This is a genomic window from Caldibacillus debilis DSM 16016, from assembly GCF_000383875.1.
Lineage (GTDB): Bacteria > Bacillota > Bacilli > Bacillales > Caldibacillaceae > Caldibacillus > Caldibacillus debilis.
On record NZ_KB912914.1, the window covers coordinates 1 to 57,671 of the forward strand.

45 protein-coding genes, 1 tRNA gene and 2 pseudogenes (1 of these 48 running past the window's edge) are annotated in these 57,671 nt (G+C 51.9%); 6 read left to right on the top strand and 42 right to left on the bottom strand.

Translation table 11 applies throughout. The features are described 5' to 3' along the window. Positions 1–438: 438 nt before the first annotated feature. Complete coding sequence (locus tag A3EQ_RS0115900) at positions 439–1,740, top strand: tetratricopeptide repeat protein (protein ID WP_081626254.1); 1,302 nt, start codon at positions 439–441, stop codon at positions 1,738–1,740. A gap of 307 nt (positions 1,741–2,047) precedes the next feature. Here the strand turns inward: A3EQ_RS0115900 and A3EQ_RS0115910 are convergent, their stop codons facing one another. The 7 genes from A3EQ_RS0115910 to mutS form a co-directional block, all read right to left on the bottom strand. Continuing rightward, positions 2,048–3,337: a methionine gamma-lyase family protein gene (locus tag A3EQ_RS0115910; protein WP_020156146.1), complete on the bottom strand. Its 1,290-nt coding sequence runs from the start codon at positions 3,335–3,337 to the stop codon at positions 2,048–2,050. Between the two features lie 68 nt (positions 3,338–3,405). Further along, a complete protein-coding gene (gene hflX / locus A3EQ_RS0115915) occupies positions 3,406–4,656 on the bottom strand; it encodes a GTPase HflX (RefSeq protein WP_026500019.1) in 1,251 nt (416 codons plus the stop codon). A gap of 517 nt (positions 4,657–5,173) precedes the next feature. Beyond that, positions 5,174–6,115: a stage V sporulation protein K gene (spoVK, locus tag A3EQ_RS0115925; protein ID WP_020156149.1), complete on the bottom strand. Its 942-nt coding sequence runs from the start codon at positions 6,113–6,115 to the stop codon at positions 5,174–5,176. A 375-nt stretch (positions 6,116–6,490) separates the two neighbouring features. After that, positions 6,491–6,715 carry an RNA chaperone Hfq gene (gene hfq, locus A3EQ_RS0115940; RefSeq protein ID WP_020156151.1) on the bottom strand — a complete coding sequence of 75 codons (225 nt, stop codon included), beginning with the start codon at positions 6,713–6,715 and terminating at the stop codon, positions 6,491–6,493. A gap of 31 nt (positions 6,716–6,746) precedes the next feature. Next, positions 6,747–7,694 (bottom strand): tRNA (adenosine(37)-N6)-dimethylallyltransferase MiaA, encoded by a 948-nt coding sequence (gene miaA, locus A3EQ_RS0115945; protein ID WP_020156152.1) that lies wholly within the window; start codon positions 7,692–7,694, stop codon positions 6,747–6,749. A gap of 184 nt (positions 7,695–7,878) precedes the next feature. Beyond that, positions 7,879–9,909 carry a DNA mismatch repair endonuclease MutL gene (gene mutL, locus A3EQ_RS0115950; RefSeq protein ID WP_020156153.1) on the bottom strand — a complete coding sequence of 677 codons (2,031 nt, stop codon included), beginning with the start codon at positions 9,907–9,909 and terminating at the stop codon, positions 7,879–7,881. A gap of 31 nt (positions 9,910–9,940) precedes the next feature. Further along, positions 9,941–12,598: a DNA mismatch repair protein MutS gene (gene mutS / locus A3EQ_RS0115955; protein ID WP_020156154.1), complete on the bottom strand. Its 2,658-nt coding sequence runs from the start codon at positions 12,596–12,598 to the stop codon at positions 9,941–9,943. A gap of 177 nt (positions 12,599–12,775) precedes the next feature. Between mutS and A3EQ_RS22735 the strand changes: the two genes are divergently transcribed. Continuing rightward, positions 12,776–12,952 (top strand): hypothetical protein, encoded by a 177-nt coding sequence (locus tag A3EQ_RS22735; RefSeq protein WP_020156155.1) that lies wholly within the window; start codon positions 12,776–12,778, stop codon positions 12,950–12,952. Positions 12,953–13,475: 523 nt separating this feature from the next. On the opposite strand, the gene cotE is transcribed toward A3EQ_RS22735, so the two are convergent. The 4 genes and pseudogenes from cotE to A3EQ_RS21345 all read right to left on the bottom strand — a co-directional run bounded on the left by cotE (position 13,476) and on the right by A3EQ_RS21345 (position 18,034). Next, positions 13,476–14,015 carry an outer spore coat protein CotE gene (gene cotE / locus A3EQ_RS0115975; protein ID WP_020156158.1) on the bottom strand — a complete coding sequence of 180 codons (540 nt, stop codon included), beginning with the start codon at positions 14,013–14,015 and terminating at the stop codon, positions 13,476–13,478. Between the two features lie 357 nt (positions 14,016–14,372). Continuing rightward, the gene (locus tag A3EQ_RS0115985) at positions 14,373–14,804 is read right to left on the bottom strand and encodes a RicAFT regulatory complex protein RicA family protein (protein ID WP_020156160.1); all 432 of its coding nucleotides are present in this window, start codon (positions 14,802–14,804) and stop codon (positions 14,373–14,375) included. Continuing rightward, positions 14,805–16,358 carry a tRNA (N6-isopentenyl adenosine(37)-C2)-methylthiotransferase MiaB gene (miaB, locus tag A3EQ_RS0115990; RefSeq protein WP_020156161.1) on the bottom strand — a complete coding sequence of 518 codons (1,554 nt, stop codon included), beginning with the start codon at positions 16,356–16,358 and terminating at the stop codon, positions 14,805–14,807. A 276-nt stretch (positions 16,359–16,634) separates the two neighbouring features. Then, positions 16,635–18,034: pseudogene (locus A3EQ_RS21345) on the bottom strand (ISLre2 family transposase). 178 nt (positions 18,035–18,212) lie between these two features. Here A3EQ_RS21345 and A3EQ_RS0116000 point away from each other — a divergent pair. The 4 genes from A3EQ_RS0116000 to A3EQ_RS0116010 all read left to right on the top strand — a co-directional run bounded on the left by A3EQ_RS0116000 (position 18,213) and on the right by A3EQ_RS0116010 (position 20,664). Continuing rightward, positions 18,213–18,286, top strand: a tRNA-Arg gene (locus A3EQ_RS0116000). 228 nt (positions 18,287–18,514) lie between these two features. Continuing rightward, entirely contained in the window at positions 18,515–18,952 is a 438-nt protein-coding gene (locus A3EQ_RS22590; protein WP_153017685.1) for a hypothetical protein, read from the top strand. Between the two features lie 121 nt (positions 18,953–19,073). Next, complete coding sequence (locus tag A3EQ_RS0116005; protein WP_020156162.1) at positions 19,074–19,742, top strand: ATP-binding cassette domain-containing protein; 669 nt, start codon at positions 19,074–19,076, stop codon at positions 19,740–19,742. Beyond that, the gene (locus A3EQ_RS0116010; protein WP_020156163.1) at positions 19,726–20,664 is read left to right on the top strand and encodes a hypothetical protein; all 939 of its coding nucleotides are present in this window, start codon (positions 19,726–19,728) and stop codon (positions 20,662–20,664) included. Before A3EQ_RS0116005 ends, A3EQ_RS0116010 begins: the two co-directional genes overlap by 17 nt. Before the next feature lie 366 nt (positions 20,665–21,030). On the opposite strand, the pseudogene A3EQ_RS21350 reads toward A3EQ_RS0116010, so the two are convergent. The 31 genes and pseudogenes from A3EQ_RS21350 to A3EQ_RS0116220 all read right to left on the bottom strand — a co-directional run. After that, positions 21,031–22,247, bottom strand: a pseudogene (locus tag A3EQ_RS21350) (ISL3 family transposase). Positions 22,248–22,630: 383 nt separating this feature from the next. Further along, positions 22,631–23,371, bottom strand: a complete 741-nt coding sequence (locus A3EQ_RS0116020) for an SDR family NAD(P)-dependent oxidoreductase (protein WP_026500021.1) — start codon at positions 23,369–23,371, stop codon at positions 22,631–22,633. A gap of 287 nt (positions 23,372–23,658) precedes the next feature. Next, positions 23,659–23,919: a stage V sporulation protein SpoVS gene (spoVS, locus tag A3EQ_RS0116025; RefSeq protein WP_010193268.1), complete on the bottom strand. Its 261-nt coding sequence runs from the start codon at positions 23,917–23,919 to the stop codon at positions 23,659–23,661. Positions 23,920–24,040: 121 nt separating this feature from the next. Further along, complete coding sequence (locus tag A3EQ_RS0116030; RefSeq protein WP_020156165.1) at positions 24,041–24,838, bottom strand: TIGR00282 family metallophosphoesterase; 798 nt, start codon at positions 24,836–24,838, stop codon at positions 24,041–24,043. Between the two features lie 119 nt (positions 24,839–24,957). Then, entirely contained in the window at positions 24,958–26,520 is a 1,563-nt protein-coding gene (gene rny / locus A3EQ_RS0116035; RefSeq protein WP_244874603.1) for a ribonuclease Y, read from the bottom strand. A gap of 250 nt (positions 26,521–26,770) precedes the next feature. Continuing rightward, complete coding sequence (locus tag A3EQ_RS0116040; protein WP_020156167.1) at positions 26,771–27,526, bottom strand: exodeoxyribonuclease III; 756 nt, start codon at positions 27,524–27,526, stop codon at positions 26,771–26,773. Positions 27,527–28,091: 565 nt separating this feature from the next. Next, positions 28,092–29,120, bottom strand: coding sequence for a recombinase RecA (gene recA, locus A3EQ_RS0116050; RefSeq protein ID WP_020156169.1), 1,029 nt, complete (start codon positions 29,118–29,120; stop codon positions 28,092–28,094). Positions 29,121–29,342: 222 nt separating this feature from the next. Further along, entirely contained in the window at positions 29,343–30,584 is a 1,242-nt protein-coding gene (locus A3EQ_RS0116060) for a competence/damage-inducible protein A (protein ID WP_020156170.1), read from the bottom strand. A 23-nt stretch (positions 30,585–30,607) separates the two neighbouring features. Next, entirely contained in the window at positions 30,608–31,183 is a 576-nt protein-coding gene (pgsA, locus tag A3EQ_RS0116065; RefSeq protein ID WP_020156171.1) for a CDP-diacylglycerol--glycerol-3-phosphate 3-phosphatidyltransferase, read from the bottom strand. Positions 31,184–31,241: 58 nt separating this feature from the next. Next, a complete protein-coding gene (locus A3EQ_RS0116070) occupies positions 31,242–32,162 on the bottom strand; it encodes a helix-turn-helix domain-containing protein (protein ID WP_020156172.1) in 921 nt (306 codons plus the stop codon). A gap of 18 nt (positions 32,163–32,180) precedes the next feature. Then, a complete protein-coding gene (locus tag A3EQ_RS0116075) occupies positions 32,181–32,972 on the bottom strand; it encodes a DUF3388 domain-containing protein (RefSeq protein WP_020156173.1) in 792 nt (263 codons plus the stop codon). A 287-nt stretch (positions 32,973–33,259) separates the two neighbouring features. Continuing rightward, positions 33,260–33,517, bottom strand: coding sequence for a DUF3243 domain-containing protein (locus A3EQ_RS0116085; RefSeq protein WP_020156175.1), 258 nt, complete (start codon positions 33,515–33,517; stop codon positions 33,260–33,262). Positions 33,518–33,596: 79 nt separating this feature from the next. Continuing rightward, positions 33,597–34,325: an elongation factor P 5-aminopentanone reductase gene (gene ymfI / locus A3EQ_RS0116090; RefSeq protein ID WP_020156176.1), complete on the bottom strand. Its 729-nt coding sequence runs from the start codon at positions 34,323–34,325 to the stop codon at positions 33,597–33,599. Positions 34,326–34,492: 167 nt separating this feature from the next. After that, entirely contained in the window at positions 34,493–35,782 is a 1,290-nt protein-coding gene (gene yfmH, locus A3EQ_RS0116095; protein WP_020156177.1) for an EF-P 5-aminopentanol modification-associated protein YfmH, read from the bottom strand. Continuing rightward, positions 35,763–37,046: an EF-P 5-aminopentanol modification-associated protein YfmF gene (gene yfmF, locus A3EQ_RS0116100; protein WP_020156178.1), complete on the bottom strand. Its 1,284-nt coding sequence runs from the start codon at positions 37,044–37,046 to the stop codon at positions 35,763–35,765. Before yfmF ends, yfmH begins: the two co-directional genes overlap by 20 nt. A 398-nt stretch (positions 37,047–37,444) precedes the next feature. After that, complete coding sequence (locus A3EQ_RS0116110) at positions 37,445–38,407, bottom strand: ABC transporter permease (RefSeq protein ID WP_020156180.1); 963 nt, start codon at positions 38,405–38,407, stop codon at positions 37,445–37,447. A gap of 1 nt (position 38,408) precedes the next feature. After that, a complete protein-coding gene (locus tag A3EQ_RS0116115; RefSeq protein ID WP_026500023.1) occupies positions 38,409–39,455 on the bottom strand; it encodes an ABC transporter permease in 1,047 nt (348 codons plus the stop codon). Position 39,456: 1 nt separating this feature from the next. Continuing rightward, positions 39,457–41,013 (bottom strand): ABC transporter ATP-binding protein, encoded by a 1,557-nt coding sequence (locus A3EQ_RS0116120; RefSeq protein ID WP_020156182.1) that lies wholly within the window; start codon positions 41,011–41,013, stop codon positions 39,457–39,459. Between the two features lie 306 nt (positions 41,014–41,319). Continuing rightward, the gene (locus A3EQ_RS0116125; protein WP_020156183.1) at positions 41,320–42,435 is read right to left on the bottom strand and encodes a BMP family lipoprotein; all 1,116 of its coding nucleotides are present in this window, start codon (positions 42,433–42,435) and stop codon (positions 41,320–41,322) included. A 246-nt stretch (positions 42,436–42,681) separates the two neighbouring features. Beyond that, positions 42,682–44,997 (bottom strand): FtsK/SpoIIIE family DNA translocase, encoded by a 2,316-nt coding sequence (locus A3EQ_RS0116130; protein ID WP_020156184.1) that lies wholly within the window; start codon positions 44,995–44,997, stop codon positions 42,682–42,684. Between the two features lie 72 nt (positions 44,998–45,069). After that, on the bottom strand, positions 45,070–45,309 hold the full coding sequence (locus A3EQ_RS21360; protein WP_020156185.1) for a YlzJ-like family protein: 240 nt from the start codon (positions 45,307–45,309) through the stop codon (positions 45,070–45,072). Next, on the bottom strand, positions 45,306–46,034 hold the full coding sequence (locus A3EQ_RS0116140; protein WP_026500024.1) for a ClpP family protease: 729 nt from the start codon (positions 46,032–46,034) through the stop codon (positions 45,306–45,308). The genes A3EQ_RS21360 and A3EQ_RS0116140 overlap by 4 nt, the downstream gene beginning before the upstream one ends. A gap of 173 nt (positions 46,035–46,207) precedes the next feature. Then, on the bottom strand, positions 46,208–47,875 hold the full coding sequence (locus A3EQ_RS0116145) for a ribonuclease J (protein WP_026500025.1): 1,668 nt from the start codon (positions 47,873–47,875) through the stop codon (positions 46,208–46,210). A gap of 1,841 nt (positions 47,876–49,716) precedes the next feature. Beyond that, a complete protein-coding gene (gene dapA, locus A3EQ_RS0116180; RefSeq protein WP_020156194.1) occupies positions 49,717–50,598 on the bottom strand; it encodes a 4-hydroxy-tetrahydrodipicolinate synthase in 882 nt (293 codons plus the stop codon). A 4-nt stretch (positions 50,599–50,602) separates the two neighbouring features. Continuing rightward, a complete protein-coding gene (dapG, locus tag A3EQ_RS0116185) occupies positions 50,603–51,877 on the bottom strand; it encodes an aspartate kinase (RefSeq protein ID WP_020156195.1) in 1,275 nt (424 codons plus the stop codon). A 13-nt stretch (positions 51,878–51,890) separates the two neighbouring features. After that, complete coding sequence (locus A3EQ_RS0116190; RefSeq protein ID WP_020156196.1) at positions 51,891–52,934, bottom strand: aspartate-semialdehyde dehydrogenase; 1,044 nt, start codon at positions 52,932–52,934, stop codon at positions 51,891–51,893. A gap of 129 nt (positions 52,935–53,063) precedes the next feature. Continuing rightward, positions 53,064–53,660 (bottom strand): dipicolinate synthase subunit B, encoded by a 597-nt coding sequence (locus tag A3EQ_RS0116195; protein WP_020156197.1) that lies wholly within the window; start codon positions 53,658–53,660, stop codon positions 53,064–53,066. Continuing rightward, positions 53,624–54,559, bottom strand: a complete 936-nt coding sequence (gene dpaA / locus A3EQ_RS0116200) for a dipicolinic acid synthetase subunit A (RefSeq protein ID WP_020156198.1) — start codon at positions 54,557–54,559, stop codon at positions 53,624–53,626. Before dpaA ends, A3EQ_RS0116195 begins: the two co-directional genes overlap by 37 nt. A 564-nt stretch (positions 54,560–55,123) precedes the next feature. Next, positions 55,124–55,378, bottom strand: a complete 255-nt coding sequence (locus A3EQ_RS0116210) for a YlmC/YmxH family sporulation protein (protein WP_020156200.1) — start codon at positions 55,376–55,378, stop codon at positions 55,124–55,126. Positions 55,379–55,446: 68 nt separating this feature from the next. After that, a complete protein-coding gene (locus A3EQ_RS0116215; RefSeq protein WP_020156201.1) occupies positions 55,447–56,685 on the bottom strand; it encodes a M16 family metallopeptidase in 1,239 nt (412 codons plus the stop codon). Between the two features lie 10 nt (positions 56,686–56,695). After that, positions 56,696–57,671, bottom strand: the 3' portion of a protein-coding gene (locus A3EQ_RS0116220) for a polysaccharide deacetylase family protein (protein WP_026500026.1). It continues 2 nt past the right edge of the window; only the last 976 of its 978 coding nucleotides appear in the window; the start codon is cut by the window's right edge — 1 of its three bases falls inside, at position 57,671; it ends in the stop codon at positions 56,696–56,698.

The window sequence follows — 57,671 nt, forward strand, 5'->3', positions numbered from 1 at the left end:
TGGTGTAACACCCTCCCCAGGAAGATCCTGGAATATCGTTCACCAAACGATGCGTTTCATGAAGAGTTACGAAACATCGCTTGATCATAACCATATTTTGGATTACTGTGAGTTGTTGCATTTATTATTGCAATTTAAGAAAAAATTTTATTTCATGTAAAACTCAGGAAAAAGTGGAAAATTGAGGTTTTTTGTGCAATAATGGTGTTGAAAATTCCGTTTCCGGGGAAAAAAAGCGCCTGCTGTCACCAGGGAGCAGCAGGCCAATCAACAGAGGGTAATGATTGAAATATCATTGGTGCGAACTAGGAGGTTGAAGGATTAGTTCATTGGAATGATATTTCATTTTTTATTATAACGAATCTTGACGTATCTGAAAGATTTTTTCATAAATTCAATAATATTTCGGCAAACATTCATTTAATTTAAGCGGAACAGGTGATTCTATTGCACATCGGCAAAAGATTATTGTATTTGCGTAAAAAAAATTCATTATCCCTGGAACAGGCGGCCCAGGGCATCGTCTCCTCCACCCATCTCAGCAACATCGAAAACGGCCGTTTCCAGCCTTCCGATGAAATCCTGCAATTGCTGGCGAAAAAATACAAGGTCCCGGAAAAATATTTGCTCGCCTACGATAAAAAGGATCCGCAGATCGACCAGCCGTTAAAAGAAGTCCTGTTTTTCCTCATTACCGACAAGACGGCGGAAGCGGAGACCCGATTGAAGAAAGTCCGGGAAAAGGGATTCATTCCCCATCTCGAGCAGGAGTTGGAATACAACATCCTGCACACCTGCATGCTGGTCAAAAAAAATCTCCCTTACGAGGAGGAACTGGAAAAATTAAATCTGTTGGTCAACGGGGATGAACTGGAATACCCGAGCTACGTCCATCAATGCTACGCCTACCTGATGGAACAGATCTCTTTTCGCCAGGGCGATTTCGAGAAATGCTACCACTACATCCAAATCTTTTTAAAATACAATCTGCCGCCCTCCGTCTACGCCACCATCCAATTTCACCTGCTCATCATCCTGTTTCATCTGCGGAAGCGGATTTTGGCCGTCAAGCAGGCGGAAAAAGGGTTGAAAATCTTTTTTCAAAACCACCAATGGAAGTTTGTGACCGAGACATACAACATCCTGCTTGCCATTTACTGGACGGAAGAAGACTATGAAACGGCGTTGAATTACGGGAAAAAGGCGCTGGAATTGGCGGAAACCTTCAAGTTCGAAGATACCAAATCCAGGGTATACCACAACTTGGGAATCACCTATAAATCGCTGAAAATGTATGAAACGGCCGAGGAGATGCTCGCAAAATCCATCGAATTGCATCGGAAAGCGAACCAATTTCCGAGAAATTCCCTTTGGTCGATCCTCGACATGTTTGCCGAAATCGACGACAAAGAAAAGTTCGCCCATTGGTATCAGCAAGTGGACCCGGATGATGAGGAGTTTTTCTATCTGTACGTCAAGATGAATCCGGACAAAATCGGCGAATACCTCGACAAATTGGACAAGCTGGCGCAAAAGGCGGAAAAAGACGGCCGATGGGACTTGGCCGTCGAAGCCTATCATCTCTTGAGCAAGTATTTTTACGAAAACAGAAAATACAAAACGGCGATCCGGTATTATCAAAAAATCATCTGCATTCACGAAAGGGACAAAAAAACCCTGTGGAAAAAAATCGGGTTTACCGTTCCCCTGTCCTTTTTCGCTTTCGCCATTCCCCATTAGATCCCGGAACCGGGAGCTTCCGCCGGTCCGGGATCCTTCCTGTCCGGGACCCCTTTCGCGGGGGAAAGCCGTTCAAACTTCACGGCGCGCAAGGAATCCCTTTCGGCATACGTCAGTCCCCCGGGAAAGCCCCGCCATTCCTCCTCCGTCCGGACAGGCTCCGCCAATCCGGGGGATGAAAGGCGGCGGAAACCGGCGGCCCCTTTCACCGGGATCGCACCCGCGTGGGGACCGCCCCATTCACCGGGGCCCCTTTGGCGCATGGCTTTTTTGAAATCCCTCCCGGATGCCGGAGAAAAGATGCGTTTCAGCGCGCCGGGCTCGCCAAACCTTGTTCCAGCAATCGATCCAGGGCCGCGCAGACGGCCAATTTCACATGTTCATAGGTCAGGCCGCCTTGCATGTACACGATGTATGGCTGCCGGATCGGCCCGTCGGCGGTCAATTCCAGGCTCGCCCCTTGAATGAACGTCCCCGCCGCCATGATCACTTCATCCGAATAGCCGGGCATTTCGCTCGGCTCGGGCAGAACGTGGGCATTCACGGGAGAGGCGCTCTGGATCGCCTGGCAGAAAGAAACCATCCGCTTCGGATCGGAAAATTGGATGGATTGGATGATGTCCGTCCGTTTCTCGTTCCAGGCCGGGTTCGTCTTCATTCCCAGCTTTTCGAGAACCGCCGCCGTGAAAACCGCTCCTTTCAAAGCCTGGCTGACGGCATGGGGCGCAAGGAAAAACCCCTGGTACATTTCCAGCAGGCTGTACAGGGTGGCTCCTCCTTCCCTCCCGATCCCGGGACTCGCCAGGCGATTGGCGCATTTTTCCACCAATTCCTTTTTTCCCGCAATATAGCCGCCGGTTTTTACGATGCCGCCCCCGGGGTTTTTGATGAGGGAACCGGCGATGAGATCCGCGCCGACATGGCAAGGTTCCTTCTCTTCCACAAATTCCCCGTAGCAATTGTCGACGAATACGATGCAGTCCTCCTTGATTTCCTTGACAAAGCGGATCATTTCCCGGATTTCCGCGATGGTGAAGGACGGCCGGTCCGCATATCCCCTGGAACGCTGGATGCCGATCACCTTCGTCCTTTCGGAGATCGCCTCCCGGATGCGGGGATAATCGGGAAACCCGTTATCCGCCAGGGGCACATAGCGAAACCCGATCCCGAAATCCCTCAAGGAGCCTGTCCCATCGCCGGAGGCGCCGATCACCTTCTCCAAGGTATCGTATGGTTTCCCCGTGATGTACAACAGCTCGTCTCCCGGACGGAGGACGCCGAACAAGGAAAGGGTGATGGCGTGGGTGCCGGACATGATCTGCGGGCGGACGAGGGCGCTCTCGGCGCCGAAACAGTCGGCGTAGACGGCCTCCAGCGTCTCCCGGCCGTAATCGTCATAACCGTAACCGGTCGACGGGATGAAATGGGATTCGCTGACCCGGTGCCTGCGGAAACTTTGCAAAACCCGGTATTGATTGTATTCGGCGGTCCGTTCGATCGCTTTATGGACCGGTTCGATTTGCTTTTCCACTTCTTCCACCAGAGGTCCCAATACAGAAGCGTGTTTCAAGTCCAGCATCGCAGTTGCTTTTTCCATCTTCCGTAATCTCCTTCTTGCCTTCATTTTTGTCATCGGCTGCCGGAAAAGACCGGGCTCCTCCCCGCCTAAGCGCGGATTTTGGAAAACCTTTCGATTTCCTTTTTTAACGGATGCCCGGGCAAAATATAGCCGCTTGCCTGGTAGCATTCCCCGTCTTTCATCACGGAAAAATGCTCGAGAACCGTTTCTTCCTTCAGACGGGAATAAAGTTTGCCTTCCGGGAAAGGAAGCAGGATTTGATATCTTTCCATCTCCCGGACCGCCATTTCCTCCATCTTTTTTCTCAAGCGGCGGATGTCTTCCGGTTCGAAGGCCGAGATCAGCAAATAATCCCCGCTGACGCTCGGGAAAAACGGTCCGTCGATCCGATCCGCCTTATTATAGACCGTCAATTGGGGAATATGGCCGGCCCCCAATTCCGCCAAAATTTTTTGCACCGTCTTTTCCTGCTGTTCATGGTCGGGATTGGAACCGTCGACGACATGGAGCAGAAGGTCCGCTTCCAACGCCTCCTCCAGCGTGGAACGGAAGGCGGCGATCAGCGCGGTGGGCAATTTTTCGATGAAGCCGACGGTGTCGCTGAGGAGAACCCGATATCCGCTCGGCAGCGCCATCTTCCGGGTCAACGGATCCAAGGTGGCGAACAGCCGGTCTTCCGCCAGGGCGTCCGCATCGGTCAGCCGGTTGAAAATCGTCGATTTCCCCGCGTTGGTATAGCCGACCAGGGCCACCCGGAACATCCCGTTTTTTTTCCGCCGCTCCCGGTACCGCTCCCGGTGTTTGATGACCGCATCCAGCTGCCTTTTCGTTTCATATATCCGCTTTTGGATATGGCGGCGGTCCGCTTCCAGCTTCGTTTCCCCCGGACCGCGCGTGCCGATTCCGCCGCCGAGGCGGGAAAGCTCGTTCCCCCGGCCGGTCAGCCTCGGGAGCATGTATTCCAGCCTGGCCAATTCCACCTGCAATTTCCCTTCCCGGGATCTGGCCCGCTTGGCGAAAATTTGCAGGATCAACTGGGTCCGGTCGAGGATCTCGGCATCCAGCAACTCTGACAAATTCCTGACCTGCACCGGCGACAATTCGTCGTTGAAAATGACCAGATCCGCACCGAGTTCGCCGATCAGGGCTTTCAGCTCCTCCAATTTCCCCTTGCCGAGATAGGTATTCCCGTCGATTTTTTCCCGTTTTTGGGAAAGGACCGCGGCCGTCCGAAATTGGGCCGTATCCGCCAAGGAACGCAATTCTTCCATGGAATAGCTGAATCTGGAATCATCGGTATTCGGCAATTGACATCCGACAAGGATCGCCTTTTCCATAGTACCCCCGTTTTCCGCATGAAATTTGCAGAAGGAATGCCTTCCGCTTCTAGGATCAATACCCATTATAACTTGTCCCCGTCCGAAAAAACAAATGGGGTCTTTTTGCAAGGGAATCCTCGCCGCCGAAAGCAGAAAAACCCGGGTTTCCTCCGGGAACATGGCGATGCAGGCGATGATGGATCGCTTCGAGTCGCAAAGGGTCCGTCTTGTTCTCCTGGAACAAAGGAAATGCCGGGGATTTCCCCGATCGGACCAACGGCCGCTCATTCCCCCCTTAAAAGGGAAGCGGGCGGAACTTCCTCCGGACCCGGCTCCCCGCGACGACCGATGGCGAATTGGCCAGCCGACACCGATGGCGGATTGGCCATGAAAAGAGCCGCCCTTGCAAAAAAGAGCGAGCGGCCGGATTGTCCGCCGGTACGCTTCTGCGGCTTCTCCCCGAAAGGCCATCCGGAAATTTCGGACTCCCGCACCTTCCGGGATTTTCGGCGGATGCGAAGGTTTCCCCTCCCCGTCAATCCTCGTCGGGAAAGACCAGATCGCGGCTTCGGATCGTCATCAATTCCTTTCGGTTGAAATCGTTATGGAGGACGAGCCGCATCGCCTGGACACGGATCGATTTTTCGATGATATTGCGAATATACCTTCCGTTGGAAAAGCGGCCGTTTTGCAGCCGGGATTTGACCCGGACGAGATGATCCCTCAGCCTTCTTTCCGCGTCCGGGGTAAGGACGTACTCCCTTTCCTGCAGAATGATTTTTCCGATCTCGATCAGCTGGTCGACGGTATAATCTGGGAATTCCAAAATGATCGGGAACCGGGATTCCAGCCCCGGGTTCAGGGACAAAAAATAATCCATTTCCTTGGAATATCCGGCCAAAATCAGGACGAATTCATGGGATTTGTCCTCCATATGTTTCACGAGGGTATCGATGGCTTCCTTTCCGAAGTCCTTTTCTCCCCCCCTCGCCAAGGAATAGGCTTCGTCGATGAACAAAATCCCCCCGTTCGCCTTTTTGATCAAATCCCTCGTTTTTTGGGCGGTATGCCCGATATATTCGCCGACCAAATCCGCCCGCTCCGCTTCGATCAAATGGCCTTTCGACAAAACCTCCACCTTATGAAAAAGTTTTCCCAGGAACCTCGCCACCGTCGTTTTTCCCGTCCCGGGATTTCCTTTAAACATCATATGCAAAACCTGGTTCCCGGTCTTTAAACCCAGTTTTTCCCGCTTTTTGTTCACGATGATCCAGGCGTAAATCTCTTTAATGACCTTTTTCACTTCTTCCAGGCCCACCAGATGATTCAATTCCTCATCGATTTCCTTGAGGAATTCCAGTTCCTTCGAGTCCTTCGCCATTTCCTTTTGGCGGGCAGCCTTCGGTTCCGGTTTGTTTTTGGAATGGAGCACGATGTTAATTTGTCCGTTGCTTTTCATGCGGAATGGCTGTTCCATACGTTCACCTCGGCTTTCTTCCTATCCCAGTGTACGTCCGGGTGCAAAAAAAGGTGACAAACGCCCATCTGAAACTTGCGGCCGAACAAATTCCCCGATTTTTTGACAAAGGCGGAAAGCTTGTCAAAAATTGCGCTTTCCCGAGAAATAATCGGCCGCTCAAGGCAAAAAGACCCAGGGTGTAACTATATTTATTCATAAACGGCCGAAGTCATGCCCGTTGTCCGGGCTTTGCCGCATTCCGCGCCGGAAAAAAGCCGGCCGCATGGAGCGCCGGCAGGCGAAGGACGCGTTCGATTAGCGAACGGCAAAAAAGGGCTGAAAACCTCTCCGTTTTCAGCCCTCGATCATCGATTATGTAAGGATCGTTTTTTCTCATTGTTCAAATTCGATCGGGATGTTCCGAATCGGCGCAAAGGTGGAAATGGCGTGTTTATACACCAATTGCTGTTTGCCGTCCGATTCCAAAAGCACGGTAAAGTTGTCGAAAGCTTTGACCGTCCCGCGGATTTGGAAACCGTTCAGCAAAAAAACCGTCACGGGTACATTGTCCTTGCGCAGCTGATTTAGGTATTGGTCCTGAATATTGATTTGCTTCATTTTATGTCCTCCTTCATTTTCTCTATTTATTTTATTTCGCTGAAATCTTCAGCTTTCCTGCTATATGCTCGGTTATTTTTTCGATTAAGACGCCGTAGGGATATGCTTCCACATCGAACCATTGAACGTCCATTTTGTTTTTGAACCAGGTATATTGCCTCTTGGCGTAATTCCGGGTATTTTTTTTCAAAAGTGCGATCGCTTCCGCAAGGGACAATGTACCGTCAAAATAGGCGTACAGTTCTTTGTAGCCGATGGCCTGGATGGACTGGCAGCCGCGCAGGCCCCGATCGTAGAAGCGCCTGGCTTCTTCCAGCAGCCCTGCTTCGATCATCCTGTCCACCCGTTCATCGATCAGCCTGTAAAGGCGTTCCCGGTCCATCGTCAACCCGACGATGGCCGCATCGTAGCGCAATTCATTCCTTTGTTTCCGCAAATGTTCCGTCATAGTCACGCCCGTACTGTAATAGATCTCCAGCGCCCGGATGATCCGCCTCCCGTCATTTGGATGGATTTTTATCGCTGAATCGGGGTCAATGCCCGACAGTTCCCGGTAAAGCTTTTCCGTTCCCTCCCGCCGGAGCCGTTCCTGCAGCTCCTTGCGGAGCCGGCCGGTGTTCCCTTTTCCGGTGAACCGGTAATCATAGAGCACCGATTGAATATAGAGGCCGGTGCCGCCCACGATCATCGGCAAACGTCCCCTTCGGGAGATCTCGCTGATTTTTTCCCGGACGATCCGCTGGAATTCGGCCACGGAAAAAGATTCTTCGGGGTCTTTAATATCGATGAGATGGTGGGGGATTCCCTGCATCTCTTCCTTCTTGATCTTGGCCGTGCCGATGTCCATGCCCCGGTAGATTTGCATCGAATCGCCGCTGATGATTTCCCCCCGGAGTTTTTTGGCCACATCAACGCTTATCTTCGTTTTGCCGACGGCGGTCGGACCGACGATGACTGCCAGTTTTTCCTTGTTGCCCAATCTCTTCCCCGCTTTCAAGAAGAAGTTCAGGAAGACAGATTATTTTTCAGTTTACCATATTTCGGAAAATAAGTTAAGTATCCATTTAGTATTTCCCATCTCTTTCCTCCGTATACCGGGAAGGCCTCAAGAGGGTTGGCCCTCATCCTTTTCCACATGTTTGCCCGGCAACAGAGCCGCCCGGCTACATGATCCGTTTGAACATTTTCTCCAGCTCACGGGTCGAGAAATGGACGATGACCGGCCTGCCATGGGGGCAGGTAAAGGGATTTTTCGTTTGCCGCAAATCGTCCAGCAGCCTTTGGATCTCTTCTTTGCGAAGCCGGTGGTTCGCCTTGATGGAGCGCTTGCAGCTCATCGTGATGGCCGCTTCTTCCCGGAGGCGGCGGTAATCGATCTTTTTCATCGAAAGCACCTGGTCGATCATGTCTTCGATCAGTTCTTTTTCGCTGCCTTTCGGGAACCAGGCGGGATGGCTGCGGATGATGTACGTGTTCGTTCCGAAAGGTTCGAGATTTAAGCCGATCTTTTTCAATTCCGGCAAATTCTCCTCGATTTTTACCGCTTCCTGGTTGGAAAATTCCAGCGTGATCGGGATGAGGAGTTCCTGCCATTCATCGGGGGGATGCCCGAGTTTTTCATAATAGTATTCATATTTGATCCTTTCCTGGGCGGCGTGCTGGTCGATGATGTACAGGCCGTTTTCATTTTCGGCCAAAAGATAGGTGCCGTGCATTTGCCCGATCGGATAAAGGGGCGGAAAACGCCCTTCCGCCGGCTCCTCGCCCCCATCCGCCCCATCCGGTTCCTTAGCCGGAGACCCGGCCGCCTCCTCTTCCCGGAGGAAGGAAAGGCCCGTTTCCTTCTTCACGGCTTCGTCGACGTCCGCGGGGCCGCGGGAAATTTCCGGAGGATGGCCATCCGTTTCCGGAGGATGGAAGCCCGTTTCGGGGAAAAGACCGCCCTCCGGCGGCACGGCCCCCGCCTCTTCTCCGGAAAACCGGGGGACTTCTCCGCCTTTTTCGGGGTAGTCTTCCCGGATTAAGGGATCTTCCCTTTCCATATCCTTCTTTAAGTCTTCCATCCATCTTTTGACCGCTTCCCGTTCTTCCTTCGTCAGCGGTCCCGGACGTTCCCCGCTCCCCTTTCCGGCATGGTCCAGCTGAAATTGGAGCTGCCGGGAAGGCCGAGGCTTGGATTTGACTTGTTCGGCCGGCCGGGGGATCAAATTTTTATCCTGAAAAGCCGAACGGATGCTCCTTTCGATGAATTCGTACAGTTCCCTTTCCTTGCTCACGCGGATTTCCAGTTTCGCCGGATGGACGTTGACATCCAACAGCTCCGGATCCATCGACAAATGGAGGTAGGCGACCGGGAAGCGGCCGACGGGAAGCAGGGTATGGTACCCTTGGATCACGGCGTTGGAAATCCCGTAATTTTTGACATATCTTCCGTTGACAAAAATGGAAATGGAATTCCGGGACGAGCGGGTGAGTTCCGGCAGGGAAAGATAGCCTTCCAGGCGGAAGTCCAGATGTTCCCCCCGCACCGGAATCATCTTCCGCGCGTTGGCCACGCCGTATATGGCGGCAAGCACCTGCCGGGGATCGCCGTTTCCGTTCGTTTGCAAAAGCACCTTCCCGTTGTGGGAAAGCTTCATGGCAATATGGGGCCGGGACAGGGCCAGCCGGTTCATCAAATCAGTGATGTGGGCCAGCTCCGTGTGGATCGTTTTGACGTACTTCAGGCGGGCGGGGGTGTTAAAGAACAGATCGGAAACGGTGATATCCGTTCCTTTGCGGCTGGAAGCCCGCTCGAGCAGGACCTTCTTTCCGCCTTCCAGGACGAGGCGGGACCCCGGCCCTTCCCCGGTGCCCGTCACCACCTCCATGCGGGAAACGGAGGCGATGCTCGGCAAGGCTTCCCCCCTGAAACCGAGGGTCCGGATGCGGAAAAGATCCGCCTCGTCCTTGATCTTGCTCGTGGCATGCCGTTCAAAGGCCATGACCACGTCCTCCTCATCCATCCCTTCCCCGTTGTCGATGACACGGATCTTTGCCAACCCCGCTTCTTCCACTTCCACCTCGATGACGGTGCTGTTGGCGTCAATGGCATTTTCCACCAGCTCTTTCACGACGGAGGCCGGCCGTTCCACCACTTCCCCTGCGGCGATTTTGTCAGCGATCGAATCCCCCAATTGAATGATCTTTCCCATTCGCAGTTCCTCCTCCGCTGAAGGATGGCCGTTATTTTTTCAATCTTTTTTGCAGTTCGTACAGGGCATTCATCGCGTCCATCGGGGTCATTTCCAGCACGTTCAGGGATCTTAATTGCTGAAGCACCTTTTTTTCCTTGAGGGTTAAAGAATTCTTGGGCATTTCTTCTTCACCGAAAAAGGACAGTTGAAAGCCGTCGGCTTCCTCCCCGTCTTCCGGTCCGCCGGAATCATGGGCGTAAGCGGCGACCGGGGAAGCGGGGGCGGGGCCGCCCTTTCGCTTCTCTGCGCCCGTCTCCTCCCCTTCCGTCCTTTCTTCCTTCCCTTCCAGGCTCCGCAAAATTTCTTCCGCCCGTTCGATGAGCTCATCGGGGAGCTTGGCCAATTTGGCCACGTGGATGCCGTAACTTTCATCGGAAGCCCCTTCGCGGATTTTATGGAGGAAGACGACGCTGCCGTTCTGCTCGACGGCCGCCACGTGGACGTTCTTCAGCTTCGGCAGCCGTTCCTCCAGGACGGTCAATTCATGGTAATGGGTGGAAAACAAGGTTTTCGCCCCGATTTTATGGTGGACGTACTCGATGATCGCCTGGGCGAGGGCCATTCCGTCATAGGTGGAGGTGCCGCGCCCGATTTCGTCGAACAGGATGAGGCTGTCCTTCGTCGCGTGGGCGATCGCGTACTGCGCCTCCAGCATTTCCACCATGAAGGTGCTCTGCCCGTGCACGAGATCGTCGCTCGCCCCGATGCGGGTGAAAACTTGGTCGAAGATCGGCAGCACCGCCCGGCTGGCCGGGACGAAGCAGCCGATCTGGGCCATGATGGCGGTCAGGGCGATCTGCCGCATATAGGTGCTTTTTCCCGACATATTCGGGCCGGTGATCAGCAAAATTTCCCGGTTTTCATCCATGTAGCAGTCGTTGGGCACGTAGGTGGCGCGTTCCATCACCTTTTCCACCACCGGGTGCCGCCCTTCTTTGATCTCCAGCCTCCGGTCGTCGGAGAAAATCGGCCGGACGAAGCGGTTCTTGTCGCTGACGCTGGCGAAGCATTGCAGGCAGTCGATCTCGCTGATCCGCTTGGCCAGTTTCTGCAACCGGGGAATCTCCTTTTTCACCCGGTCGCGGATTCCGATAAACAGCTCATATTCCAGTTCGACACTCTTTTCCTCCGCTTCCAGGATCAAAGACTCCATTTCCTTCAATTCGGGGGTAATGAACCGTTCCGCGTTGGCAAGGGTTTGCTTCCGTATGTAACGGTCGTCGATCAGATGGAGATTCGCCTTCGTGACCTCGATATAATAGCCGAAAACCCGGTTGTAGCCGACCTTCAGCGATTTGATTCCGGTCTTTTCCCGCTCTTCCTTCTCCAGTCGGGCGATCCATGTTTTTCCATCCCGCATGGCGCTCCGGTATTTGTCCAATGTTTCATTGTAACCGTCGCGGATGATGTTCCCCTCCTTGACGGAAAGGGGCGGGTCATCCCGGATGGCCTTTTCGATCAATTCGGCGATTTCCGGGCAGGGATCCAAGGTTTCGGCCAAGCCATGGACCGCTTCGTCGGGAATCCGCAGCAGGATCTCCTTGATCGCCGGAATCTCCCTGAGGGTTTGTTTCAGTTGGAGAAGATCCCGGGCATTGGCGTTCCCGAAGGATATTTTCCCCGACAGCCGTTCGATGTCATAGACCTTCTTTAGCGATTCCCTCAGCTCTTCCCTTTCCAGATAGGCGTCCTTCAAGGCGCCGACCATCTGATGCCGCCGTTCGATTTCCTTTTTCGACAACAGCGGCCGGTCGATCCATTGTTTTAAAAGCCTTCCCCCCATCGCCGTCATCGTTTCGTCCAAAAACCATAGGAGGGAGCCCTTTTTGTCCTTGGTGCGGACCGTTTCCGTCAATTCCAGATTCCGTTTCGAAAAATGATCGATCTTCATGTATTGGCGGATCTGGTAAAATTCCGCGGGCTGCAGATGTTCCAGATTCCTTTTCTGCGTCCGGAAAATATAATGGAGAAGCCGGCAAAGGGTCCGCTGCAATTTTTCCCCGCTGACGGGACGCAGGATCTTTTCGAAGGAAGGCGAAGGGGAGGTGTCTTCCTCGCGGGAGATGGTTTGGACGCCGAAATCCTTCAGCCGCTTCTCCCAATCTTCGGGGAAATCCTCGGATAATACGATTTCCTTGGCGCGGATGGTGGAGATTTCGTTGAAGCAATCCTCCGCCGAATCGAATAAGGTGACCTTGCTTTCCCCGGTCGACAGATCCGCATAGGCGAAACCGATGGTGCCGTCGGGAAAAGGCGTCATCGTGGCGAGAAAATTGTTTTCCTTGTCCCGGATCCCCTTCCCTTCGATCATCGTCCCCGGGGTGATGAGCTGGATGACTTCCCTTTTCACGACCCCCTTCGCCTGCTTCGGATCTTCCATCTGTTCGCAGATGGCCACTTTATATCCTTTTTCAATCAACCTTTCGATATAGGTTTGGGCCGAATGGTATGGGACGCCGCACATCGGCACTTTTTCCTCCGCGCCGCCGTCCCGGGACGTCAGGGTGATCTCCAGTTCCCGCGACGCTTTGATCGCGTCGTCGAAAAACATTTCATAAAAATCGCCCAGCCGGAAAAATAAAAAGGCATCCGGATAATCTGCCTTGATTTGCAAATACTGCTGGATCATCGGGGTATATTGCTTCATGCAAACAACACCTTTTCGAACGGTTTTTCTTTTTTATTATAGCATAGGCGAAAAACTTTGATGAGGTTCGGCCTGCGGGATGAGGGCACAAACGGGGAAGTTTCCAAATGGGAGCGGCGCCCGCCTTATTGACAAAGCCGGCCCGTTTGTTATAGTGGTAGCGGGAGGTGACCAGGCATGAAGGTGCAGTATCCTTTGAAAAAAGCGGCGGATATAAAGGAAATCAAGGAATCCTTGAAGCCTTTCGGCGGCCGCTGCGCGAAAATCGTGGACGGGACTTTGGAATATCAAATCAAAGAGGAAAATGAAAAATCCGCTTACGAAGCCTTGAAAGAAAAGGGGATCGTCGATTAATTTGGCAAGCCATAGCTGACGAATAGTCAGAATCCCTTGAAAGAAAGGATTCGTCGATTCATTGACGCTTCTCCCGGCTTTTTTCGGTGTTTTTCCTTAGGCGGGGCGGAGGAAATCAGTTCTTCCTCTTCGCTTGCGGGAAAGAGGAAATCGTCCGTCCCGCTCCGGCCGTCCCGGACTTTCGCCCTTTCTCCCCGGGCTTGCCGTCCTGCGGAGAAAGCGAACTCCCGGGAAATCCCGCCCGGCCGCACAATACGTCCCTTTTTGCGTCTGCTGTAAAAATATACGTTTTGGCATGGGTTGCCGTGAAACACCCGCGTCCGCGGCGGAAAAAAGGCCGCCATCGCCCGGATACCGGCCCCGCGATGAGCCGTCTAAAAACGGCAGCTCCGTAAAGCCCCTGCCCGGGCCGTTCCCGCCGTCCGGAAAATTCTCCGGAAAGGCTTTTCCGAACCTTCAAACCCTACGATCCGTATTTTGCCGGAAAAAAGCCCTGCCGGATGCAAGGCAGAGCCATTGATGCCTATTCTTCTTCCTCATTGGCCAAAAAATCCGGATCGATTTCTTCCAGTTCTTCATCGTCGACGTCCAAGTCCCAATCGTCGTCCTCATCTTCCTTATCGCCCAATTGGACGTGGACCTTCGTTTCCCCGATCAATTCGACAAGAAACTCCCTTTCCACCGTCACCAAGATCTTGTTCCCTTTGTTCGAAATGGCAGCTTCCTGGCAGTTGGGCTGCTGCAAAACACGGGCGATGACTTCCTTGTCGGCGATCGCATTTTCATCCCTGTATTTCAGCTTGATGACGTCCTTGTAGGACACTTTCTCCGATGCCACTTCCGTTTTCGTATTATCATTATAGGAATACCATATGTTAATGTCATAGGATCCATGGATTTCTACCGATTTTCCGGATTTTTTGGCCTCGTATGAGTGGTTGATGATCCAGCAGCCTAAAATGGATGACGGCGCGTGTACGGGACGGATGGCATGGTTGGACTGGGTGTATTTCCTGCCTTTGGCGACAACAGCTTTTGTTATGATCTCTCTATGTTTCGTCATGCGAGCGCAAACCTCCTCAAGATTTTTATCACTTCATCCTATGCGCCCGTCACGCCGTTTGTGATAAAGAACCATGGAAAAAGCACGAACGAAGATCCGCCGTGCCTTGAAAATGCTCTCAAAAAAGAAAAAGGCGGGAGCGAAAGCTCCGCCAAGTCTTTTAACATCCTTGGAAAAAGAGGCGGGACGGCTCCAGATGCGCCCGGATCCTCCGCAAACAGGCACCAAAAACACCGCTTGCGCCATTGAATATGTCCGGACGCAGCACGGGGCGGGGCGGCCCCGCTTCCTTCCGCCTCCGGAAGGGCGGGCGGCGGAAGCCGCCTGCAGGCGCGGCCTCCTTCATCTCCTGCGCCGTCAATGGCAGCCGCCCTTGGCCTCGTATTTCAAATGGGCCCCGGTTTTCCCCTGCAATTTGTCTCCGCCGGTGGATTCGATGATCAAATCGGTCACCGTGTTGGCGATCGTCGTGGAGACCATTTGCAAAAGCTCGTTGACTTCGTATTGGGATTCTTTAAATTCCTGGACGATCGGGATTTCGTCAATTTCCTTTTCCAGGGCTTCGATTTTCGCCTCCACCTGCTTCAAGGCTTCCGTCTTTCCGTAATGCTGGAAATTCACCGCCTGTTTTTGCAGGCTTTTGATGCTGGCGATCTTTTCCCGGACCTTTTGATTTTCGTGGATTTTCGCTTCCGCCCGCTTGAAGAAATCCACCTCTTCGGTTTGGGCGATCATTTCCGCCAATTCCTTCGCCTTTTGCACGATGTCATCCTTCGTATATTTCCCCATTCATTTCACCTCGACCGGTACGTTTTCCTCGACCATTTCCCCGCTTAACGTCCACGTCTTGGCCTCGGTGATCTTCACTTTCACCAGCTGGCCGATCGCCGATTTGGGTCCTTTGAAATGCACCAGTTTATTCTTCCGCGTGTAACCGGAGAGCACGTCCGGATTGGTCTTCGATTCCCCTTCGACCAGAACTTCCACGACTTTTCCTTCGTATTCTTTCATCTTTTTCGCGGAGATTTCGCTGACCAGCTTATTCAGCCGCTCAAGCCGCTCCTTCTTCACTTCCATCGGGACGTTGTCTTTCATCCTCGCGGCGGGCGTGCCTTCCCGTGGGGAATAAATGAAGGTGTAAGCGGAATCGAATTCCACTTCCCGGTAAAGGGACAGGGTTTCTTCAAACTGTTCGTCCGTTTCGTTCGGGAAGCCGACGATGATGTCCGTCGTCAAGGAAACATCGGGGATCGCCGCCCGGATCTTGCGGACGAGCTCCAAATATTGCTCCCGGGTATATTTGCGGGCCATGATCTTCAAAATTTGGTTGGAACCGGATTGCACCGGCAGGTGGATATGTTCGACCAGATTTCCCCGCTTCGCCAGCACCTCGATCAAATGATCGTCGAAATCCCGGGGATGGCTGGTGGTGAAACGGATGCGGGGGATGTCGATCTTCCGCAAATCGTCCATCAAATCCCCGAAACGGTATTGAATATCGGTAAAATCTTTGCCGTAGGCGTTGACGTTTTGCCCGAGGAGGGTGATCTCCTTATACCCTTGGGCCGCGAGCTCCCGGACTTCCCGGATGATGTCCTCCGGACGCCGGCTTCTTTCCTTCCCGCGGGTATAGGGGACGATGCAATAGGTGCAGAATTTGTCGCACCCGTACATGATGTTCACCCAGGCCTTGATGTTCCCCTTCCTCGCCTTCGGCAGGTTTTCGATGATGTCCCCTTCCTTCGACCAGACTTCCACGACCATTTCCTTCGACATGTAGGCTTCGTACAAGATATGGGGAAGCCGGTGGATGTTGTGGGTGCCGAAGATCATGTCCACATGCTGGTGCTTTTCCAGGATTTTGTTCACGACGGATTCTTCCTGGGCCATGCAGCCGCAAACCCCGAGCAAAAGATCCGGTTTTTCCCGCTTCAGCGATTTCAAATGGCCGAGTTCGCCGAACACCCGGTTTTCGGCGTTTTCCCGGATGGCGCAGGTGTTCAGGAGGATGACGTCGGCGTCCTCCGGCTCCTCCGTCGGCTGATAGCCCAATTCCATAAAGATGCCCGCCATCACTTCCGTATCATGTTCGTTCATCTGGCAGCCGTACGTGCGGATATAAAACTTTCTTCCGTCGCCCATTCCCCGCAAATGGTCGGGAATGGAAAAATCCTTCAAGTATCGGACCGCCTCTTTTCCCCGCCTTTTGGCGTCCTTTAAAGAAGGGGCAATGTAAACCCTTTGGAAATATTTGCTGTAATCTTTTTCTCCCGTTGCGGATTTTTTGTCCGCCGGAGATGCTTCCGTCGTGATTTTGCCGGACGCGCGTTGTTGCTCGTTCATACCGATCTCCTTTCATCGCTTGAAAATGTGCAAGTGACCAGGTTTAGACCTTATTTTATTTCTTTTATCCGTTTCATAACATGATTGTACCCCATTTTTGCAAAAATCGCCAACAGCAGTTGCCAGTTGTATGTGTCAAGTTTTTCTCGACATTGCTTTAAGCATGCTATTTTCAGCGCTCACTTTTTGTACGCTCACTTTCAGCTACCGCGCTTTCGCTTGGTTACCTGAATTTTTTCGTCACGTTCTTCGAACCTGACAAAAAAATTCAGGGGATTATCGTAAACTCTTTATTAATTGTCCAATCGCACTTGAATGAGCCCCATATAAGCTAATCCGACCTTGTTTCACTCCAATTGACGGACGAGTAGTCTGGTGAAGAAGACTCGCCAGTCTGGTCGTTTTTTTCACGTCTCGTTGTTTTCTTTTACTTCTATGTTGGTGTTTGAGATACACAGCCCGTAAGGTTTGATTTAAGATGCCTTGTTTCACTTTTACCATGGCTTCTCCACCTTCTGGGCTCCAATGCATTCCTCTTTTTTTCATTCGGAAGGAGATATGTCTTTGGTTCGACTCCATCGCTCCCAAGCCTCTTGCATCATTCAGCGGGTTCCCCACTTTTTCTCTCCAATCAAATATTCGGTCCCAATTATGTTGAATATAAGTACGAAAATCCTTTACCTTTTCCAGCTTTTTCGGATCCTCTAGCGTGCTTTCGTAAGTGTCCATCCATAACTTAAAATTTTCGAGATTGTGCTCTTTTATCGCCTTTTTAACTGCGTCTTTATATTCACTTTTTCCTCCACCAAATGCCCGAATGAAAGCTCGAGAAATATGGTAAGGATCCAGTTGATTCAGGACAGGATACCGTGATTGTGAAAAGGCTTCTTGAAACTTCTCTGCTGTGTATCCTTTCCCCCATCGCTATTCGTGACGATTTGGGCTTTTTCTAATGAATAGTGATGGGCTGCAAACGCTTGAACTTCTTTCCAAAATGCATCCGAGGACACGGTCGTCATGATCACTTTTGGCTGCCGTATGGATACTCTCTTTCCGTTCATATCCCATCCTTCATACACAATCGCATGATGAACTTCCATGCTTTTTTTCTCCGTTCCATGAACAAATACTCCATCTGCTTCTGCAAATAAGATGTCCACTTCTTTCCCCTTCGAAAGGGAAGCCGCCTCTTCCAATTCTTCCACCATTTCTTTATCTGCTTGGGCTTGCGCTTTTCCTACCCTTTCTACAATACTTCCAACTGTTTGATGACTGATGTGAACAGCCGTCCACTCTTGTAACACTCGGGCCGTTTCACGGTAGGTACATTCACTGGCCAATTCGGCTACCTTTACTTCCACCAAAGGACTAAAACGCTGATATTTCCGAAATCCGATCCATTCATCAAAAACGTAGTGTGGATGTCCTTCTCTGTCTCCCAATAACGTATGTTGAAAATTAACAGCACCAAACGTGAACTGAATGGTCTTCGAATCTCTTCGTTTGACGGTCCAACCTTCAGCTTGTTTCTTTTTCACGATGGCTTGATCGATTTTTGTGAAAACTTCCCCTAACAAAGTCGAAAAGACATCATACATGAACCACTGGATACGTTCCTCTAGATCAATAAGATTTTCGATGAAGTCCAAGAATTTGTGTAAAAAGAAGCGGGGCACAAAGCGGTTCTATTTTCTGGAGACTTAAGTTCGCTGGATGGGAGTCGTATTTTACACAAACATTAGGACTTGACCATTTAGAAGATGTATATATTATTATAATGGATTAAAATGAACACCAATTTCAAATGGAGATTATAGACTAAATCATTTACTCAATAATCTCAGAAACATAGTTGTTCCAGTAGCTCAGTTGGATAGAGCAACGGCCTTCTAAGCCGTCGGTCGGGAGTTCGAATCTCTCCAGGGACGCTAAGTAAATATCACCGATTCTAAAAAGCTTACAAACGTTGTTTATCAATGTTTGTAAGCTTTTTATTTTTAATTTATATTTTCTTTATTTTATAAAAACTACTTCATACTAAACGCATCTCTAAAACTATTCTTTCTCCTTTTATCATGTTACGTGAAGAATGAAAATTTTTGTCGAAATTTTTTGATTGATATTATTAGTAAAAATATATACAATTATGGTAGTATATGGTAACTCGAGGTACCCATAATTTTATTATGATTATAAAAAAATTTTTGAGATTAATTTCTGCAGTAATACTAACGTTATCATTAATTACTGCTTTTGTTTCTTCGGATGCATCAGCTGCGACTTACGTTACTTATAGTGAACGAGGAATAAAGTATTTAGCATACTCAAAAAATATTCTTTATTATAGTAGTAATTCTACTAAGGTAACTTCTTCAGAATGCGACCAAACACATAGTGGCTTTTTCGTTCGTAATAAGGGTTGTAATAAAAATTCTACCTTAAGTAGTACTTCTAAACATACTTGGACTTTTAAAAATGAATTTTTAGCGGGGGCAGTAATTGGAGGAGTAACAATCGGATTCTCAGATATTATTATTGATCAAGTCATTGTGTATCCAAATGGAAAAAAACCTACTTGGAAATATGATATTTAAACTATAATATTAATAGATATTATGTGGTGGCTCGAGATACCCATACTAATAATCTATTATGAATTTAAATCCTAATTATAAATAATATTAATATTTATGTATAGTTTTTAGGAGTTGTACTATGATTCAAGTAAAAAATTTTTCTAAGAGTTATTCAAATCAAATTATTATTAAAGAATCTAATTTTGAAATTAAATCACAAAGAATTTCTTTTTTAATGGGACCGAATGGTGCTGGAAAGACAACAACTATTAAATGTCTAATGGGTATGGAAAACCATTTAGGAGAAATTTTATTTGATGGTAAAAAGATTGATCAAGTAAGAGACCGATGTTTAGTTATTTGGGATGACTGCCCTTTTTATACAAATCTCAGTGGTTTTCAAAATTTACTTATTTTCGGTGAAGGCAAGAAATCCAAAAATGAGATTAAGGAGATTGCTTCAAAGTATTTAGACTACCATACTATAAAAAATAAAGTGAAAACTTATTCCTACGGTCAAAAGAAAAAATTAGCTTTAGTATTAGTTGAGATTCTTGAACCAAAATATCTAATTATGGATGAGATATCAAATGGATTAGATTTTGATATGATAAGAAATCTACAAAAAAGTATAAAGTCCTGGTCAAATAGTATGACTATTATCTTAACTGGTCATCAATTTAGTTTTTACAATGAGATAATTGATGATGTATTTGTCATAAGAGATAAAGAAATAGTACTGTTACAAGAGAATTTTAGTAATAGCGGCATTATGTTGGAGGATATATACGATGAAGAAAATTCTTGAACAAGAATTAAGGTATGGAATAAATTCTAAAATTTATTTCATCTTGGTAATGTTTCTTTGTGGACTATTCGGAGTCATATTATTTCTTAATTATTCATCAGTTACTGAATTGTATCAGGAATATGAGGGGTTAATAAATTATTATGAGAAAAACAATCTAAATATCGAAGAAGAATTAAATAATGAATATATAGTAGAAACATCTGAAAATGGAGGAACAATAATTAATCCAATTGTGTACTATAATGACGCTTTAAGTAAATATATTTATGCTGCTAGCTCTGAATACAGATTATCACAACTATTAGAATCATCTATTTTATATTTTCCTATAGTATTTGGATTGTTAGGTTTAGTTATTTCTACAAATGATTATAAATATAGAACGATTAAACTTCGTACAGTTAGAATAAACAAAAATAGATTAGGTTTGGCTAAGCAAATATCTATAGCTATCAGTTCCTTTATAATCATTGTTGTGTCTTTGCTCTTTGCATATATTGTAGGTGAAATTATGTATCAGTATTTAGCAGGAAAAATTCCAATCAAAGATTTCCCTATAGAGACTGATACATTCGGTGATAGATCCTCTATATTTTTAAAGTTTTTCTTTGCTTATATTATTGCCTTATTTTTTGCTGAAATTGGCTACACTTTTGGTATTTTGTTTAAGAATATGTATGTAGGTATAATTATAATTTTTGTATATACATTTATAATTCCGAACTTAGGAGTATATGATTTAAAGAATACTATTTTTTACTTTGCTAATCAAATTTTTGATTTTTACGGAGTTATTAGTGCCGATGTTTCTGAGAATACAGGTTTCATATCTTCATTTTTTATCATTTTATTAACTTTTATATTATCGTTTGTTGTAAATAATATAGTATTTAAGAAGCGAAGCTCGTTCGAAAGTTAATATTTGATTGAAATCAGTAAAAACTATTGGAGATGGATATATTGCGAAAGTATATTAAAGTCATATTATTTAGTATATTTAGTATATTAATATTGATTGCATTTGGTATTATACTAACTTTAGTTTCTTTATTTTTGTTTAATTATAATATAAAGGAAGGTACAAATGTTTGGATCTATGTCAAGTTTTTGGACACAAAATTGTAAATTTCCATATTATATCCTCTAAAATTGTTATAGAATTTTCAAATTCTTCCAGCTTTAGATATGTACTCCGCCGATAAAATGTGCTAATTTTTTGGCATATTGGAACGGGGGAGATTTTTTTTAGGTCCTTTGTCAAATGTTGGGGTGGGGGCCTGCGGCCTTACCCCACATGGACCCCGATTCTTTTATACTTGTATGTAAGCAGGATCCTTGCCCTTGCCCCCTCGAAGTTCCTGAATCCATACGCATTTCGCTTCATCACTTTCGTGTGGTTATTGATCCCTTCCAAAAAGCCATTCGTGTAGCCAAAAATAAAACTGTTCAGGATTTCCATTTCCCAATTCCTCAAAGTCCGAACACAGCGTTGAAACGCTTCAATCCCTGACTCTTCGACACGTTGATAAAATTGATGCAATTCTTCCTTGGTTTGAAGGATGCCTTCCGCCCCATTNTCTTTGGCCAGCTCCAGCCAACGGCAAAAGGCCTCTTTCNGTTCATAGGCTTTCTTCAGCGTCTCCGACTTCTGGAGGTATCGGTTTAAATACCAGCGTTCCTTTGCGCTTAGTTCCTCCTTCTTTTTGTAAAAGATCCGCCTCATCCGCTTGCATTTCTTCCGGTCATAATCACTCCAGGCGGCCTGCTCGTCCCTTCTCACCTGATCCAGCGCCCAATACACATACCGGCAATCATGAAACCGGTCGGCGATGATCAGGGGGGCGACCCAGCGCCTCCCGCACGGCCAGCTTAAAGGAATGGCTCATATCCATAATGACCGTTTCCACCTGGGCCCCATACTTTTTTAGGTAACGGCTGATGGTTTTCTTCTTCCGATTGGGCAAAATCCTGCGGTTCCCCCGTTTGGCCGTCGGCGATGATCACCTGATACTTCCCGGCGCGCATATCCCCTTTATATTCATCGATGGCGATAACTTTCGGCAATTGCGGATGTCCTTGTAATTCCTTCTTGGCCACCGCATCAAAACGCCGGATCACCGTCGAAACCGAGGCCCCGAACTGAAAAGCCAAGTCTTTGAACGTTTTGGCATGAATGCTTCGCACATTCACGGCCTGGTTCCACTCTTTGGAAAACCGCTGATACCGCTCAACGAACGGATTTTCTTCCGCAAACCGTTTTCCGCATGTTTGGCAGGCATATCTTCTTTTTCTGTAAAAAAGAACCGTCGGGCGCTCAAACCATTTGAAATGCCGGATCTTTTGAATGCGGTAGTCGTGGATTTTTCTCCCTTCCGTACCGCAGCGGGGGCAGCGGTGGGGCTTCACAGGCATTTCGACGTAAAGGTGAATCGAATGTTCACAGATTTCCACTTTATTGATTTTCACATCTTTCAAACCTGGGAGAAATATGTTACGATTCAATTGACACGTGGCTCCTTTCTTTGTTGGTTGACCAAATCCAGTATAAAAGAAATCGGAGCCCACGTGTCTTATTTTTTGAATTGTTTCTAAACCCCAACAAATAGTATAGAGCCGAAATTCTTAAGGCACTTGGGCTGGAAGATATCCCCGCATATGGGGTTAAAGATAAAAGGACGAAAACATATCTACATACCAAAAAATAAAGAACTCCCCAAAAACGCGATCATGACGCTGTTTTCGGGGAGTTTTTGTTTCTGGAACTGTAAAAGTCGGGAAAAAGGGCATGAGTAAGGAAATGAGCCGACTCATGCCCATGAATGCCCGTTAGGACGTTCATCTTCGCTGTTGACCCGTGAACGGGGATTGCCCTTTTTCGAAGACGCTCATTGGGCCGTATAGCCGCCGTCGACCAGGAGGCTTGCCCCCGTGATGAAGGAGGCATCATCGCTAGCCAAAAAGACGACCGGGCGGGCGACTTCCACGTCTTTCCCGAGGCGGCCGATCGGATGCAAGCCGATCAATTGTTTCTTCAATTCCGGGTCCAAATCGTTAAGGAGCGGCGTTTCAATATATCCCGGGCATACGCAGTTGACGCGGATCCCCTTTTTCGCGTAGGTGACCCCCAACGTCCTTGTCAGGTTCACGACGCCGCCTTTGGCCGCGGTATAGGAAGTCACCGAATCCTGGCCCACATGGCCGAGGATGGAGGCGTTATTGATGATCGATCCGCCTTTCCCCGCTTCAAGCATTTGTTGGATGGCGTATTTATCCGTTAAAAATACGCCCGTTAAGTTGATGTCAATCAATCTTTGCCAGTTTTCCAAGGAAAGTTCGTGGGCGGGGGCAATGTCGCCGATGCCGGCGTTGGCGAAAACGATGTCCACCGGGCCGAACCATTCTTTCGTTTTCTCAAACAGTTCCTTCACTTCCGCTTCTTTAGAAACATCGCATTTGAAAAAGCGTACCTGTTCGGGGCCTCCGATTTCCCTGGCCCTTTCCTGACCGGCATCGCTGTAATCGCTTAATACCACTTTAGCCCCCTCTTTGACGAATTCCTTGACCGTGGCCAAACCGATGCCGCTGGCCCCGCCGGTGACAACTGCGACTTTCCCTGCCAGTTTCATTTCCATCACCCCATCAGAAAAGATTGGTCAAGTTTATTATAGCTTTCTGCCTATGCCTCCTACAATACCCTCCCGGGCGTGGGCGGGACAAAAAAGGCAATTTTAGGACATTTTTCACATTTTCCTTTCTTAAACGGCGGAAACGTCCTTCGGGCAAGACGCCCAATTTTCGGACATATTTCACATTTACCGATGGGGTCGGAAACCGCGGCGGGGATCATGCCAAATAAAAAAGCCTGAGCGTGAAAGCGTTCAGGCAAGGAACGAGGAAAAGTTTTTCTGCCCTCTTATCTCGGTTCAACGATCAGCTTAATGGCCGTCCGTTCTTCGCCGTCGATGAGAATGTCAGTAAAAGCAGGGATACAGATCAGATCCACTCCGCTCGGAGCTACAAAACCTCTTGCAATCGCGACCGCTTTTACCGCTTGATTAAGCGCGCCTGCGCCAATGGCCTGGATTTCCGCTCCCCCGCGCTCCCTCAGAACGCCCGCAAGCGCACCGGCTACAGAGTTCGGATTCGATTTTGCTGAAACCTTTAATATTTCCATTTTTTGCTCCTCCTTGAATAATCGTGGCCATAAGGATGATGATTGGTTTTTGTGGTTTCATTGCTACTATATTCAAGGAGGAGCGGCCCTATGACGGATTCGGATAATTTTTAAAAAATCCTCAGACCTCTTCCGGTTCCGCATTTTTCACGGCGATGCGCTCGATCCTTTTCGCCGTTCCCGTCTTCTTGTCGACTTCGATGAGGACCGCGTTGAATTGCAAGATTCCCCGTTTCGGCACTTCGAAACGGACGGGAAGATTGGTTAAAAATTTTTTAATGACGGCCTCCTTCTCAACGCCGATGATGCCGTCCGCCACCCCCGTCATGCCGCAGTCGGTGAGATAGGCGGTGCCGTTCGGCAAAAGGGTTTCATCGGCGGTTTGCACATGGGTATGGGTGCCGACGACGGCGGAAACTTTCCCGTCCAGATACCATCCCAGCGCCTGTTTTTCGCTCGTCGCCTCGGCGTGGAAGTCGACGAAGATGATATTCGTCCGTTTTTTCGCCTCGGCGATCAATTCATCCGCCTTTTTGAACGGGCAGTCGATGGCCGGCAAAAAGGTCCTTCCCTGCAAATTGATCACGGCGACTTCCAGGTCGTTGACTTTAATGAAAACCATCCCCGAACCGGGGGTTCCTTCAGGAAAGTTCGCCGGGCGCACCAAATATTTTTCGTCGCCGATGAATTCAAAAATTTCCTTGTTGTCCCAACAATGGTTTCCCATCGTTACGGCCTGGATCCCCATCTCCAAAAATTCCCGGTAAATTTTGTGGGTAATCCCTTTTCCTCCGGCCGCGTTTTCCCCGTTGACGATCGTTACCGTCGGATGGTACTTTTCCTTGATTTTCGGCAGGAAGGATTTCAATGATTTTCTTCCCGGAGCACCGACCACATCCCCGATGAATAAGATTTTCATAAGAATTCCTTTCTAAAAGTAAAATTTAAGCTCTGCTTTCTTTCATTATATAACGATTTTTCCGATCGCGCGAGCGGCACGGAAAAACAAAGGGCGATGCCCGTTACGCATCGCCCTTTTTATTTCGCGTATTCGACAGCTCGGGTTTCCCGGATGACGGTCACTTTGATCTGTCCGGGATAATCCAGTTCTTCTTCGATCTTTTTCCGGATGTCCCTCGCCAGGCGGTGGGCTTCCACATCGTCGATGATTTCCGGTTTCACCATGATGCGGATCTCCCGGCCAGCCTGAATGGCGTAAGATTTCTCAACCCCGGCAAAGGATTCGGAAATTTCTTCTAATTTTTCCAGACGGCGGATGTAGTTTTCCAGCGTTTCGCTCCTCGCCCCCGGCCGGGCTGCCGAAAGGGCATCGGCGGCGGCGACAAGGACGGAAATGATCGAGTTCGGTTCCGTATCGCCGTGATGGGAAGCGATGCTGTTGACGACGACGGGGTGTTCCTTGTATTTTGTCGCCAGTTCCACCCCGATTTCCACATGGCTCCCCTCGATTTCATGGTCGACGGCTTTGCCGATGTCATGGAGCAGCCCGGCCCTTTTGGCCAGGACGATGTCCTCGCCCAATTCGGCGGCCATCAGGCCGGCCAGATGGGCCACTTCGATCGAATGCTTCAGGACGTTCTGGCCGTAGCTGGTGCGGAATTTCAGCCGTCCCAAAATCTTGATCAAATCGGGATGCAATCCGTGAACGCCGACTTCGAAGGTCGCCTGTTCGCCGACTTCGCGGATATATTCATCCACTTCCTTTCGCGCTTTGTCCACCATTTCTTCGATGCGGGCGGGATGAATTCTCCCGTCCTGAACGAGTTTTTCCAGGGCCAGCCTGGCCGTTTCCCTGCGGATCGGATCAAAACCGGACAAGATGACCGCCTCCGGAGTGTCGTCGATGATCAGATCGATGCCCGTCAGCGTTTCAAGGGTGCGGATATTCCGTCCTTCCCGGCCGATGATCCGTCCTTTCATCTCATCGTTCGGCAGGTTGACGACGGAAACCGTCGTCTCCGCCACATGGTCCGCGGCGCAGCGCTGAATCGCCAAGGCGATGATGTTCTTCGCTTTCTTCATCGCTTCTTCCCTGCCGCGGTTTTCGTATTCTTTCACCATAACGGCGATATCATGGGAAAGCTCTTTTTCCACCCGTTCCAAAATGATGGCTTTCGCTTCCTCTTTCGTCAGGCCGGAAATCCGTTCCAGTTCGGCCAGCTCTTTTCGCACCATCTCTTCCACTTTGCTTTCCATCTCTTCAATTTGCTGTTGTCTTTGGTTTAAGGCTTCTTCCTTCTTTTCCAATGCCATTTCCCGTTTATCGAGAATTTCGCCTTTGCGGTCCAGATTTTCCTCCTTCTGCAGCAAGCGGTTCTCCTGTTTCTGGAGCTCGCTTCTTCGTTCCCGAAGTTCCCGTTCGGTTTCCGAGCGAAGTTTATAGATCTCCTCCTTCGCTTCTACCAAGGCTTCCTTTTTCAAGGATTCCGCTTCCCGCTTCGCATCCTCGAGAATTTGGTAAGCGGCGTTTTTGGCGCCCGCGATCTTCGCTTCCGTAACGGATTTACGAATGAAATAACCAGCAACAACACCGACGAGGGCAAGCAAAATGGAGATGATGATATGAAACAGGTTCATCATTTCACCTCCCCTTGCTGTATGCTTTCTTCCGGTTTCATGTCGGCATTTAAGTTCTTCTGAACAGACGGCGATTCACTTTTTCCATCCAGTCAAAAGCTATTGACCAAACTTATAAAAAAATTGTAAAATATACAATCTCATTGTAAAGGTGTGGAAAATGGTTGTCAAGGATTATAGCATGATAGCCGCATCGCCGCCCTTCGCCGTTCCCGCCGCCGGACGGGATCTTCCCCGTTATGCAAAGCTTCTTTTATATATTCAATTCCAGCAAAACGGGACAGTGATCGCTGCCCATGACATGGGAATGGATTTCCGCTTTGACCAGCTCCCCCTTCAGCCGTTCCGACACGAGGAAATAATCGATGCGCCAGCCGATATTCCGTTCCCTGACTTTGTTCAGGTAGGACCACCAGGTGTAAGCGCCGGTTTTGTCCGGATAAAAATAGCGGAAACTGTCGATAAAACCGGCGTCGAGGAGTTCCGTCATCTTTTCCCGTTCCTCGTCGGTGAATCCCGAATTGCCGACGTTGGATTTGGCGTTTTTCAAATCGATCTCCCGGTGGGCGACGTTCAAATCCCCGCAATAGACGACCGGTTTCCGCCGGTCCAATTCCACCAGATATTCCCGGATCCGGTCTTCCCATTCGAGCCGGTAGGAAAGCCGCGACAGGTCCCTCCGGGAGTTGGGCGTATAGGCATTGACGAGATAAAATTTTTCAAATTCGAGGGTGATCAGCCGCCCTTCCCGGTCCGGCTCCTCCCGCGAAAACCCGAAACCGGCGGAAAGGGGCGCGAACTTCGTGAACACCGCCGTGCCGGAATAGCCCTTTCTTTCGGCATAATTCCAATATTGCCGGTATCCTTCCAGCTCGAGCTCCATTTGGCCTTCCTGCAGTTTCGTTTCCTGGACGCAAAAAATATCCGCATCGACTTGGCGGAAATACTCCAAAAACCCTTTTTTGACACATGCCCTTAGGCCGTTCACATTCCAACTGACCAGCTTCATTTCTTCGATCCCCTCTTTCTCTCTTTAACCGGGGCGCTCCCCTTCCCGTGGCGCAAAACGCCCGGACGGACACGCCCTTCTCCCTTCCGCACGGCCCCTGTATACGGACCGCCTGCCGGATCGCGGATCCGGCGGACATTAAAATTTCTTCCCTGCCCTTGGCAGACCCGCCGGCCCTGGCCGTACGAATACCGGCCACAGAATGGCGGCTGCCGGCATTCGTGATGGGTTTTTCCCCGGTCTTTTCTCGGAAAAGCGCCTGTTTGGATCGGCGCCCGCTTCCGTGTCCCCGCCGGGCGCACAAGAGAACCGGCCGGAGAGGTACCGGCCGGGCCCAAAGATTCCCGGCCGGGATTTCCGCCCGGCTCCCCTTTTGAATTTATAGCCGAAGCGGCCGGACGATGCAAGCCTGGGGCCGGGACGAAAAAAAGATCCCGTGGCCGAAAACCCTTTGAAAGCAAAAGCCGCCGGGTCGTTCAGCGCATGGAAGAGGCTGACCCGTTTCCGAAAACCTTTCGAAAGAAAAAGACCACCCGTAAAAAGTGGTCGAAAGGAAAGGACGTGCTCATTCCGGATTTTCCTGGCTTTCCTGGAGAGGCGCCTCGTTGGTGTCGAGGCCGTAATATTCGCGGATCTTCCCGATGATTTCCTTCTTGAGATCGGGGTTTTCCTTCAGGAACAGTTTCGCGTTTTCCCTTCCCTGGCCGAGCCTTTCGCCCTCATAGGAATACCAGGAACCGCTCTTTTGGATGATGTCGATCTCCGAACCGATGTCGATGATTTCGCCTTCCAGGGAAATTCCTTCCCCGTACATGATATCCACTTCCGCCGATTTGAAGGGGGGAGCCACCTTGTTTTTCACCACTTTGATTTTCGTCCGGTTCCCCACCATTTCATTTCCCTGTTTCAGCTGTTCAGCGCGGCGCACCTCCAGGCGGATCGTCGAATAAAACTTCAAGGCGCGGCCCCCCGGCGTCGTTTCCGGGTTTCCGAACATCACCCCGACCTTTTCCCGGATTTGGTTGATAAAGATGGCGATCGCTTTCGATTTGTTGATGGCGCCGGACAATTTCCGCAGCGCTTGGGACATGAGGCGGGCCTGCAATCCGACATGGGCATCGCCCATTTCCCCTTCGATTTCCGCCTTCGGCACGAGGGCGGCGACGGAGTCGATGACGATGATGTCTACGGCCCCGCTCCGGACGAGGGCTTCGGCAATCTCCAGCGCCTGTTCCCCGGTATCCGGCTGGGACAACAACAATTCATCAATATTTACCCCCAAGTTTTTCGCATATTGGGGATCCAGGGCGTGTTCGGCGTCAATGAACGCCGCGGTTCCGCCGGCGGCCTGCACCTCGGCGATGGCATGCAGGGCGACGGTCGTTTTCCCGGAACTTTCCGGTCCGTAGATTTCGATAATCCTTCCCCGCGGGTAGCCGCCGACGCCGAGGGCGATGTCCAAAGCCAAAGAACCGCTCGATACGGTGGAAATCTTCACATTCGCCTGCTCGCCCAGCTTCATGATGGAACCTTTTCCGAATTGCCTTTCAATCTGTTTTAACGCTTGTTCCAAAGCGGTTTGACGATCGCTCACAAAAGTACCTCCTTCTCTCAAAGAACCGATGGGAATCTCTCCTCATTCAACGGCCTTACCCTTACTATATCTTTTTTTGTCCTTTTTGCCAAGAATCAAACGAACATTCATTCGCTTTCTTTCCGCGGGCCTTTTGCGGAAATTTCACCTTTTCTTCCCGGCAAATCTATGATTTTACGGTCCCGTTTCCGGCAAAAAAAAATTTTTCATTTTACGAGATTTTCAGCGTTCCGGGTCCGGCGCCGCCGCGCGAAAAACCGCCCACGCCCCGTGCTTTGCGGAACGCAAACGGACCGTATCCCGATTTCCGATCAGATGGACGGCGAAGACCTCCGTTTCCCTACCCTTTACGGAAAGGCCGATGTATGCGAGGCCCGGATCCTTCCCTTCCAGCGGATCGGGACCGGCCACGCCGGTAAAGCTGATGCCGACGTCCGTCCGGAAAAGGCGGCGGACGTTTTCCGCCATTTCCTTGGCGCAAGGGCCGCTGACGACGCCGAACGTACTCACCGTTTCCCTTTTAACGTTCAAAACCTCCGTTTTTGTCTCCGTTTGGTAGGTGACGACGCCGCCCTTAAACCAGGCGCTGGCGCCGGGGACCGCCGAAACATGGGACTGAAACATGCCCCCCGTCAAGCTTTCCGCCGCCGCCAAGGTCCAGCCTTTCTTGCGGAGCCGTTCCCCCATTTCGCGGAAAATGGTCGTGCCGCCATACCCGTAAAAGAAGGGCCCGACCCGTTCCAATATCTTCTTTTCGGCCGAATCCAGCATTTTTTCCCGTTCCGCCTTCACCGCATGGCTGGCCGTCAGGCGGATGCTCACTTCCCCTTCGTCGGCGAGGGGGGCGATCGTCGGATTGGACTGCTTTTCGATGAGATCCTCCAATTTCTTTTCCAGTTCCGCTTCGCCGATGCCGAAAAAACGGAGAACCCGGGATTCGATCCTCCCGTTTCGGCCGGCCAGCAAAGGCTTCCCGTAGCGGAGGAACATCGTCTCCATTTCCGCCGGGGGACCGGGAAGCAGCAAATAAGATTTGCCGCTTGCGGAAAGAAACATGCCCGGCGCCATCCCGGCGTCGTTCGGCAAAATTTCGGCCCCGCGCAAAACGAGGGCCTGCTTCCGGTTATTTTCCGCAAAGGGGCGGCCGGATCTCCGAAAATAGTCTTCAATCGCCTTCAACGACGCCTCATCGATAACAAGCGGCACCCCCAGATGGGAGGAAAGCACCTCCTTCGTCACGTCATCCTTCGTCGGGCCCAATCCTCCCGTAAACACGATCAAATCGGACCTTTTTTCCGCGATCCCGATCGCCTGCAACAAACGTTCGGGATTGTCGCCGACGACCGTATGAAAAAAGACGGAAATCCCTAATTCGGCGAGCTGTTCGGAAAGAAACCGGGCGTTCGTATTCACGATTTGCCCGAGCAGCAGCTCGGAACCGACGGAGATAATCTCCCCTTTCACCGCAATCCCCGCTTTCCCCCGCCTTATCCTTGAAAGGCGTGCTTATTTTTAATGAAATAATCGAGACCGGACCATATCGTAAAGAAGGCGGCCACCCAGAGGGCGATATCCGCAAAGGGAATATGCCACAGGGCAAACGGCCAATTTTTCATCAGGAGGGCGGTCACGGCGATGATCTGGGTCCACGTTTTGATCTTGCCGAGCATATTGGCCGCCACCACTTCCCCTTCGTTCGCCAGGATGAGCCGGAGGCCGGTCACGGCAAATTCCCTGGACAGGATGATGATCACGATCCAGGAAGGCGCGGCCCCCAATCCGACGAGCACGACCAGGGCGGCGGTCACGAGCAGCTTATCGGCCAGGGGGTCGAGAAATTTCCCGAAATTGGTGACCAATTGATACTTCCGCGCATAATAGCCGTCGATCCAGTCGGTGGTGGATGCGACGACGAAAATGACGGCGGCGATCAGTTCCTCCACCGGGATGGAAATCCCGTTTAACGAAACTTCCCCCCACGGAAAATCGACCACCATCAGGATGACGAATATCGGGATTAAAAGGACCCTGGAAATCGTTATTTTGTTCGGGACGTTAAACATTCATTTTCCTCCCCGTTCCTTTGATCGTAAAAAACAGAATAGTCATCCGTGACGATGACTATTGTTCGTTTTTCACATAGCGGATCTCGATATTTTGCGTGATCGTTTCATCCGGGGCCAAAGCGAAATCCACCTTTTCCCCGTTCACATACATTTCCGTTTGGTAGGCGCGGCCGATGACGAGCTTCACCGCCGAATCATCGGTCAAATCGAATTCCTTGGCTGCGCCGTCTTTGAGCAGGCCTTCGAACAATACCGCTCCCGCTCCGTTTCTGACGCTGACCCAGGTTTCCCCGCCGGCGGACGCCTGGATTTTGAAAAGAAACCGGTCGGCGCCGGTCAGCTCATACACCGTCGAGTTTCCGGAAGTTTGCACCGCTTTGACCGATTGGGTTTCCGATTGTCCTTCTTCCCCTTCTTCCCCGCCGGTATTGCCGCCTTCTTCTTGGGTACTTCCGGATTTTTCCGTTCCGCCGGACCCGTTTTCGCTTTCTTTGGAGGATTGATCCTCAGGCAGGCTGCCGGATTCTTCCATATTGAAGTTTCCGGTGGTTTGTTTCCCGTTTCCCGGCGGATTGCCGGTCATATAATTTTGCCAGATGAACCAGATGAAAACGGCAAAGGCGACCACAAATACGGCCGCGAGGATTTTGGGAAGCATATCCATCCATTTCGAACCCCGGTCGTTCAGCACCCTTCTCGACCGGGTCCGGGAAAGCTGTTCCGGAAGCTGGTCTTCATGAACGGAAGGGATTTCGTTCCGGTATTGTTCGAAAATTTCCTCCGGGTTTAAGCCCACCGCTTCCGCATATTGTTTGATGAAGGCGCGGACATAAAATTTTCCGGGGATCATCCGGTAGTTACCCTGTTCAATCCCCGCCAGATAACGCTTCTGGATTTTTGTCCTTTCTTCCAGATCGTCCAAAGACAGCCCTTTCTCCTCGCGGGCTTCCTTCAAACGTTTCCCGAGTTCCGACACGTTCAACACCTGCCAATATCAAGTATCAAATCCGTAAAAATCCGATCCCAAAAGCAAATGATCCTCGAGCATCTGGTAGCTGATCTCCTCGTCCGGTTCATTTCGCAATTCGATAATATAGTCGAAGGAATCCAGGCTGTATTCCGTGTATTTAATAAAAATATCGGGATGCTCGATGACTTTGACGGCCTGATTGGCCATGATCTCGCGAATCAGCTGCCAATGCCGTTCATCGGCCCGCCTGGCGGAAACGATCCCGTCGATGACAAAAATATTGTTCTCGTTGTACTCATCGGCGATCAATTGATGGCGGACCGTCTGTTTCAACAGGGTCGAAGACACGAAAATCCAGCGCGTGTTCGCCGATACGCTGGCCGCCACAATCGACTCCGTTTTCCCGACGCGGGGCATGCCGCGGATCCCGATGAGTTTGTGGGTTTCCTCCTTGAACAGTTCGGTCAAAAAATCGACGAGCAGGCCGATTTCGCTTCGGACAAACTTAAAGATCTTCCGGTTGTTTTTGTCCCGTTCCAGATACCTTCCGTGCCGCAGCGCCAGCCGGTCGGTGACTTCCGGTTTCCGCAGTTTCAACACCCGGATCGTTTCCATTGTATGTAAAATGGGTTCCACCCTTTTGATCTGATAATCGTCCCTGACCAATAAAAGCAGTCCCCGGCGGTCTTTATCCACACCGTTGATTTTGTCGATTTTTATCCGGAGCATTCCCAAAAGGGAGGATATGTCCCCCAAAAGGCCGGGGCGGTTGATGAGAATTTGGTATTCCAAGTACCATTCCTTTACTTCGCTCATCCCAGCACCTGCCCGTTTCCGGCCGGCTCCGGGCCGAAAACATTTTTTCTTGATTCTATCATAAATGATTTTTTCCCTTTAGAAAAGGAAAAACACCAAATAATTTTCACGTTCCGGCGAACTTCCTCCCCTCGTTTTTTCCGCCGGGAGCACCGATGGATGCCGGAAGGACCGACTTTTTTTAAAATGGAAAGAAAAATTTTACAAAAAAGAGGGAATCTGTACGGCCTGGAGGCCGACCTCGCCGCCGGGGAAAATTTGACAAAAAAAGAGAGGAATCCTCCTCCCTATTTTTGGCTTTCTTCTTGGACCAGTTTGACCATCATATTGGCGATCGCCCGTTGCTCTTCCTCGTCGGCCACGGACCATAAATCGGAAAGCACCCGCTCCTGTTCGTTTTTCGGATCGACATGGTTCGCCAAATAGTCGCCGATCTGATAGGCCAAATTGGAAATCGTTTCTTGGCTCAACCCGTGTTCCCTCGCCTGGCTGAGCTTATCTCCCAAAAAGTCTTTCCATTGCTGCCAATTGTCCAATACACCCATCATTGAACCTCCTTCCGAAATGTTCAATGATAGTTTGGGTTACTCGGGAAAAAATATGCGCGTTTCAAAAAATCCCAGATCATGTATACCATCCCCCGTTGACGCTCAACACCTGCCCGGTGATATAGGAAGCTTCGTCGGACAATAAAAATTTGACGGCGCCGGCCACATCTTCGGGCCTTCCCGCCCGTCCCGCGGGGATCTCGGCCAAGATCCGCTCCCTGTCTTCCCCATTTATGGATCCGTTCATTTCCGTGTCGATAAAACCCGGGGCGATGGCGTTCACGCGGATGCCGCTCGGGGCGAGCTCCTTGGCGAGCGCCTTGGCGAAGGCGATCTGGGCGCCCTTGGCGGCGGAGTACACCGTCTCGCAGGCTGCGCCCGTCTGCCCCCAAATGGAGGAAATGAAGAGGATGCTCCCCCTTTTTTTGGCGATCAGTTTCGGCAGCAAGGATTTCGTGATCAAAATGGGGGCGGTCACGTGCAAAGCGATCGTTTTTTCCAGATCGGCGTCAGAAGTTTCCTGCAGCAAACGCACCAAATTCGTGCCGCTGTTATGGACGATGCCGTCCAATTGGAAAATGGAGCGGCACAGTTTCCGGCAGCCGTCCCTTTCGGTCAAGTCCGCCTGGATCGGGATATGCTCCAGGGAACCGTCGATTTCCTTCAATTGCTCCAGCAAGTTGCGAACGGCCGCATGCCCGCGGTTATAATGCAAATAGAGGGAATATCCGGCGCCCGCCAGCGCTTCGGCGACCGCCCGCCCGATGCCGCCGCTCGATCCGGTGATCAAAATGTAGCCTTTCAACTGCCAATCCTCCTCTCCCCAGCACCGTATTACGGGCAAGCCCCGGGGCCTCTGCCGCTGATTTCCGCCCCGGGGCCGCAAGCGCAAGACTCCCAAATGACATGACCTTTTTTTGCCCTGCATCAGCCGCCCCGTGAAAAGAGCCGGTTTTCTCCCGGAGCCGTTTCCTACCCTTTCGGGACGATTTGGAAGCAGGTGATGCGGTCCTCGCTGATCAAACGTTCCGCCGCGCGTATTACGTCTTGGTATCCGATCGTTTCCAAAACGGGCAGCACGCGGAACAAATCGATGCCGTTGAAACGGTATTTGATGAACTGGTTGGCGATAAACTCCGGAGAATTGAAGGCGCGCAAGAATTCCCCGATCTTCTTTTTCTTGATCCGGACAAGCCCCGCTTCCTCCAGCCCGGTCCCCGCTTTCGCCCCGAACAAGATTTCCCGGATCCTTTCGTTGAGCCGGTCGGGATGTTTCGTGTCGCCCCCGATAACGGCGAAGGCAAACCCGGACTCCCGGGAATAATCGAAATAAAACCGGTCGGTGATCAAGTCTTCGTTATACAGGCCCTCGCGATGGGGGGAGCTTTTGCCGAAAAGCATTTCCAAAAGGAGCTCCACGGCCAACTCCTCCCGCAAAGCCTCATCCCCCGTTTTTCCTTCGTCCCGACCCTTGATGCCGACCATGCACTTCGGGGTCTGCACGTTCATTTCCATCTTCCGGAATTTTGTCGCGACCCCTTCCGGTTCATCGGGATCGATTCGCCGGATTTCCTCCGGCCGGGCAAAGGATTTCTTCCCCTGATTCTCCCGGATGAGCGCCAGGGTTTCCCCGGGATCGACCGGCCCATCGACAAAGACCGCCATGTTGGCCGGATGATAGAAGGTGCGGTAGCATTCATAAAGAAGTTCTTTCGTGATCCTGGTGATGGATTCTAAAGTCCCGGCGATGTCGATTTTCACCGGATGATGATGGTACATGTTTTCGATCGTTCCGAAATAGGCCCGCCAATCCGGCTGGTCGTTGTACATTTGGATTTCCTGGCCGATGATCCCCTTTTCCTTCTCCACCGATTGGTCGGTGAAATAGGGTTCCTGGACGAAATCCAGCAGCGTCCTCAAATTTTCTTTGACACGGTCGGCCGAGGAGAAAAGATAAGCCGTCCTCGTAAAGGTGGTGTAGGCGTTCGCCGAAGCTCCCCGACGGGTGAAGGCTTGCAGGACGTCTCCCGTCTTCTTTTCGAACATCTTATGTTCCAAAAAGTGGGCGATGCCGTCCGGGACCCGGACCGGTTCCTCTTTCCCCAACGGGACGAAGTGATTGTCCACGGAACCGTACTTGGTGGCAAAAACGGCAAAGGTTTGGAAAAATTCCTTTTTCGGAAGGATATAGACGTCCAGTCCGTTATCCATTTTTTCAAAAAACAGGCGCTCGTTGAGCTGCTCAATTAAGACTTCCTTCATCCTGACCCTCCATTCCGGTTAAAAAATAGACGGTATCCGGCGCGATTTTCCCGGCGGCCCGCATGACGTCTTCCTTCGTCACCCCGTTGATCCGGTCCTGCCATTGTTCTTGGGTGATGCTTTTGCCGCTGATGACGTTATGGTAGAGCACTTCGATCAATCCCCTGGACGTGTCCAGCGTTTCCGACATTTGGTTTCGGATGGCCGCTTTTGTCTGCTCCAGCTCCTCTTCGGTGAAATCTCCCTTTTTTACCGCCTCCCACTGATCGACGATGATGTCGACGGTCTTCCGGTAATTTTTCGGATCGATCCCCGTCAAAACCATCAGCAAACCTTTGTGGCTTTCGAGCCGGCTGAAGGCGTAATAGGCGAGGCTTTCCTTTTCCCGGACGTTGCGGAACAATTTGGAATGGGGAAAGCCGCCGAAGAGGCCGTTAAAGACCTGCAGGGGGAAATATTCCCCGTCGCCGTAAAAAATGTTCGTCCGAAAACCGATGTTTAATTTTCCCTGGTTGACCGGCTGCCGTTCGGAAACTTCCCGGAAATTCCCTTTCACCGGCGCAGGCCGCGGCGCGAAATCGTTCCTTCGTCGTTCCGGGAAGGAAAACAGCCGGGAACAAAGATTTTCAACGGCCTGGACGTCGAAGTCGCCGACGCAGTAAAGATCCAGATCGTCTTCTTCCAGGCTTCGCTGAAAATACCGGTAGAGGCTTTCCCCGTCGATCCCGTCCACCGCATCCATATAACCGTTGACGGGAACGGCGTAGGGCTCCTCTTTGCACATCTCTTCGACCAGCCGCAGGCTGGCGTAGCTCATCTTGTCGTCGTATACCGCCTGGATCCTTTGTTTCAGCGCCCGTTTCTCCCGTTCGACGATCTCCCGGTCGAAGCTTCCGTTTTCCGCCTTCGGCTCAAAAAGGACTTCGTGAAGGAAGCGGAGCCCTTTTTCCATTAACGGTTCCGAGCCTCTGAGAAATTTTTCGTTCGCCACTTCCAAGTGGAGGGAAATGATGTGATTTTCCCCCTTTTTTTGCAGCTCGGCGAAAAAATCCGCCCCGTAGAGTTCTTCCAGATAGGAACGGAGTTCCGGCTGGCTCGGGCGGCGCTTCGTCCCGCTCTGCAAAACGTAGGGCAAAAGCGCCCGGATGGTGGCGCTTTCCTTGGCAAGCGGCGCCTTCATTTTCAGGACGATCGTGTTTGTTTTAAATTTTTCCGTTCTTATAAAATGGAAAGTCACTCCCTGGCGGTGAACGATGGTCTCCATTTCCTTTCCTCCTGGTCTTCGTAATGGATTTCCGGGGCGGTCGTCCACACCTGCAACGCCCGCAGGAAAGGCTGACCGTCTTCGCCCCGGATGGCGCAGGCCTCAGCCGTCCCCGGATGAAGGGGCCCCTTCCGTTTTCCCGAAAGCGGCCTCCCTCAGCCATATTACCTATTATATGACGGGCGGCGCCTTTTATATGGCCGCAATCGTTCCGCTCAGCCTTATTATCCCCAATAATTCCTTTATATGTAACCCGCCTTCCCATTTCGGCGCCGAAAGAAAAAGGGCGCGGACAGGGCCATCCCGCGCCTTTCCCGTGAATGATGGCCGGATGTAAGAAAGACTCTCATGTTCCGATGAGAGTCTTGAAAATTTTCCCTTTGTCCGATGAAAGGGCTTTATCGGTTTTCTTTTACGTAAGGGATGTTCAAAGCTTTCGGGGCCACCGACTTGCCGATGAAGCCGGCGATGGCCAGGATCGTCAGGACATAGGGCAAGATGAACAGATAAACCTGCGGGATTTCCCTGATGACGGGGATATTGGAACCGATCGTGCTCAAGCTTTGGGCGAAACCGAAGAAAATGGCGGCGCCCATCATCCCGAGCGGGTTCCATTTCCCGAAGATCATCGCCGCAATGGCCATGAAGCCTTGCCCGCTGATGGTCGCATGGCTGTAGTCCAACGTGATCGACTGGGAGAAAATCGCCCCGCCGATGCCGCCCAGCGCCCCGCTGATCATCACCCCGATGTAGCGCATCCGGTTGACCTTGATCCCCATCGTATCAGCGGCCGTCGGATGCTCCCCGACCGAGCGGAGGCGCAAACCGAAGGGGGTTTTGAAAAGGATGACCCATCCGATCACCGCGGCCAAAATCGCCAAATAGGAAGTCAGATAAACGTTTTGGAAAAAGATCGGTCCGATGACCGGAATATCCTTCAGGACCGGAATGTTAAAGCGGGTGATCGCCTCCTGCACCATCGGGGTTTGGCCCTTGCCGTCGAAAATCTTCTTCACGAGAAACAGCGTGGCGCCCGACGCCAGCATGTTCAGGGCGGTACCGGCGATGATTTGGTCGGCGCGGAAGGTGATCGACGCGACGGCGAGCAGCAGGGAAAAGGCGCAGCCGGCAGCCATCGCCACCAGAATGGAAACCCAAACGGTCATGGAGCCGAAGATATGGGCCGTAAACAGATTAAAAATGATCCCGGTGAAGGCGCCGACTTGCATAACACCTTCCAAACCGATGTTGGTGACGCCCGAACGTTCCGTAAATACTGCGCCCAAACCGGTGAAGATGAGGGGAGCCGCGAAAAACAGGGCGTTGTAAAAGATAAAGGCGACGATGTCCAAAAAGTCCACCCTACTTCACCCCTTTCTTTTTCAGGAACTTTTCATACAGCCAAAGGAACAAATATCCGCTGGCGACGAAGAAAATGATGATCGCGATAATGATCGAGATCATTTCTTCCGGGATTTCGGCAGGGGGATTCGGCATGTTCAGGGAACCGTATTTCAACGCCCCGAACAAGGTTGCCCCGAAAATCACGCCGATCGGATGGTTCGCCCCGAGAATCGAAACCGCGATCCCGTCAAAACCGATGCCGGTCATGGCGCTTTTCGTCCCGACATATTCAAAGGTGCCGAGCCCTTCCATCGCTCCGGCCAGCCCGGCGAGAAATCCGGAGATGACCATGGCCGTCACGATATTTTTGGGGACGTTCATCCCCGCATATTGGGAAGCGTCCCGGTTAAAACCGACGGACTTCAATTCGAAACCCAACGTGGTCCTTTCCAAAATGAACCAGACGATAAAGACGGCCAGAAGGGCGATAAAAATCCCGCCGTGCAGCCGGGAATAATCGGTGATCTGCTCGAAATAGGGGACCCGGAGAGAAGCGGTTTCGTGAATCCGTTCCGTCATATCCTTTCCGGCCACCTGACGGATCAGCGCATTGGTCACATGGAGGGCCACATAGTTCATCATGATCGTGACCACCACTTCGTTGACCCCCAATTTTGCCTTTAATATCCCGGGGACGAAGGCCCAAAGGGCGCCGGCCAAACCGGCGGCCAAGAGGGCGAGCGGCAGATGGATGTAGGCGGGCAATTGGAAAGCGATCCCCACATACACGGCGGCAAACCAGCCGACGATCAGCTGCCCTTCCACCCCGATGTTGAAGAGGCCGGTGCGGAACGCGAAGGCGACGGCAAGACCCGCCAACAGATAGGGGGTGATTTGCCGGATCGATTCCCCGATCACATACGGATCGCCGAAAATCCCTTGCCACAAGGCCTGATAGCCCATAACGGGGTCATAGCCGCTGACCAGCATGATCAATGCGCCCACGAGCAGTCCCAAAATGACGGCAAGAACCGGAATGACGACCTTTGTCACACGTTTTGCCACGTTATTCACCTACTTTCCCCGTCGTCCTGTCTTTTTCCCCGTCGCTTCCATCGGGTTTATGGCCGGCCATAAGCAAGCCGAGTTCTTCCTCGTTCGTTTCTTTCGGGTCGACGATATCCAGGATCCTTCCGTCAAAAATCACGGCGATCCGGTCGCTGACATTCATGACTTCATCCAATTCAAAAGAAACTAAAAGAACCGCTTTTCCGCTGTCCCTCATTTCGATCAGCCGTCTGTGGATGTACTCGATGGCGCCGACATCCAGCCCCCGCGTCGGCTGGGAGGCGATGAGCAAATCGGGGTCCCGTTCCATCTCCCTGCCGATGATCACCTTTTGCTGGTTTCCGCCTGACAGGGAACGGGCGGGCTCGTATTCGCTCTGGGTCCGGACATCATATTTTTCGATGATTTCCCGCGCCTTCCGGTAAATTTCCTTATGCTTCAAAAAACCGCGGCGGGAAAAAGGCGGTTTATAATAAGTTTGCAGGGCGATGTTCTCGCCGACCGAAAAGCTCAGGACAAGCCCGTGTTTTTGCCGGTCCTGCGGAATATGGCCCAAACCGGTTTCGGTAATTTTCCGCGGCGGCAAATTCGTAATGTCCTTTCCGTTGAGATAGATTTTCCCCGACTCGACAGGCCGGAGGCCGGTGATCGCTTCGATCAGCTCCGTCTGCCCGTTTCCGTCGACGCCGGCGATTCCGAGGATTTCTCCCCGGCGGACGGCCAAATCGAGCCCCTTAACCTTTTCGACCCCGCGATAATCTTTCACGACGAGGTTTTCGATCTTCAACACTTCTTCCTTCGGTTCCGCCGGCTTCTTTTCCGTCGTGAAAATCACGTCCCGGCCGACCATCAGACTGGCCAGCTCCGACGGGTTCGTTTCCGAAACGTTCAAGGTTTTCAGCGCTTTCCCCCGGCGGATGACGGTAACCCGGTCGGCCACTTCCATAATCTCTTTCAGCTTATGGGTGATGAGGATAATCGATTTTCCTTCGCCGATCAATTTTTTCATGATTTCCATCAGTTCGGCGATTTCCTGGGGCGTCAAAACCGCCGTCGGTTCGTCGAAAATCAAAATATCGGCACCCCGGTACAGGGTTTTCAAAATCTCGACCCGCTGCTGCATGCCGACGGAAATGTCCGCGATCTTGGCATCGGGATCGACTTCCAGCCCGTACAGTTTGGAAAGGCGCAAAATCTCCTCCCTGGCGGATTTGATGTCGATCGTTCCGCTATGCACCGGCTCTTTTCCCAGGACGATATTTTCCGTCACCGTAAAGGTGTCGACAAGCATGAAGTGCTGATGGACCATCCCGATCCCCAAATCGTTGGCCACGTTCGGATCGGTGATTTTGACCGGCTTTCCGTGAACCCGTATCTCGCCCCCGTCCGGCTGGTATAAACCGAACAAAACGTTCATCAGGGTGGATTTCCCCGCGCCGTTTTCGCCCAGCAGGGCGTGGATTTCCCCCTTTTTCAGCTGGAAGGTGATATCATCATTGGCGACCAAATTCCCGAAAACTTTCCGGATATTCAACATTTCAATCGCATATTCCACAAAGAGTCCCCCTAGCGCTTCTGCTAATTTGAATGAAAGATGAACGATTCCATTTAAAAAAAAGCAATTGGTTTTCGCCAATTGCTTAACTCCCGCTGCCGCACCCTTGCGTCCGCTTCGGGCGGAGAAAGGGGGTCAGGGGATCGGCAAAACTCGTTAGCGCATTGCAAAGATGGCACAAAAGGCATACATAAAAAGTTTTAATCGGACGATCGCCAATTAAAGCCTTTTATGTATCGCTTTTGGCGGACCCTTTTTATGGGAGGGAATGCGGCGGCCCGTACCGCCGCATTCCCGGTTTGTCCATTAAGGTTTTACCCCGAGATCGCTCAGGAATTTTTCCATTTCCTCTTGGGTGCCGGGAGGCGTGATTTCCCCGTTGATGATCTTGTTTTTGTAATCTTCCACGGCCTTCAGCGTTTCAGCGGAGAGATGGTTTCCGGTTTTCGCCAATTCCACGCCGTTGTCCTTCAGCCCGTAGGTGATGGTCTGCCCTCCCGGGAATTGCCCGTTTTTCGCCTTTTCGGCCACGTCATAGACGCCCACGTCGACCCGTTTCATGGCGGACGTCAGGGTCACGTTATATTCCTTGCCGTCCACTTTTACCGTACCTTCGTCATATTGGTCGCTGTCGACGCCGATCACCCAGATATTGGCATTCGGATCCTGTTGTTTTCTCTCTTTCGCTTCGGAAAACACCCCGTTGCCCGTGGCGCCGGCCGCATGGAAGACGATGTCCGCGCCGTTGGAGTACATTTGGTTGGCGGCGGATTTGCCGAGATCGGGTTTGTCGAAAGCGCCGGTGTAATTGATCAAGACCTTGATCTTCGGATCGACGGAAGCGACGCCTGCCCGGAATCCGGCTTCGAAACGTTTGATGACGTCACTTTCCATTCCGCCGACAAAACCGACAACCTTCGTCTTCGTTTCCATCGCCGCGGCCACGCCGGCCAAGAAAGACACTTCCTGTTCCTTGAACATAATGCTCGCCACATTCGGCTGATCAACGACCATGTCAACAATGGCAAAATGGTTGTCCGGCCGTTGCTTCGCGATCTCTTCGATCGGCTTCGCCAACATGAACCCGATTCCGAAGATCAGATCAAAATTGCGGCGGGCGAGGGTGTTCAAGTTCGGGACATAGTCGGCATCGGATTTGGACTGCAGATAATCATAGCCCCCGTTGCCCTTTTTCAGCCCGTTGTCCTTCCCGAACTTTTGCAGGCCTTCCCAGGCCGATTGGTTGAAGGACTTGTCGTCTACGCCGCCGACGTCGGTGACCATCGCCACCGAAAATTTGTCTTCGGAACCGCTTTCACCGCTATCCTTGCCCCCTTCCTCCTTCGAGCTTCCGCAGGCGCTTAACGTCATGGAAAGGACGAGAAGCGCGGCCAAAAGCATACTGAATTTTTTCAGTTTCAAGAGAGAAACCCCCTTCAAATTTTTTAGCAGAACCCCCGGCAGCCCGAACTGTGGCGGCCAAAGTGAATTCTACTTTAACTAAAGTAAATATATCATGTCTTACTGAAGAAAGGAACATTCTGATTGAAATTTCCTGCAAAAAATTCGGGATAACATGAATTTTATTTTACAAAATATTTACAATATACGTATTAAGATTCGAAACACGAACAAATTCATCGGCTTGGGTTGCTAACTAGGGGAAAATCACGAACTTTTCAGATCGTCCTCGGAAGGCTTGGGAATGAGCACCGCCCGCGGTTTGCTGCCTTCATAAGGACCGACGATCCCCCTCCTTTCCATTTCGTCGATCAGCCGGGCCGCCCGGGTATAGCCGATCCGGAACCGCCGCTGGAGCATCGATACGGATGCGGTCTGCATTTCGGCGACGAGCTGGACGGCCTGTTCATACAGTTCGTCATCCACTTCCTCCCCGTCTTCCGCCGGATCGTCCGGAATCATTTCTTCCTGGTACCGGGCCCGCTGCTGGGAAATGACGAACCGGACGACTTCCTCCACTTCTTCATCGGAAACAAAGGCCCCTTGAACCCGGATCGGTTTCGACGCGCCGACGGGGAAAAAGAGCATGTCTCCCCGCCCGAGCAGCTTTTCCGCGCCGCCCATGTCCAAAATGGTGCGGGAATCGGCGTGGCTGGAAACGGCAAAAGCGATGCGGGACGGGATATTGGCCTTGATGACCCCGGTAATGACGTCGACGGAAGGCCGCTGGGTGGCGAGGATCAAATGGATGCCGCTCGCACGCGCCATTTGGGCAAGCCTCGTGATCGCTTCTTCCACGTCCGAGGAGGCGACCATCATCAAGTCGGCAAGCTCGTCCACGATGACGATAATATAGGGCAGGAGGGGCTCTTGTTCGCCGTTTTCCAAATTCTTTCGGCGGATGTATTCATTGTATCCTTCGATATTCCTCGTCCCGGTATGGGAAAACAATTCGTAGCGCCTTTCCATCTCGTTGACGACTTTTTGCAGGGCCTGGGCCGCCTTTTTCGGGTTGGTGACGACGGGCGCCAGCAGATGGGGGATGCCGTTGTACACATTCAATTCCACCATTTTCGGATCGATCAGCATCATCTTGACTTCATGGGGTTTGGCCCGCATCAAGATGCTCGTGATGATCCCGTTGATGCAGACGCTTTTCCCCGAACCGGTGGCCCCCGCCACCAGCAGGTGGGGCATCTTGTTCAATTCGGCAAAAACCGCCTCACCGGTAATGTCCCTGCCCAGGGCGATCAACAGCTTGGAGTCGGATTGGTCGAGGCTTTCCTCCAGCACTTCCCGCAGGCTGACCGTGGCCACCTCCGAATTCGGCACCTCGATGCCGATGGCCGACTTTCCGGGGATCGGAGCCTCGATGCGGATATCCTTCGCCGCCAGGGCGAGGGCCAGGTCGTCCGTCAGGCTGACGATCCGGCTGACTTTCACCCCCACATCGGGATGGACCTCGTATTTGGTGACGGCGGGCCCGATATGGACCTGGGTGACGCGGGCCTTGACGCCGAAGCTTTGAAAGGTGCGTTCCAATTTGGCCGCGTTGGCGTGGACCAATTCATATTCGCTGCTTTGATCCACGGGCCTGGGCGGCTTTAACAAATGGATCGGGGGCAATTGATAGTCCTCGTTCTCCACTTCGGCCACATTCAGCGGCTCCCCGGAAAGGTCGTCGGAAGGATGGCCGCCGTCTTCATCCGCCGTTTCCGGAATGCGGGCGATGGTCGGCGGAGATTCCCGGAAAGATTCTTCTTCCCGGTTGGTCCGCTCCAAAAAGTTGGATATGATCGGTTCGGAAACCCGCTCTTCCCCTTCCGGTTCCGTTTCCTTTTCCGCAGGCGGCAGCGCCTTCTTCCTCTCCGTTTTTGACCGGTTTTTCTTCAGGCGGGAAAGATCCTTCCTCGCCTCGGTGTACGTGTTTTTGAAAAAGCGGGCGATCCAGCCGAATACCTTTTGCAGGTCTTCGCTCAACGAGCGCCCCGTCAAGAGAATGGCCCCGACGAGGATGGAGAACCAGGCGATGATCCGGGTTCCGGCCGAGTCGAATAAAAAATGGAACAGGGAAAAGAGCACGGCGCCCGCCATTCCTCCGCCCAGTTCATAGCCGGAAGTCTCCCCCTTTAATTCCGCGAAAAACAGGTCCCATGTATTGAGAATGACGCTCGTTTTCCGGTAGGCCCCGTCCTCCGCCATTTTTTCAAACAGCCCGACATGGCTTAAAAGGAGCACCGCCCCCGTCATGAAATAAACCCCGATCAGCTGGCGCCGGAAAAAGTCCGGCCAGCTCCTCCGGAAGACGAGGGAGATGCTCAAAACCGCCGCTCCCAAGGGGATGAGGATGTACCATTCGCCGAACAAAAAGCGGCAAAAAAGCTTCAAGGCCGCCCCCACCTTTCCGAGGGAGGCGATGGTGATGACGGAAAGGGCGAGGGTCAATAATCCGAACGCCTCAAACTGCAGCGTTTCCTTCCAAAGCTTCTTTTTCGTTCTTCTTCTCCGTTTTCGTTTTGCCATTATGATCACCGTTCGTTTTGGATGAAAATGAAAAGAAAAGCAGCCGGGTTCTGGGCTGCTGGATTCATTATATCATATTTCATCCAAGGATACGGAAGTTTTTTCCCGAAAGGCCACATATGCCCCCGGCTTCACTTCATCGGACAAATAATGATAAGGATTCGTACTTACGATGCGGGAAATTTTCCAGCGGTCGTCCGTTTCCCGCCGGACGGCGACGGGTATTCCTTTGCAGCGGACGACCATCTCCATCTGCCCTTTTTCCTCCCCACGGAAAACCAGCTCATGGGGCAGCGGGGTGTACAAAATCATTGGACGATCCCTTCCTTTCTTTTTTTGGCAAGTTCGATCAGTTCATTCAGTTTGCTCATCGCTTCGCCGATGCCGCCCACTTCGTCGATCAGGCCGTGGCGGACCGCCTCTTTTCCGATGACGTTCGTGCCGATGTCCCGCGTCAAATTCCCCTGGGCGAACATTAATTCTTTAAACTTTTCTTCGCTGATTTTCGAGTGCTTGATGATAAAATTGATCACCCGGTCCTGCATCTTGTCCAAATATTCAAAGGTTTGCGGGACCCCGATGACCAGCCCGGACAAACGGATCGGATGGATGGTCATCGTCGCCGTTTCCGCGATGAAAGAATAATCGCAGCTGACGGCGATCGGAACCCCGATGGAATGCCCGCCGCCGAGGACGATGGAAACGGTGGGCTTGGAGAGGGAGGCGAGCATTTCGGCGATCGCCAGCCCCGCTTCCACATCCCCGCCGATCGTGTTCAACACGACGAGCAGCCCTTCGATCCGCGGATTTTGTTCGATGGCCACAATCTGGGGGATGATATGTTCGTACTTCGTCGTTTTGTTGTGGGGCGGCAGCTGCAAATGCCCCTCCACCTGGCCGATGATCGTCAAACAATGGATGTTGGAGTCCTGGAGCTGGGGCACGGCGGTTTGGCCGAGCTCCCGGATTTTTTCCAACAGGCCGGGCGATTTTTGTTCCTCGTTTTGTCCTGACTCATCCATATGGAATGCATTCATCGGAATATCCCCTTCCGTTTCTTTCCCCATAGTATTCCCGATTTTTCCCCGGCCATGAGAAATTAACGTCCGGCAGCCGGAATGACCCACCCCGCGGGATTTCCCCAGGCAAAAATAAAAAATCCGGGAATCCCGCGTTTGCAGGATTTCCGGACTTTTCCGGGGAATCAGGGTCATATTTCCATAACGATCGGAATGATCATCGGTCGGCGTTTCGTTTCATCAAACAGAAAGGCGCTGAGCTGATCGCGGATTTCCTGCTTCACGTTCGTCCAGTCGAAGGCCGGCCGGCGGAATCCCTTTTCCGCGATCTCCCGGACCATCTTCGTCGATTTTTCGATCAGTTTTTCCGACTCCCGGACGTAAACGAAGCCCCGCGAGATGATCTCCGGACCGGAGACGATCCTCCGCTCGTTCCGGCTAATGGTCATCACGACGATGAAAATCCCGTCCTGGGACAAAAGTTTCCTATCCCTAAGCACGATATTTCCCACATCGCCGACGCCGATGCCGTCGATCAAAACGTGGCCGGCGGCGACGCGGCCGTTGAGGGAGATTTTGTCCCGCCTGATCTCGACCACGTCCCCTTTATCGGCGATGACGATGTTTTCCTCCGGAACGCCCATGCTCATGGCGATTTTTTTATGGGCGTTCAGCATCCGGTATTCGCCGTGGATGGGGATGAAAAATTTCGGCTTCATGAGATTGAGCATGAACTTCAGCTCTTCTTCCCTGCCGTGGCCGCTGACGTGGTACCTCCCCTGGTTGGTAATGACGTTCGCGCCGGCGCGGAAGAGCATGTCGATCGTTTTGATCAAAAACAATTCGCCGCCCCGGTGGGGAGATGCGGCGATCAAAACCGTATCGCCCTTTTGGATATGGAGCTGTTTGTGGGCCCGCTTCGCCATTTGCTGCAAGGCCTCCAGCGGTTCCCCTTGGTTCCCCGTCATCAGGATGACAAGCTCCTCGTCAGGGATTTTGGAAACGGAGGAAAAGGGGACGACGACCGACTGGTCCAGGTGCAAATAGCCGAGTTTGTGCGCGATGGAATAGACGTTATGGAGTTCCCTCCCGGCGATGGCCACCTTCCGTCCCGACTTGGCCGCCGCATCAAAGACCCGCTGAATGGCGTTCAGGCTCGAGGCATAGCAGGCGAAAATGATCCTTCCCGGAGAATTGAGGAAGATGCTCTCCAGCTCCCGGCTGACGGAAACTTCGGGGGTGGTGTACCCCGGCTTTTCCGCCTCCGTGCTGTCGGAGAGAAGGCATAACACCCCCCGGTCACCGATATCGGCCATCTTGCTGATATTGGCCCGGTAAAGGGGATGGGTGCTTTGGTCGAATTTAAAATCCCCGGTGTAGACGATGGCGCCGATGTCCGTATGCATGCAAATCCCGACGGCATCGGGAATGCTGTGATTGACTTTAAAAAAGGTGACGCTGCAATGGGGAAACTCCAAGACGGTATCTTCATCGACGATTTCAAAGGAAACCTTCTGCTTGAACCCGTTTTCCCGCATTTTCGCTTCCGTTAAGGAAACGGTCAGGCGGGTTCCGTAAACCGGGGCATCCACTTCCCGCAATAAATAGGGCAGCGCTCCCGTATGGTCCTCGTGTCCGTGGGACAGGAAAATGCCTTTGACCCGGTTTTTGTTTTCGATCAAATAGGTGAAATCGGGGATGACGATATCGATGCCGAACATTTCCTCTTCGGGAAACATGAGGCCGGCATCGATCACGTACAGGTTTTTCTGGATCTCGATGACGTACATGTTTTTCCCTAATTCCCCTACGCCGCCCAAAGGAATGATTTTCACGGACTGATGTTTGTTTTTAGCCAATTTCAACAATCCTCGCTTCTGCTTTCTTTTTTTTCGGCGGAAAGCCGTTTTTCCTGCGGCAGAGAACGGGAGGCATCCCCCGCCGCTCCTCCGGAAAACGGGCGGGCCTCCCGGGACTTTCCCGAAAGAAAAGACACCCCAGGCATCGGCTTTTAAAAATTATCCTATATTTTTCCCCGAAAAATCAAGGTGTCCGACAAGCGGAATGCGAAAGACCCGCAAAGAACACGCGAAGGCCGGTCCCGGCCCTTCCTCCGGATCCGTCCGCCTTTATGGTCTATTGTACCACAATTTCCCGGTTTCCCACACGGGACCCGCGGAGCGATCCTCCATTGGACAAAACTGAACCGATCATCGACAAAAGTGCCTTGATTTTAGACAAACCGCACCATATGTTGGACACCGGAACCGATGATGGACATTTTTGTTGCGATGATGGACATTTTTTCGGCGATGATGGCTATTTTTTCTTTCATGTTGGACATATTTTTTCCCATGTTGAACATTATTTTTAAAATAATGGACAAACCATTGAAAATGTTGGACAGTCAACCGCGGAATTGGACAATTTTTTATCGATATTGAACGATTCCGCCGCCATTTTGGACATTCCGGCGGAAGTCCTCAAAGGAATGTCGGCCAATTCTTTCATCATATCGTTTCCCACACGAAACCCATTTTTCGGCTGCTTATCCCAATCTTGCGAGGCCGCCGCCTTCCCCGGCCGGGAACATCCCTTTTCGGCATGGCCTGTGAACGCCGAATCCGGCCAAAGTGCGGGACGGCCGCCAGGCGAACCCCGCTTTTCGTCCGATGCCCATGGGAGCATCCGCCCCTTTTGGCCGAGGCGGCCGGTTGCGGGTTCAAAAATCCCGCCCGCGCGATCATTCCTTTTCCTCGCTTGCGGGTGACGAGTCGTATTTTCTCCGTCGGTTTTCGCCGCACGGGTCATTTTTTCTTATACGGACACGACATTCCCCATCGGAAAAAGTCACCCGCGATTTCGGTTTTTGGGAACGGCAGGATCTTCTGCGCCGGAACGGGAAAGGGGGGAAACCCGCCGGAAGAAGTTTCTCTCGCCTTGAAATTCGCCGCGTTTTCCGTCCGTCGGATTTTGAAAGCCAAACGGAAGTCGCTCACCCTGCCCGCAGTTTTTCCGTTTGCGGGAGTTTGTCCGTCTTTGCCGCAAGTTTCACCGTCTCTTTCCGGGTTTCGAGTTTGCCGCCCGGCTTCACCATAGGCGTAACCAGCAATCCCGAAGGATACCGGCCTTCGATCGGAAAGCCCGAATCCTGCGGTCAGGGGGCGGTCTCAGACCCGAACGAACGGCTGTAAGACTCTCCCCCGAAATATCTGCTTATTCCGCGGTCAGGGGGCCGGTTTCGGACCCTTCCCGAAACGGTGCGGCCGATCAAGTTTTTCGGACAGGGCGCCTTTTCCCACCGGAAAATCGCGGCGCTTCTCCCGGATCCGTTGAGCGGGGGGATTTCCCGGCTCTAAGGATGGGCATTCGCGAAATATCGACCGCCCGGAAACGAATTTGGGATCGTCCAAACCCTTAAGGAGCATTTCCGTAAAATTCGGGCTGCGCTCCATCCTGCGTTCGGAGGAGATTTTCTGTTCCAAGTAAGAAGTGCTTTCCCTAAAAATCGGACTGCTTTGGGAACGAATTTGTGATCGTCCGTATCCGGCGTGAAGAGCATTCCCGGTAAATTCCGGACGCTCCCCATCCGGCCATCGGAGGAGATTTCCCGCCCAAAGGAAGGGGAGCATTCCCGAAACATTCGGGCTGCTCCCTGAAGATACGAAGGTACTCCTTTTCCGGCCGGATGGGAAATCCATCAGATTTTGCCGACTTCTTTCAACAAATCCATGAGCCTGTTTCTTTCTTCCGCCGTCAGCGGAACTAAAGGCAATCGGACGCTTCCCACGTCCAGGCCGGTCAGCTGCAGGGCCGTTTTCACGGGAGCGGGGCTCGGGGCCATGAACAGCCCTTTCATCAGGGGAAGCAATGTATGATGCCATTTCTGGGCCGTCCGATAGTCTCCGGCGAAAAAGGCCTTGATCATTTTTTGCATCTCGTCTCCGACCACGTGGGAGGCCACGCTGACGACCCCTTCCCCGCCGATGGAAAGAACCGGAAGGGTCAGGCTGTCATCCCCGCTGTACAGGGCAAAATCATCCGGGGTGTTGGCGATGATTTCCGACATTTGGTTCAGATCTCCACCCGCCTCCTTCACGGCGCGCACATTGGGGATTTCCGCCAGACGGATGACGGTTTCGGGGAGCATATTGACGCCGGACCTGCCGGGGATATTGTAAAGCATGACGGGGAGGGACGTGGCTTCGGCAATGGCGCGGAAGTGTTGGTAAATCCCTTCCTGGTTCGGCTTGTTGTAATAGGGAACGACGAGGAGAATCCCGTCCACGCCGATTTCCTCCGCCTTTTTCGTAAGCTCCACCGATTCCTTCGTATTGTTGCTCCCCGTGCCGGCGATGACCGGGACCCTGCCGTTTACGACTTTCACCACATGCTTAAAGAGGGCGATCTTTTCTTCCTTCGTCAGCGTCGGAGATTCCCCCGTCGTGCCGGCGACGACAAGGGAGTCGCTCCCGTGCTGGATCAGGTATTCCACCAGGTAGGTCGTTTTTTGGAAATCGATATACCCTTTGGCGTCAAAGGGGGTGACCATCGCAGTGGAAATGCGTCCAAAGATCGACATAGGCTCACTCCTTCATCTTTTTACTGAGGATGCTGATCTCATCAATGGCCTCCCGCTCCCACTGTTCTTCATCGAGGCGGAAAGCGTCGTGAAGGGCGTTGACCGCTTTCGCCAAATCCTTTTGTTTGACGAGCACCCAGATCGTCGTGTAGCTGTCCGCCGACTGCAGGATGCGGATTCCCTGTTCGGAAAGGGCGGTTACGATTTTTGATGCGACCCCGGGAACTCCCGTGATCCCCGCGCCGACGACGGAGACTTTGGCACAATGGTTTTCAATGACCGGATCGTAACCGAGGGATTCCAGAACGGCACGGGCTTTTTCCGCCAGATGATCCTGGACCGTGTAACAAACATGGTTGGGGGAAATGTTGATGAAGTCGACGGAGATTTGTTCCTTGGCCATCGCCTTGAAGACATCGACTTCCAGGTTGTACTGATCCTTTTTGGCGTAAACCTTGATTTGGCTGATGTTGCTGACGTAGGCGATCCCCGTCACCAGCCGTTCACGGATCTCCCCGCCCCGGTTTTTCTTCGCCAGTTTCGTGACCAGCGTCCCCGGGCTGTCGGAATAGGTGGAACGGATGCGGATCGGTACGTCGGCATGCATGGCGATCTCCACGGCCCGCGGATGGATGACCTTCGCCCCCTGGTAAGCCAGATTGCTGATTTCGTTGTAGGTCACGACGGAAAGTTTGCGGGCTTTGTCGGTGATCCGCGGGTCCGCGGTCATCACCCCGTCCACATCGGTGAAAATATCGATCCATTCCGCCTGGAGGGCGGCCCCCAATGCGGCCGCCGTCGTATCGCTTCCGCCCCTGCCGATCGTCGTCACTTCCCCGTCTTCCGTTTCCCCCTGGAAGCCGGCCACGACGACGGCGTCATGGGATTCCAGTTCCTTCAGGAGCCTTTGGCAGTTGACCTCGATGATTTTGGCATCGGTAAACTCGCCGTTCGTCCGGAATCCCGCCTGCGCCCCGGTGAGGGCCGTCGCGCGGATGCCGTTTTTCAGCAACAGATTGCTGAAGACAACGGCGGAGATGATCTCGCCGCAGGAGAGCAGCAGATCCATTTCCCGTTTAGAAACCCGGGCGTCGTTTCCGCCGACGAGGGACAACAACGTGTCCGTGGCGTACGGATCGCCCATGCGCCCCATGGCGGAGACGACGATGACGGGCTTATATCCTTCATCCAAAGCCTTGCGGACGTGTTTGAGGGCCTGTTTGCGGTTTTCTTCGGTTCGGACGGACGTACCGCCGAATTTTTGTACGATGATTTTCATGTCAACACCTCGGTTACAGCCATTGGTTGCGGATAAGGCTTTCGGCGATTTGGATGGAATTCAGCGCGGCGCCTTTCAGCAGATTATCCGATACGATCCACATATGGAAGCCGTTGGCCACATCCAGATCACGCCGGATTCTTCCGACGAAAACCTCGTCTTTTCCGGACGCAAAATAGGGCATCGGATAAATTTGCCCGGCGCGGTCGTCCTGCAAAAGGACCCCGGGGGATCCGGCGAGGACGCTGCGGATTTCCGCTTCGGTCGCGCGATCCGATTCCACCTCGAAATATACCGATTCCGAATGGCCCCGTTCCGCCGGAATGCGGACGCAGGTGGCTGCGATTTTTAATTCGGGGAAATGCATGATTTTTCTCGTTTCATTGATCATTTTCATCTCTTCAAAAGTGAACCCGTTATCCTGAAAAACGTCGATTTGCGGAATGGCGTTAAAAGCGATCGGGTAATGTTTTTCCGCGCTCCTTACCGGCAAAATTTCCGCCTGCGGGCGTTCGCCGGCAAGTACCGCCTTCGTTTGTTCGACCATTTCCCGGACGGCCTGCGCCCCCGCGCCGCTGACCGCCTGATAGGTGGAGACGATCACCCGCTTGAGGCCGAAGGCTTTCCGGATCGGCTGAAGGGCGACGACAAGCTGGATTGTCGAACAATTCGGGTTTGCGATAATTCCTTTATGATCCTTTAAGTCCTCTTCGTTCACTTCGGGAACAACGAGAGGCACGTCGGGGTCCATGCGGAAGGCGCTCGTGTTGTCGATCACCACCGCCCCCCGTTTCACCGCCTCGCCGGCCAAGGTTTTGGAAATGGCGCCGCCCGCGGAAAACAGGGCGATGTCCACGCCGGAAAAACTTTCCGGTTTGGCTTCCTCCACGATGATCTTCTCGCCTTTAAAAACCATTTCCTTCCCTTTGGACCGGCTGGAGGCGAGCAGGGTGAGTTTTTTCACGGGGAAATTCCGTTCTTCCAATTTTTTTACCATTTGCTGGCCGACGGCGCCCGTAGCCCCGACGACTGCCACATGATATCCTTGATTGCCCATGAAAATCTGCTCCTTCCTGGGTGAAACCGTTCATGTTCGCGATGTTTTCTCGCTTATTCCTAATTTTAGCACAATCCGCCGGGAAAGGAATCCGTTTGTTTTTCCCATCTCAATGGTTTCCCATTTCCGTCATTTTTTTCGGAACCGTTCGATGATCATCGGCTGGTATTGTTTTCCGGCGAGGGCGTGCTTGACCGTGTCGGCGAGCAGCGTCATGTCGGCGACCATGGAATTCGGCTTGTTTGCCGGATCATCCTGGCCGAAGGGGATGAAATAGATGTTTTTGGCCGAAATCAGGCGCATCAAATTGATGCCGTTCAGGCCGAGGGCGTCGTTCGTCGAAATGCCCAAAACGACCGGGCGCTGGTTTCGCATCGTGGCCTTTGCCGCCATCAGCACCGGGGAATCGGTGAGGGCGTTGGCCAGCTTGCTCAAGGAGTTCCCCGTCAGGGGGGCGATGACCATGCAGTCGAGGGGGGATTTGGGGCCTAAAGGTTCCGCCTCCACAATGGAATCGATCGCCTTTTTTCCGGTCACTTCCTCGATCTTTCCGATCCATTCCTCCCCCGAACCGAACCGGGTGGTGGTGTTCTTGACGGTGAAGGAGACGACGGGGACGACTTCCGCCCCTTCCTCCACCAGCTTTTCGATCTCCGGATACACGGCATCATAGGTGCAATGGGAACCGGTCAATCCGAATCCGATCCGTTTTCCTCGCAATTCCATAGGTTCAACTTCTCCTTTCTTATTAAAAGATCGGTCAATAATTCGACAAGGGCGCCGGCCAGGATCTTTCCGGCCGTTTTCGGCGCGACGATGCCGGGAAGGCTGGGGGCGAGAAAGGCTTTGATCCCCCGCTTTTCCGCGTAACGGAAGTCCGTTCCTCCAGGTTTGGAAGCAAGATCGATGATAAAGGTGCGGGACGGCATTTTGGAAAGGACACCGGCGGTAAGAACGAGAGCCGGGACGGTGTTGATGCAAATGTCCGCATCTTGGACCGCCTCGCCGATTTCCGCGAGGGGAACGGGCTCCAGGGACATTTCCGCAATTCTTGCCAGATCTTCCTTTTTCCCCGAGACGACTTTCACCTTCGCCCCGAGGGCGGAAAAGGCCCTTGCCGCCGTCATCCCGACCCGCCCGAAGCCGACGATCACCGTTTTCGAACCGTGAATCGTAATATCCGTATTTTGTATGGCCAACAGCAGGGCTCCCTCCACCGTCGGAACGGAGTTGCAGATGGCCACATCATCCCTTTCCAGGACAGGTTCCACTTTCCGTCCGGTTTTCTTCTCCAGCTCTTTTAAATATTCATTTTTGATGCCGGAAAACAGGACGCAGTATTCGGGGGTTTGCCCGATCAATTCTTCCGCGAGGAAAATCGGTTCCTTGGCGAACAGGGACTCGACCTCCCCCTTCCCGTTCGTTCCGCCGGCCGGCAAAATGATGGCGTCGATCTCCCGAAAACGGACATCGTCCATTTTTTCCTTTGCCGCGTTTAAAAAAGGGTTTTCCAGCAATTCAAAACCGATTAACGTCAATTTGGCATCCAATTCGATCAGCCGATGGATGATTTCCAGCTGGCGCGCATCTCCTCCAATGACTGCCACATTCAGTCCGGTCAACAAGGGATTCACCTTCTTTTTTCGGGGAAAGAAAAAATTCAGTTCAAAAACATATTATGTTTTGCGCCCGCGGGTGTGAAATGTCGGGACGGGGATTGGCAAGAAAATGATGCCGCCAGGGGAAGCGGTCCGTTTGCGCCTTGGGGGTCGTCCGTATGGGGAAACACGCGGAATCTTCACAGGGATGCGAGCAGGCCTTCGCCGCATGCCGTCGGCCGGGCAACAAAGCCCGGCACAAAGGGCCTGGCCGTTCGCGCCGGGCCGTTTTCTGGGGGGATGCCTTTCCTGGGTCTTGGCTTTCTTCTATGGAAACCGTTTCCTGCCGTGCCGCTTCAGCGCCTTTCCCCTTCGTCCCCCGGCCGGTTTGCGGGATCCGGGGATCGGCGCCTGTTTCTTCAAGAAGAAACGGCCGCCCCATACCGGTCCCGAAATGCGGGTAGGCCGCACCTTCCCGCCGGGCCAGTGCCGAAAATAGGCGCGGAAGGCTTGGAAAACCCGAACCGGATAGGGGCAGCCGGCTATCCTTTTGATAAAAAAAGGCCCCAAGCCTGCCGCTTGGAGCACTTTTTACGCATCCTCGTATTCACTTTCCGGAAAATCGATGATGATCATATCGGTTCCGATCTTTTTAATGTATTTCCAAGGAACGCGGATCTCGCCGCCCGATTTCCTCAGCTGGTACCATTTGCCCGTCGGAATGATCAGGGCTTGAATCTGCCCCGTCTGTTCGTTGATTTCCAAATCGGTCTGTCCCAGGATGCCCAGCCGTTCCGCCTTTTTCACGTCGACGATCTCTTTTCCGCTCAGTTCGCTCAGCCGCAAAGCCGCATCATCCCTTCCTCTCCTTCTTATACTCATTCTATTGGGAAAGGAGGGATTTTAGAAGAAAATTATTGAACGGCTTTCGGCAGTTGGCCGTCCGGGCTGATTAAGGCGACGGCGTAGGGTTCCGAAAAGATCTCCCGGCACACGTCGTCCATTTCTTCCTTCGTCACTTCATCGATCAGGGCGATCATTTCATCCAGGGAGCGGTGTTTCCCCAACAGCAGCTCGTTTTTCCCGTTGCGGCTCATCCGGCTGTTGGTGCTTTCCAGGCTGAGCATTAAATTGCCCTTCAATTGTTCCTTGCTGTTTTGCAATTCCTTTTCGGTAATCCCCTTGTCCATCAGCTGGTGCAGGGTTTCCTGGATCGTGTCGAAGAGCACGTCCAGCTGCTCCGGGCCGGTGCCGCCGTAAATGGTGATCATGCCGCAGTCCTCGTAGGCGGTATGGTAGGAATAGATGGAATAGGCGAGGCCCCGCTGTTCGCGGACTTCCTGGAACAGCCTGCTGCTCATGCTGCCGCCCAATATGTTGTTGAGAAGAATCAGGGGATAGATCCGTTCATGCCCGAAGGAATACCCTTCAAAACCGAGGCAAATATGGGCCTGTTCCGTGTCCTTTTTCTTCGTAATGAAATTTTTTTGGAACACCGGCTTGTCCTCTTCGATTTTGCGGCTGGAACCCTGATAATGGCCGAAGTAGCTTTCAATCTTTTTTACGATCGCCTCGGAGACGTTGCCCGCCACGGAAATGACCACGTTTTCCGGCGTGTACCGTTCCTTCATGTAGGAATGGAGCGTCTCCCGGGTGAAGGTCTCCAACGTTTTTTCCGTGCCCAAAATGGGAAAGCCGAGGGGATGGTTTCCGTAAACCGCCTTGCCCAGCAAGTCGTGCACGAGATCGTCCGGGGTATCTTCATACATTTTGATCTCTTCATAAACCACGTTCTTCTCTTTGATTAATTCTTCCCGGTCGAAGACGGAATTGAAAAACATATCCGCCAAGAGGGACAAGGCGTAATCGGCGTGATTATCCAGCACCTTCGCGTAAAAGCAGGTATATTCCTTCGATGTGAAGGCGTTGACCTGGCCGCCGATGCTGTCGAAGGATTCGGCGATGTCCCTCGCCGAACGGGTTTTTGTCCCTTTAAAAAACATATGTTCCAAAAAATGGGAGATCCCATTCAGCTTCGGCGTTTCATTCCTTGATCCGGTCTTGACCCAGATGCCGATGGAAACCGAACGGACCGTGGGAATTTCTTCGAGCACGATGCGAACGCCGTTCGAGCAGGTAAATTTCTTGATCATGTCATTCCTCCTAATGGCTGAGTGTACGGGTGATGATTCGTTTTTCATCGAGCAATTCGGTGACCGATCCGATTTTGTAGCCTTCTTCCTTCAGAACGGAAATCATCGGTTCCAGCGCCTCGGCGGTGGAGGCCGTGGGATGCATTAAAATGATCGCGCCGTTGTGGGCCTGCTTCCGGACCCGGTCGACGATCGTGTTCGGAGAAGGTTTTTGCCAATCGATCGTGTCGACCGACCACAGGATCGTTTCCATGTTCATTTTTGCGGCGAGCGCCACCGTCCGGTCATTGAAGCTGCCGCTCGGCGGGGCGAACCATTTGGGCGCGATGCCGACCGTCGCCCGAAGGATGTCGTTCGTCTTTTTGAGTTCCGCCTCCGCCTCATCTTCCGAAATTTTCGCCATATCGGGATGGGAATAGGAATGGCTGCCGATTTCATGACCCCCTTCATGGATCATCTTCACCGCTTCGGCATGGCCTTTCGCCCATCTTCCTTCGAGGAAAAAGGTGGCGGAAATATGGTGTTTTTTCAATATTTCAAGGATCGTTGAGAGATATTCTTCCCCCCAGGCCACGTTGAAGGTGAAAGCGACCATGGGCTTGTCGGGATGGCCCCTGTAGATCGGGCTCGGCGGCAATTGCTCCAGATGGACCTGCGGAGGGATTTGCCGGAAGACGAGTTTATCCTCCAAAAATTTTTTGTAAGGCTTCATTTTCCGGTAGGACGCTTCCACATCCACCTTCAGGCCGTTATAGCCGGGCATCTTCTTCCATACTTTATCAATCTTAGCATTTTGGGCCGGTTTTTCATAGTTTTTTGCCTTATGTAAAATTTCCCCATACAGCGGATCCTTGCCGCCCGAGGCGGGAAGTGCCTCCGTTTTCAACGTATTGACATAAATTTCAGAAAAAGGATTATGTACCAATAAATAAGAAAACAATACGATCATCGATAAGGCCCATATTTTTTGCAAGAACGGTTTCCTC

Bases quoted from the DNA above. Each gene is read 5' to 3' on its own strand.
- A3EQ_RS0115910 (WP_020156146.1), bottom strand. From the start codon at position 3,337: ATGGAAAAAGCAACTGCGATGCTGGACTTGAAACACGCTTCTGTATTG.
- hflX (WP_026500019.1), bottom strand. From the start codon at position 4,656: ATGGAAAAGGCGATCCTTGTCGGATGTCAATTGCCGAATACCGATGAT.
- spoVK (WP_020156149.1), bottom strand. From the start codon at position 6,115: ATGGAACAGCCATTCCGCATGAAAAGCAACGGACAAATTAACATCGTG.
- hfq (WP_020156151.1), bottom strand. From the start codon at position 6,715: ATGAAGCAAATCAATATTCAGGACCAATACCTAAATCAGCTGCGCAAG.
- mutL (WP_020156153.1), bottom strand. From the start codon at position 9,909: ATGGGAAAGATCATTCAATTGGGGGATTCGATCGCTGACAAAATCGCC.
- mutS (WP_020156154.1), bottom strand. From the start codon at position 12,598: ATGAAGCAATATACCCCGATGATCCAGCAGTATTTGCAAATCAAGGCA.
- A3EQ_RS22735 (WP_020156155.1), top strand. From the start codon at position 12,776: ATGAAGGTGCAGTATCCTTTGAAAAAAGCGGCGGATATAAAGGAAATC.
- cotE (WP_020156158.1), bottom strand. From the start codon at position 14,015: ATGACGAAACATAGAGAGATCATAACAAAAGCTGTTGTCGCCAAAGGC.
- A3EQ_RS0115985 (WP_020156160.1), bottom strand. From the start codon at position 14,804: ATGGGGAAATATACGAAGGATGACATCGTGCAAAAGGCGAAGGAATTG.
- miaB (WP_020156161.1), bottom strand. From the start codon at position 16,358: ATGAACGAGCAACAACGCGCGTCCGGCAAAATCACGACGGAAGCATCT.
- A3EQ_RS22590 (WP_153017685.1), top strand. From the start codon at position 18,515: ATGGTAACTCGAGGTACCCATAATTTTATTATGATTATAAAAAAATTT.
- A3EQ_RS0116005 (WP_020156162.1), top strand. From the start codon at position 19,074: ATGATTCAAGTAAAAAATTTTTCTAAGAGTTATTCAAATCAAATTATT.
- A3EQ_RS0116010 (WP_020156163.1), top strand. From the start codon at position 19,726: ATGAAGAAAATTCTTGAACAAGAATTAAGGTATGGAATAAATTCTAAA.
- A3EQ_RS0116020 (WP_026500021.1), bottom strand. From the start codon at position 23,371: ATGAAACTGGCAGGGAAAGTCGCAGTTGTCACCGGCGGGGCCAGCGGC.
- spoVS (WP_010193268.1), bottom strand. From the start codon at position 23,919: ATGGAAATATTAAAGGTTTCAGCAAAATCGAATCCGAACTCTGTAGCC.
- A3EQ_RS0116030 (WP_020156165.1), bottom strand. From the start codon at position 24,838: ATGAAAATCTTATTCATCGGGGATGTGGTCGGTGCTCCGGGAAGAAAA.
- rny (WP_244874603.1), bottom strand. From the start codon at position 26,520: ATGATGAACCTGTTTCATATCATCATCTCCATTTTGCTTGCCCTCGTC.
- A3EQ_RS0116040 (WP_020156167.1), bottom strand. From the start codon at position 27,526: ATGAAGCTGGTCAGTTGGAATGTGAACGGCCTAAGGGCATGTGTCAAA.
- pgsA (WP_020156171.1), bottom strand. From the start codon at position 31,183: ATGTTTAACGTCCCGAACAAAATAACGATTTCCAGGGTCCTTTTAATC.
- A3EQ_RS0116075 (WP_020156173.1), bottom strand. From the start codon at position 32,972: ATGAGCGAAGTAAAGGAATGGTACTTGGAATACCAAATTCTCATCAAC.
- A3EQ_RS0116085 (WP_020156175.1), bottom strand. From the start codon at position 33,517: ATGGGTGTATTGGACAATTGGCAGCAATGGAAAGACTTTTTGGGAGAT.
- yfmH (WP_020156177.1), bottom strand. From the start codon at position 35,782: ATGAAGGAAGTCTTAATTGAGCAGCTCAACGAGCGCCTGTTTTTTGAA.
- yfmF (WP_020156178.1), bottom strand. From the start codon at position 37,046: ATGGAGACCATCGTTCACCGCCAGGGAGTGACTTTCCATTTTATAAGA.
- A3EQ_RS0116130 (WP_020156184.1), bottom strand. From the start codon at position 44,997: ATGGCAAAACGAAAACGGAGAAGAAGAACGAAAAAGAAGCTTTGGAAG.
- A3EQ_RS21360 (WP_020156185.1), bottom strand. From the start codon at position 45,309: ATGATTTTGTACACCCCGCTGCCCCATGAGCTGGTTTTCCGTGGGGAG.
- A3EQ_RS0116140 (WP_026500024.1), bottom strand. From the start codon at position 46,034: ATGAATGCATTCCATATGGATGAGTCAGGACAAAACGAGGAACAAAAA.
- dapA (WP_020156194.1), bottom strand. From the start codon at position 50,598: ATGTCGATCTTTGGACGCATTTCCACTGCGATGGTCACCCCCTTTGAC.
- dapG (WP_020156195.1), bottom strand. From the start codon at position 51,877: ATGAAAATCATCGTACAAAAATTCGGCGGTACGTCCGTCCGAACCGAA.
- A3EQ_RS0116190 (WP_020156196.1), bottom strand. From the start codon at position 52,934: ATGGGCAATCAAGGATATCATGTGGCAGTCGTCGGGGCTACGGGCGCC.
- A3EQ_RS0116195 (WP_020156197.1), bottom strand. From the start codon at position 53,660: ATGGAATTGCGAGGAAAACGGATCGGATTCGGATTGACCGGTTCCCAT.
- A3EQ_RS0116215 (WP_020156201.1), bottom strand. From the start codon at position 56,685: ATGATCAAGAAATTTACCTGCTCGAACGGCGTTCGCATCGTGCTCGAA.